This is a genomic window from Oceanobacillus piezotolerans, assembly GCF_003665065.1.
Taxonomy (GTDB): domain Bacteria; phylum Bacillota; class Bacilli; order Bacillales; family Amphibacillaceae; genus Oceanobacillus; species Oceanobacillus piezotolerans.
Map to the genome: position 1 here is coordinate 1 of NZ_RCHR01000001.1, position 57671 is coordinate 57671.

Genomic DNA, 57671 nt, shown 5'->3' on the forward strand with positions numbered 1-57671 from the left:
TAGTACGAGAGGACCGGGATGGACACACCGCTGGTGTACCAGTTGTTCCGCCAGGAGCATAGCTGGGTAGCTACGTGTGGAAAGGATAAGTGCTGAAAGCATCTAAGCATGAAGCCCCCCTCAAGATGAGACTTCCCATCACTTCGAGTGAGTAAGATCCCTCAGAGACGATGAGGTTGATAGGTTCGAGATGGAAGCGTGGTGACACGTGGAGTTGACGGATACTAATCGATCGAGGACTTAACTAACTTCTTTAATTCGTTGTTTACTCTTATTTAGTTTTTAGGGTACAAATCCTAATTGAATACTTTGTCTGGTAGTGATGGCGGAGAGGCCACACCTGTTCCCATACCGAACACAGAAGTTAAGCTCTCCAGCGCCGATGGTAGTTGGGTTTTCCCTGCGAGAGTAGGACACCGCCAGGCAACGAGAAGACAGGATACATTTTTTTGTATCCTGTCTTTTTTATGTGCAAATATAATTTAAAGGTGCAAAATAACATAATATTTTGGTGAATTCCTTTGATAGTACTCTAGAAAAGATCAAACTACTAACAGTCTTTCCTTTTATAAACTATAATTACAATAAATTTACACTAAATTATTATTTTTTAAATATTTCCTTTATATAATGAAAGTAAATAAGGGGTGAGTGATTTAGTGAAATTATTTACTTTGTTTTATGATGTTGACAGTCAGTTATTTCGTTTTATTAATCAATTCTTTGAAAGAAAACACTTAAATTTGTTTTTTCACTGGATTACTAACCTTGGTGGAGCAGTATTTAGTATCTCTGCGGTGCTATTGATGATGATTTTTTCCAACGGCACCTTGCAATTAGTTGCGGTAACGAGTGCAATATCTTTAACCATTAGCCACTTACCGGTTGCCATTGTGAAAAAATTATTTCCACGCAGGAGACCTTATTTAGTCCTTCATCAAATTCATGTGACAGATCGGCTGTTATCCGACCATTCTTTTCCATCAGGACATACGACAGCTATTTTCTCAATTATTATGCCATTTATTATTTTTTATCCATTTCTCACACTGATTTTACTTCCAATTGGTTTTGCAGTTGGACTTTCAAGGATATATCTAGGGCTTCATTATCCATCAGATGTTCTTGCCGGATGTATATTAGGCAGCTTTACCGGAGTTTTATCCTTTACGTTTACGTCGAACTTGTTTCTTCTAATTTAAGAGTAATTAGTACTTTTCAAGGGTCTGTTTTCTTATTAATTGCTTCAGGGCTTCTCAATAAAGAAACAAACTCTATGAGTGGAGGGGAATGGCAAACATGAAAGTAGCTATCTTCACAGATACGTATGCACCTGAGGTTAATGGAGTTGCAAAGACATTAAAGAGATTTACAGAGTATTTAGCAGATAATAACCATGAATTTCGTGTATTTGCACCTAAAGTAAGTGGCACAGATTTATTTTCGAGTGATATTCATCGCTTTTCCAGTCTTCCTTTTTATTTGTATAAGGAGTGTCGCTGGGCAATACCAAACATAGCGCAGGTTAAAGAAGAGCTAATACAATTTCAGCCAGATATCATTCATGTCGCTACCCCGTTTAATATAGGGTTATGTGGCTCCCATTATGCTAAGAAACTAGATATTCCCTTAGTAGGTTCCTATCATACTGACTTTGATAAATACCTTGAATATTATAATTTGAAATTTTTAACCAGTATGCTATGGAAATATTTATTATGGTTTTATCGCCCGTTTCAGCGTATTTTTGTACCTTCCACTGATACAATGAATCATATCAAAAATCATGGATTTACCAATCTATCTGTTTGGGCAAGGGGAGTAGATTGTGAACTATTTCATCCAAATTATAATAAACTGGAATTTAGAAAAAAGTATAATATAAAAAGTAAATATGTATGTTTATATGTTGGAAGAATCTCTCCAGAGAAAGACATTATGCTTTTACCTGAGATAAATGCTAAACTTCCTACTGAGTTGAGAGAGAACGTCCATTGGTTAATCGTAGGGGATGGTCCTGCAAAAGGGTTATTAGAGCAAGAGGCTCCGTCCAATATGACATTTGCTGGGTTTCTATCAGGACAGAATCTTGCAGAAGCCTATGCTTCTTCAGATTTGTTTGTATTTCCGTCTGCTACAGAAACATTCGGAAATGTTGTATTGGAGTCATTAGCATCTGGTACACCAGTAGTAGGGGCAAATGCAGGTGGAGTTAGTGGTATTATACAAGAAGATAAAACAGGTAAATTAGCTGAGGAAAAGAATATTGAGTCATTTACCTATGCCATACAACACTTACTATTAGCAGAAGAGAAAATGAAATGGATGGGTAAAATGGGCAGAGAATATGCGTTAACACAATCATGGGATCAGATATTTGCTACGCTTTTATCTGAGTATGAAGAAATTATTGGCGGGGTTAGTTACCGCATACTTGCTTAGTAATTTACTTTTTGCAATTTATTTTTACTACTTATAAAAAAGACAAAGCCGAAAATATAAATAACGGCTTTGTCTTTTTTACTATTTATGGAGTATCATTAGATACTTTCATTCTCTTATTAATAGAATCAATGATGGAAGTTATTGCACCATCACCTGTTACGTTGGTGGCTGTACCAAAGCTATCTTGGGCAAGATAAAGTGCAATCATTAGGGATACCATCATTTGGTCAAAACCAAGCATGCTTTCTAATAATCCGATTGCTGCCATTACTGCTCCACCTGGTACACCAGGTGCGGCTATCATAGTTACTCCAAGCATTAATAAAAATGGCATATAGCTACTGAAAGTACTGGGATGTCCTTGAAGGAAAAGCACAGCTAATGAGCAGCTAACTAAAGTGATTGTACTCCCAGACAAATGGATATTTGCAAACAATGGTATCGTAAAGTCTGCTACATTATTTTTTACATTTAAAGATTTGGCATGTTTTAATGATACCGGTATGGTTGCAGCAGATGATTGAGTTCCTAATGCTGTGAAGTAGGCTGGAGACATTTCCTTTAACATAACAAATGGATTCTGTTTACTAGCCGCACCTGCCACGGAATACTGGAATAGTAAGTATAGTAAATGTAAAAGAATTATCATAATAAATACTTTTGCAAATACACTAAGAATCGTTGCTACTTGGCCTGCATAAGTCATATTGGCAAAGATACCAAAAATATGGATTGGTAACAATGGAATGATTAGTTTTCCTATGACAAGTTGAACAATATCGCGGAAATCAATCATTACATTAAGTAAAAAATCTCCCTTAATCGCTGCCATCCCTATTCCGATTACAAAGGAAATAAGTAAAGCAGTAAAGACCTCAAACGGCGGAGTCATCGGTAAATCGAAAAAACCAGACAATAAGCTATTCGTTGGATCAGATAACTGTTGGATAGATTGATTATTTAAAATGGCAGGATAGAGCATTTTTGCCACGAAAAATGCAAAAATACCAGCAATAATGGTAGATATATATGCTAGTACAGTACTTAATCCTAAAAGCTTTCCGGCTCCTCGTCCCATAGTACCGATCCCAGGAGCAATAAACCCGATAATAATAAATGGAATGATAAAGCTCAGGAAATTACCAAAAATACCATTAAAGGTAGCAAATAGTCTTATAAAAAATTCATTAGCAAAGGAACCAATTACAATACCAAGAATAATGGCAGTTATAATCCTCGCTAATAGACCAAAACTTTTCATTAAAAGTCATCCTTTTCTTATTGATGTATGCCTTCCATTCTACTACAAAATTTATGTAATGACATTAACAGAATAGAAATTCCCTTATATGCAGAAAAGAGAGTATTGACTTTCTTTTCTGCAAATGGCAACTAAGGTATATAAAATAAAAGCGCGTCCTATAAGACGCGCTTCTAAAGTCTGGTTCATTTACGAAAAGGTATATGAGTGTGAACTAGTGTACTCCATGGTTACTCCCGCCCATGCCAGTCATAAATGGCATGATTTTCTGTACGGTTTGACTAAGGCTTTGATTGTTTCTTGTCATTGTGTAGTACGTTGCTGCACCAACCCCAACGGAAGCAATAAGTGGTAACCACATTTGGTTCCTCTTCTGCATACCTAACCACCCTTTCAATTATTATTGCCAGACATTTATAGGATGGCTCTCTTTGGGGTCTATCATGATAGGAATCATCTGCCAATTAACCTAATGATTCGTACGCGGCATTCATTCCCGCAAGTCTTCCGGTTACTAGGGCAGAGGTGATATTGTATCCCCCTGTGTAGCCATGGATATCTAAAATTTCACCACAAAAATATAACCCGTGCATCATTTTCGACTGCATGGTGTTAGGTACGATTTCTTTGATGGAAACTCCTCCTCCAGTCACAAATGCTTTTTCAATTGGAAGTGAACCATGAACATGAAATGTAAATTGCTTTAAGGTATGAACAATATGCCGAATTTTATCCTTTGATACATTTGCACACTTTTCGTCGTCCTCGATTTTATTCTGCTCTAAGATAAAGGCCAATAATCTCTCTGGCACCATACCTTTTACTATATTTTTGAATGCTTTTTTTGGATTTTCTTCTACTAATTTAAATATCTCATTTAATAATTGCTCTTCTGTTTTTTCTGGCAATGCGTCGATAACTATTGGCACTCGGGTTTCGCCTTTCATGAGCTCTTTTACAACGAACTGTGAACAGCGTAGAACAGCTGGACCAGATATTCCAAAGTGGGTAAAAATCATGTCCATCTGATGGGTAATAATCGGTTTGTTTTTATGGTTTAAAACAGAAACTGCCACGTTTCTCAAAGATAGCCCTTGCAAACTTTTATCTTTTATAAATGGCTCATTGGAGGTTAACGCTACTTCCGTAGGATAAATCTCTGTGATGGTATGTCCAGCTTTCTTTGCCCAGGCGTATCCATCACCTGTAGATCCTGTATGGGGAACGGCCTTTCCACCTACAGCAATGACGATTGCTTTGGTCGTCACTTTTTCTCCATTCATTAAGATAACGGTATGCTCATTTTCTCCATAATGAATCGCCTTTACTGGGGTATTCTGCCTGACTTCAACTTTTTGTTCCTCCATTTTATTTATTAGTGCATTTACCACTGATTTTGCAGAATTAGATACCGGAAACATCCTTCCATGATCTTCTTCCTTTAACATGACACCCATATCTTCAAAAAACTCGATAATATCATAGTTGTTAAACACTGAAAAAGCGCTATAGAGAAATCTCCCATTTCCCGGAATATGTTTAATTACTTCGTCTTCTGGTAAACGGTTCGTTACATTACATCTTCCTCCACCAGAAATCGCGAGTTTATTTCCAAGTTTTTTACCTTTTTCAAGTAGCAAGGTCCTCGCACTATGTTCACTAGCAGCGATGGCAGCCATTAACCCAGAAGGACCACCACCGATCACGATTACGTCATAAGTCAAATTGTTTCATTCCTTTCTGGTAGTATAGTAACATTGATTATTACCTTGCTCAATGAAAAGGAGAAGCAAATTATAAATTTGTATGCAATAAGATTATCTGTCAGACAAAGTAGTATGGTAAAATAACATGTATTGATTTAAAAACTGCATTCGCTTTTTCCTGTGAAGGATTAGTTTTTCCAAAAATAGGTTAATGCTGCGCTAAATTTTTTACTTTTTCAATGTAAATTATAGAAATCTAGGTGAAATAATGTCTAATATCGTTAGAAGCTCTATGTTAATCACGACGGCTACGTTTTTATCCAAATTTTTAGGGATGATTTATTTAATACCATTTAATGCTCTGGTTGGAGCTGAAGGTGGCACATTATATGGATTTGCTTATGTGCCTTATAATATCATGTTAAGTATTTCCACAATTGGAATCCCACTAGCCATATCAAAAACAGTGTCGAAATACAACTCATTAGGAGATTACGAAACAGGGAGGCGTATATTTAAATCCGCCTCTGCTTTAATGTTAGTAACTGGGTTTATTTCTTTCCTTGTTTTATTTATTGCTGCAGAACCGATAGCAAGGTTGTCTATTAGCAGTGGGGGACAAGAGATAGCTATGAGTGATGCTGTACTTGTCATTCGAACGGTCAGCTTCGCATTGATCATTATTCCTGCAATGAGTATTGTCAGAGGATTCTTCCAAGGATATGAATCCATGGGACCAACTGCTATATCACAGGTTGTAGAACAGATTGTACGAATTGTCTTCGTGCTTGTTTCTGTGTTTATGGTTATTGTTATTTTTAATGGTTCTATGGCTACGGCAGTAGGTTTTGCTACATTTGGAGCTTTCGTCGGGGCTTTAGGTTCATGGGTGGTATTACTTCTCTATTGGACAAAAAGAAAGCCCTATTTAGACGCACAGCTGCAGAAGCAAAGAACATCCAATCATATCCCTACAAAGCGTTTGTTCAAGGAACTTCTCGGTTACTCTGGACCATTTATTATTGTAGGTCTTGCAACTTCTCTATATCAATTAGTTGACCAATTTACATTTGCCCGTGCGATGAACGCTGGGGGACATAGTGGTTGGGAAGTAGCACTGGGAGCGATTAACACATATGCTCACAAGCTGGTCATTATACCAGGGACGATAGCTACTGGATTATCTTTGGCTATCTTACCTGCGTTGACGAAGACTTTTTCTCAAAAAAATACGCCACTATTACATCAACAAATTAATCAATCTTTACAAATTGTTCTGGTGTTAGTGATTCCTGCCTCTATAGGACTTACTATGTTATCTCACGAGGCATATGGTGCTTTATATGGAATGGAGAATATTGAAATGACAGGAGTGTTGCTTGCTTGGTATGCACCTGTTGGTATATTATTCGCTCTATTCACTGTTACAGCCTCTATTCTACAGGGGATTAATAAGCAGAACTATACAGTTTTCAGTTTAATGGCTGGTCTTTTGGTGAAAATATTATTAAACAGTCAACTCATTATTATGTTTGGGGCTCTAGGGTCTATTATAGGTACTGGTCTTGCTGTAGGAATTGCAGTCGGATTAAATCTGTATCGTATTAAAGTCTCTGTGAAATTTCCGATGAAACAAATTATAAAGCGAAGTATTCTTATTGGGATTTTTGTACTGTTTATGTGTATCGCAATTGTGCTTGTTAAACTCATTTTTGGTTTATTTATTCCCTATGAGGAAAAACGGTGGGGAGCCGTTGTGATGCTAATTCTTGGTGTTGGAATTGGTGGGGGAGTATATTTATATTTTGCATATGCCTCCACTTTACTAGAGAGAGTGTTTGGTGGACGAATACCTTTAGTCGATAAATTAAAACGAAAGTTTGGTAGATAGGGGAGATTACTTTGCGTTTAGATAAGCTATTAGCCAACATGGACTATGGTAGCAGAAAGGATGTAAAAGCCCTTATTAAGAAAAAACAAGTGACTGTAAATGGTACCGTTGTAAAAAATAGCAGCATTCATGTTGATCCAGAGCAGGATAAAGTGATGGTAAACGGGGAAGAGGTAATATATAAGAAGTATATTTATTTAATGTTGCATAAGCCGCCGGGAGTTATCTCTGCCACCTCTGATGAAAGAGAAAAAACAGTTGTTGAACTTCTGTCAGCAGACTTTCAACATTTTAAGCCCTTCCCCGTAGGAAGGTTAGATAAAGATACAGAAGGGCTGCTTTTGTTAACGAATGATGGAGAACTGGCCCACCAATTAACCTCTCCTAATAAAAATGTAGGAAAAACATATTATGCAAGAATTAAGGGAAAAGTGACGGAAGAAGATATAGAGACATTTAAGAATGGTGTGATCTTAGAAGATGGTTATCAATCAAAACCAGCAGAACTTAAGGTTCTATCCAGTGGAGATATCTCTGAGATTCAAGTAACTATAACAGAAGGGAAATTTCATCAAGTAAAACGAATGTTTGAAGCGGTGGATAAGAAAGTTATATATTTAAAACGATTAAGTATGGGGAAGTTAGAATTAGATAGTTCTCTTCGTTTAGGTGAATATCGTGAATTAAAAGAAGCTGAATTAAAGTACTGTCAATCTCTTAAATAGGAGGTAATGCTATGGGATCTTTCCCTCATTACTTTATCGCTATCCCTCTATCGTCAAAACTGCAGGATTACTTTTCAAACTGGCAAGATGAATTAGTTGGAAAATTACCTTATAAGCAATGGTACAATAAGAAAGACTTTCATATTACATTAAAGTTTTTAGGTGAAGTAGACGATAATAAACTAAAAGCTTTAAGAATGGAGTTAGAAAAATTATCTTTACTAAAGGCGTTCTCTATTGTAGTAGGGGAAATAGGTACATTTGGCAATCCTAAGTCCCCACGAGTAATCTGGGCTGGAGTAGAAAAAAATAAGAACCTTATGCAATTAGCAGAAAAGGTAGAAGAATACGCAACTAAAGTCGGGTTTCCGAAAGAAAACAGGCCTTATTCTCCTCATATCACGCTTGCTAAGAAGTGGATAGGAGAGAAGGGTAAAAATGATATAAACTGGTTAGAAGAAGCCAAGGAGAAATATAAAGAAACAAACTTGTTAAGGGTTCAACAAGTAAATTTGTATCAAATTCATCCAGGTAAGGAACAGAAATATGAACCTGTACAGACTATTCAATTGAGATAGTTTAGCAAGGACCGTATCGGGGGTGGTAAAAATCGCACAACTCATAAAACTTCAGGATTACATATCACGATATGAATGGGACACATACAGATATCCGACTCAATATATACGTGTTAAAAAAGATAATTGGGATAAGTTGTATCAAAAATGGGTAGAAAGTCAATCAGATAAGTTGGTTCAGCAAACAAATAATAACCAGCTGGAAAATAATGAAAAAACTTTTCTCTCAAAATGGAAATCCTTTATACGCAACGAATCTACTAAAATAGAGACTGAACATTATGAAGAGGAGAACGTGGTAGAACTTCCTGATACAGAAATGGAGCTAAAGCAATATTTTCTGGATAAAATCTTTCGTTTTCAGTTGAAGTGGGCTACTTCAACAGTAACCAACATTTCCCTCGTTGATCAAGCATACTATGAGGATCCATTACTTCAGTATCTTTTACAGCGTTTCCCAGATACATTTTTGCTGCTGTATTATCCTAGTTTTAACATAAAACACGCACCGATGGATGCTGAAATTATTATGATTTCGCCATTAGGAATTGAAATCCTCTATTTTGTTGAAAAAGGGAAGGATGCAATTATTATGGCTGGTAATGAACGCACGTGGACAGTAGAGACCCCCGATAAGCAGACGAGAATGCTGAGCCCTGTAATAGCATTAAAACGAACAGAATCCGTTGTAAAGAGTATATTACATAAATTTGAGATTGATTTCCCGATTAAAAAGAAAGTATTATCTAGAACAAACCAAATTATTTACCATACGGAACCATATCATACTGAAATTATTGGGAAACATGATTATCTTGATTGGTTCAATAAACAAAGAAGCCTTTCTTCTCCGTTAAAAAATAGACAGCTAAAAACGGCTGATGTGTTATTAAAGCATTGCCAATCAAATTCTGTTAAACGATCAGAATGGGAGAATGACACCTCTTATACGAGGATTGGTGATATGGAGGAGTAAGAGTAAATATGTACATATTTATCATTAATCCTAAGGCAGGTAATGGTCGAGCGTCCCGCATTTTTTCGAGACTTAAGAAGTCCAAACTATATCAATCGTTGGATTGTATATACTATTATACATCCTATCCCGGTCACGCATTAGAAATTGCTCGTCGATTTTCTATAGAGCCTAACGGGAAAAGTATTATTGTAATTGGTGGTGATGGGACTATTCATGAAGTAGTGAATGGGTTAGGTTCCGTACAGATACCGGTAGGCTTTATTCCAGGAGGTTCTGGAAATGATTTTGCTAGAGGAATAGGTGCTTATGACCATCCGAAAACACTTTTTGAACGATTTTTACGAACAGAAGACAGAGAGTCTTTCTGGATTGGTGATTATCAATTAAATCATAATCAACCAAATAAATATGTAAATTCGATTGGATTTGGCTTTGATGCACAAATCGTTCATAAAGCAAACCACTCCTTATATAAGAAAGCCCTCAATTCCATAAGATTAGGAAAGCTTACCTATATAGTTGCCCTAATACAAGTATTAATTGATTTCAAACCAATGGATATTGAGCTGGAAATTGACAGAGAAAAATATTCAATAAAGAAATGCTGGATGGTTACAATAGCAAATCACCCATACTATGGAGGGGGAATGAAGATTATCCCCAAAGCTATCAACCAGCCTGAAAAGATACCTATTTTAATTATACATAATATATCAAAATGGAAAGTACTCGCACTATTTCTCACTGTTTTTAAAGGAACACACGTAAAATTTAAAGAAGTGGAAATACTAGAGGCAAGTCAGTTAACGATCGGTTCTCATTTGGATATGTATGTTCAAATTGATGGGGAAACGACGACATGCCGAACAGCAAAGATAAAGAAAAATAATATACCATTGTCGATAATTGGAACAAAATCAGAGTAAATAGCAAACAATTAGTTGTAATTTAAACAGTATCCCTATAAAATATGTAGGTGGAATGCTATTTTTGAAAGATGTGAAAATATATGTTGGAATGGCTTGAACGTGCTTTAGGGGATGGCTGGAAGCTCACCCCAGCCGGCGGATTAACCGGAGAAGCATTTATAGCAGAAAAAGACAATAAAAAGCTATTTCTAAAACGGAACTCTTCCCCGTTTTTAGCTGTACTTTCAGCCGAGGGAATTGTCCCGAAGTTAGTGTGGACAAAACGGATGGAAAATGGGGATGTCATTACAGCTCAAGAATGGTTAGAGGGTAGAGATTTAAAGCCGAGTGATATGAAGAGCCAGAAAGTAGCAGATCTCCTTCATAAAATTCACCATTCTACTGAATTATTGGACATGCTTATGCGTTTAGGAGTGACTCCTTTAACTTCAGATGCGATGTTTCATCTTATTAAACAAAGATTATATATAATGCAAGTGGTGGGTAAATACGAAGAAGTAGATAGATCGCTGCATTATTTAGATATATTATTGCCTAAGACAAGGAATAAAAAGTTAGTCGTTTGCCATAATGATTTAAATCATAATAATTTAATCATGTCAAGAGACGGGAATTTATATCTAATTGATTGGGACAATGCGACAATAGCAGACCCTGCATCTGATTATGGTCTAATCTTAAAAGGTTATATATTTAGAGAACAGTGGAATGATTGGTTAAATAAATATGGAGTGGAGGAGGATGAAGATATACTAGAAAGAATGTATTGGTATTTGCTACATGATTCACTCCAATATTTATGTTTTCATCTTGATCGCAAAGAACCCATTAAAGCAATGGAAAGACTGAAAGAGCTACAGGATTTGAATGATCAGATTGCTTCTACTATTTTAAATTAACATTAATTGCATTCATCCAGCTTTCTATATTTGTTTGATTAGACGTAATATGTTCTTCAATATTCTGAGCACTCTCACCTTGTCTGCCATAATTATAAATTTCTGGAAGTAACTTGATGAGTTGTTCATCTGTAATGCTGTTGTTTACCATCATATTCTTTACTAGACGCTTAATTTGCTGATACTCAGAGACTTGGCCACAACAGCCTACAGATTGTTCATCTAGAATGTCATGTAGTAACGTTAATAAATTATTTGTGTTTAGTGTCATCTCAATTATCACCTCATGACACTATTTTTCGTTATATTTCTTTTTCTATACTTTAATTTAACAACAAAGAGAGGTATCCTTCATGCGTCAAAGAAACAAGCCATGGGCTGATGAATTTATTCAGGAAAATGAACAGCTCATTATTCCGAATCCCAAAGAATTTAAAGGAAAATGGAAAGAATTATTCAATAATGAAAATCCTATTCATATTGAAGTTGGTACAGGAAAAGGCCAGTTTATTATTGGAATGGCCAAACAATATCCCGAGGTGAACTTCATTGGGATAGAGTTAGCCAAGAGTGTTATGGTTTCTGCTGCCCAAAAGGTAATTAAATCCGAGCAATCCAACATCCTGCTTTTAAATGTAAACGCAGAAGACTTAAGAGAAATGTTTGCTCCTGATGAAGTAGAGGGTATCTACTTAAACTTTTCTGACCCATGGCCAAAAAATCGTCATGAAAAGCGAAGATTAACGTACCGATCATTTCTTGAACAATATAAAGAGATTCTTGTTCCATCGGGAATCCTCCAGTTTAAAACCGACAATAGAGGATTATTTGAGTATTCTTTAGTCAGTTTCTCTAACTTTGATATGAAGTTACAGGAAGTGAATTTAGATTTACATGCCATTGATGATCCGGAGAATGTCATGACGGAATATGAAGAGAAATTTTCTTCAAAGGGACAAGTAATTTACCGCTGTAGAGCAATATTCTAATTATAGAAAAACCTGAGTTCAAAGGAATTATCCTTTGAATTCAGGTTTTTTAACTGGTTAGACATTCTCCTAAAATGTAAAAGAATGCCAAGTTTACTAAGGGTCTAGATTAACTAGTTGTTGTTACGATTACGGTTGTTACGATTACGATTGTTGTTATCGTTATTATTGTTGTTGTTATCGAAATCGTTGAACTCATTTTCGTTCGCAAACTCAACATTGTTTACTTCGTTGTTGTTGTTATTGTTGTTGTTGTTATTATTGCGGTTACGATTATTGTTCTTCGCCATTAATCGACCCTCCTATACAATGTATATTAGTAAAATTCAACTACATAAGCAGTTAAATATCACCACAAACATATTGTAACCACTTATCCAAAATTAAACCGTAAAGATTATTGTATTATTATTTAAAAAGATAACAAGATTCATTTATTTTAAGGTGATATTTTGAGCTATCGAACTTTTTCTTCATCAAATAAAAAGAAAACAAGCCTTCCAAAGGAAAGGCTTGCTTCTGTTTATTAATAAAAGGAAGCGCCAACGATTATTAACAGAATAAATAGAACGACAATTAACGCAAAGCTGTTGCCTTATCCGCCACTGCAGTATCCCATTTATACCCCTCCCTTCTACCTTACGTAATAGCATATGGAAAGCAGAAAGAGAGTTAGTACAAGTATGGAGATAGAAGTAAAATGTGTGAATATACGCGTTATAGTTATCCTTTATGTTTAGGATCTATTTCATCACTTGATTCCATTCGTAAGTTGTTTTGTTGGTAAGAAGGCATCCGGCTTATATTATCCTTCAATACCTGCCTTTCCATCATTCTGTGTAAGAACATTTCTCCTATGGTTAGAATGGTTGCACTAATAAGTGCTGCAGCTTCAGCCTCTTGTCCACTATTAAATAGAACTCTGCCTGGTAACCAAAGTACAACAAATATCAATATAAAGTCCAGAATGGATGTCAGTACATTGCCAATCCTAGGAAAGATAAAGACGTCCCCAATAAATCCTACTATCGTAAGAATAATACTGGTAAGGATAATGCTTCCTAAAGAAACTTCCGATATCAAAGTAAGGACAAGCCATAGTACTATAGTTGTCATTACTAGTTTTATGATGAAAGCAGTAATGTATTTCAATTCAATTACTCCCTCTAACTATATATAGATTCTCTTCAAATAGCTTTTCCCTACCTATTTCATTCATACATAGAAAAGAATTACTCATCTAACTCAGAAAAATATTGATTTTTTTATCTGGTTACATCCATACTATTTTTGAGGTGAAAAATATGTTTAAGTTATTGTCACATAATGATTTAGACGGAGTAGGTTGTGGAATCTTAGCTAAGCTAGCTTTTGGCAATGATGTAAAGGTTCGGTACAATTCTATAGGAAGTTTGAATCGTGAGGTAGAATTTTTCTTAGATAATGAAGGTAGGGATACTTTTTTAATTATTACAGATTTATCTGTCAATGAAGAGAATGAGAAGCGTTTAGAAGATTACTATCAAGCAGGCGGAAAAGTACAACTAATAGATCACCATCAAACAGCACTAAGGTATAACGAGTATGAATGGGGACATGTTGTTGTAGAAGATAAAGAGGGCAATTTAACTTCGGCTACTTCCTTACTATATCAATACCTAACTGAGAAAGATTGGTTGAAACCGTCTACTGCATTAGAAGAATTTGTAGAGCTTATAAGACAATATGATACATGGGAATGGGAGAAGAATGAGAATGAAAAGGCACAGCATTTAAATACATTGTTTTATTTAATTTCGATAGACGAATTTGAAGAAAAAATGATAGAGCGTTTAAAGCATGATGAGCATTTCACCTTTGATTCTTTTGAGGAAAAAATTCTTGTTATGGAAGATGACAAAATAGAGCGCTACATTCGCAGAAAGCGAAGAGAATTGGTACAAAAAAAGGTTGGCAATTATTATGCAGGTGTTGTTTTTGCAGAATCTTATCATTCCGAACTGGGAAACCAGTTAGGTAAGGAGTACCCTCATTTAGATTATATTGCTATCTTAAATATGGGTGGGAGAAGAATGGGGTTTCGAACCATTCATGACGAGGTGGATGTATCTGAGGTTGCTTCACATTTTGGTGGAGGGGGACATAAAAAGGCCTCGGGTTGCACGATGAATGATGAGGCATATCAATTGTTTGTAGCAGAGACGTTCCATTTGGATCCAATACGAGAAGATGCTAAGCGGAATCGCTATAATCTAAAAGCTTCTTCCTTTGGTACACTTTACCAGAATCGTTTAGATCAGTTTTTCTTATTATATACTGAAAATGAAATGGATTGGTTTATTGAAAAAGAAAATCAACTGTTAGTGGAGAAATTCCCCAGCTTTGAAGAAGCAGAAAGATTTCTAAAGCGACATTATGAAGCATGGCTTACTCGCGATGAACAGTTTGTCTCTTTCTTAATGGAAAGAGCAAGAAATAGAAACGTGTAGAAAAGAAAAGCTAAAACATTTGCTAAAGGAAGCAAATGTTTTAGCTTTTCTTATTACATGGTAATTAGACCAATTTTTGTCCGCAATTTGGGCAAAAGTTAGCCCCTGTCGCTTTTTGGCCACAGTTTGGACAGAAATTGAATGTGCCTTTTTTATTGTTTGTTGATTGATTCACTTGATCAGATGAAATAGTCGGTTCATTCGGCTGTTGCTTTTGTGTTTTATTCATGCTCTTTATCATTTCATTTCCCATATTCTTTGAATTTTAATAATATTCCTATGCTTTGCCCCCTAGGCGGATATGTATATTATATATACGAATTGCTGCATCAAAAGATTCAATTAATTGAATAACGGTCAATTGGTTCTGATAAAATATTTAAGCATTTAGAATGCCGTAAAAAATACAATCTTTAACGTACATTGGAGTAAGTTAAATAATTCCATATTAATTATACTCCTTTTCTTACAGTTATTTTCTATAACTAATTTCATTCGAAACTAGTTATAGTTACAGAAAAATGAACCAAAATATAAAGGGTATTTGAAAAGTAAGGGAGTTAGAATAATGCTATCTAAGATAAAGAAACATTTAATCACAATATGGAACTATTTAGATCCACTATATTTTTCAATCACTCATTTAGATTACGTTCTGGATCATAGAGGACAGCAAACTATTTTACGTGTTCGTTTAACAAAATATCAAGGAAGGAAAGTTATATTAGAGGATGGTACCATCATTCAAAGGAATGATTTAATGATAAAAATACATTTGCATAATGTGAAGCTTCTGAAGAAAATCGAGAATTATGATAATGAGGTTAGAAGAGCTTTATTTACGTACAAGAGTGTGAAGGACTCTTTACCATATCTGGTCGATTATATACAAGGAAGTGGATATTCAGATCAAATTAAAGGCCTCATTGGCATAACCTCGTTACATAAAGGATGCAGGAGGCTTGGCTTTGAAATGTATCCCCTAGAAAATCTATGCTATAAAGCATTTAAGCGAATTGCATTTTATCCAATTCATTTACTATCCAACAACAAGGTTATGTCACCTCCAATGTATTTAATGATGTCCAAAAAAGTGTTATTAAATAAATATAAATCTTAAAAAAGCAGACCAATTCATTCAGAATGGCCTGCTTTTTATGATTAGTCTAATTTTGTCCAAACACGGTTTTGATTGTAAGTTCTAGGAAACTTCTCTCCAGCTTTCAGTTTCACTTGGCGCGGGTCATTGACACTGCTTCCAGTTTCCCCAATCTCAATATAAACTCCATTATTCGGGGCTTTCTGACCAGCGCGGAATTGTGACTGTTCTCCCATCTGGATCCCTCCTTTTATTGCTTTTGCCAGATCTCTAATTCATTTAGGAATACGATGTCCCAGCCTCCTTTATTTTGCCATGCTTAGCTGAGAACCATTCGTAGATGTGATATCCATAAATTACAACTAAATAATTTACATATTTGCCTTTATAATGGAGTAGAGGAGGGGAATTGAATGTTAACTGTTATTATATTAATTTTTGTTTCGTTTTTAAGCTATCATCTTTATAAAGGATACCGGAATACAAAAAAATTAATTATCAATGAAATTACTGTCCATGAACAAAATGCCTCAATTAAGCCTCCATTACGAGTTTTACAAATATCTGACATGCATATTGAAAATATATCGATTACACCAGAAAGACTATATGAGCAATTGAAAAAAGAGCAAATTGATCTTATTGCTTTAACAGGAGATTTTTTAGATAGAAAACGAAGTATACCAAAACTAGTTCCTTATTTAGAGGTGTTTCAAAAACTAAATCCTGCTTATGGTTCTTATGCTGTCTTTGGCAATCATGATTATGTTTTACGACAAAAGAACTTTGATAAGTTAAATACTTTATTAATGGATTATGGCATTCAAACCATGAGAAATGAAAATAAGAAAATAAAGGTAAATGACCAAATCATTAATATTATAGGAATTGATGATTTTGGTACGGAGCATAGTGATATTAAGAATGCTTATAGGGGTGTAGCAGAAGGCTATCAATTGGTTCTAACACATGACCCGAATATTGTTCTTGCTATGGAAGAATGCGACTATGACTATCTATTGTCTGGTCATTTTCATGGTGGACAAATTCATTGGCCAAAACCTTACCATTTAGTCAAAATGGGGAAACTAGCAAGAATGAATATCATAAAGGGTGTTCAATCATATAAAGGGAAGTCTTTTTATATTAGTGAGGGAATTGGACAGACTGGGATAAATATTAGAATTGGCAGTTTTCCAGAGATCACCATACACGAGATCCATCCACAAACCATCACTAAATCAGAAATAGCCGGATAATTTATCCGGCTATTTCTTTAAGATGATTAAATTTAGCTTTGGCCACTGCTTCCAACGTGCTGTTGCAACTGATAAGTTGTTGGTGCATCTTGATTTTGATTAGTATTAGATTGCCCGCTGTTTTGCATATTCATCACGTTTTGTAGTGGTTGCGCTATTTGTTGAACGGTTTGATTGTTCATCGCATTTTGGACTACATTGGATACTTGTTGTGGTAACTTTTGAAATGTCCCATTCTGAACACCCTTCGTAATACCATAAATCGCTGCTCCTGCTGCACCAATGGTAAGCAGTGAAGTCATCATTCCACGGTTATCCATCTAATCATCCTTTGCTAATTATTAATGGCTCCTAAACAAGAAGCATTTTTTAGTGTTGATTAATAACGAATAGATATACTCGGGTATATCTTCCAATGCAATTAATGGATGAAATAATTTTCTTCCATTAATGCAGTTGCTATTTGTTCTGGAGTAATCTTACTATCATCAAATTGTATTTTTATCTCCCCGTCATCAGTGTCAATTAATATACGCTCCATCCCATCATACTGAGAGAGTAATTCTTCTATCTGCCCAATAAACGGCTCCGAAGTGGCTTCTTTTACAAAGAATGTCGTTTGTGCCAATTCATCTTCTCCTTTTTGTTCATTGTTCCATCTTAGTATTTCTTAAATATAATAAGTTAATAATAGTGGTTGAAAAATATTTTTAATTTGATAAAATGGGAACAAATGTTCTTGTTGAATGGAGTGTGAGTTGGCGTGCTAATTACTGATTTATCACGTGCAATTAAAAATCAAAAGAAAATTGAAATCATTTATATTGCAAGCAATAAACAAATAACAAAGAGGACCATACGTGCCATCAAATTACAGGAGCAATATCTTTTGGCTTATTGCTATTCTAAACGTAGTATAAGGTTATTCAAATTAAATAATATTCTTGCTGTCCAACCATTGAAGATGCACGTGGGTGCATAATGATTTCTAGTATCTTTCCCTTTTTGTGATAAGATGGATACTAAAAAGGATTGAGGGAAATGAAGCTTATTTTACTTTTCGGTCCACAAGCTGTTGGTAAAATGACGGTAGGACAAGAATTAGAAAGATTAACCGGTCTCCCGCTACTACACAATCATAAAACAATTGATCTGCTGTCACCGATTTTTGGATTTTCTGAAGAAATGTGGCGATTATCGACGCTATTTCGGTATGAAATTTTTAAATCTGTTGCCAAAGGTAATAGTAATGGTGTGATTTTTACATTTGTGTGGGCATTTAATGAAAAAGAAGACTGGAAGTTTGTTGAGGAAATATGCCAGTTTTTTGAATCAGAAGGCAGGGAAGTTTACTTAGTGGAATTAGAAGCAGATTTGGAGAAGCGATTGGAGAGAAATAAGACATCAAACCGCCTAGAACATAAGCCTTCGAAGCGAGACATTGCTTTCTCCGAAAGGGAGCTGTTAGATTCAATGGATAAATATCGTCTTCAATCTTTTCCAGATGAGATAAAAAAGAGAAATTATATTAGGATTAATAATACCAATCAATCTCCACATGAAGTCGCAAGGAAAATTTGTGAAGCTTTTATTTTAGATTGTAAATAAACTTTACAAAATTTTTCTTGCCTTTTTCCATTACTTCTGTAATAATATGATTAATTATATAAGAACCTTTAAATCAGTCCTGTGAGGCTGGTAAGGTAATGCGGAATAATTTTATTTCTTTCTATGCATGTTAAGGTAAGTTAGCTTAACATGTCATCATTTTGCATGCATCTTGCCACCACGCCAGGCAAGGTGCTTTTTTAATGCGATAATTTAAGAGGAGAGATCATGATGGCACAACGAGAGATTAAAGTAGATGAGCGATTACCATTATTACAAAGCTTACCATTAAGTTTTCAGCACTTATTTGCTATGTTTGGTTCAACTGTATTAGTTCCAATTTTATTTGGGGTAGACCCAGCAACTATTCTGTTATTAAACGGGATTGGAACGATTCTTTATATTTTTATTACAAAAGGAAAAATTCCGGCATATCTTGGTTCAAGCTTTGCCTTTATTTCACCAGTAACAGCTGTTATAACAGACGGTGGGGGATATGGTGCAGCGCTTGGTGGATTCTTTGTTGTCGGTCTAGTATTAGTGTTAGTAGGGTTAGTAGTTAAATTTGTGGGGACCACTTGGATTGATGTGATCTTTCCACCTGCTGCAATGGGAGCAATTGTTGCAGTAATCGGTCTAGAGCTAGTTCCAACTGCTGCTGGCATGGCAGGATTAAGCAGACCAGCAGATGTACCAATTGATGCTACAGCTATTACAGTTTCATTGCTTACACTTGGAGCAACTATTATTTATTGGGTTACCATGCGAGGATTCTTAAAGATTATTCCTATTTTACTTGGAATTATAACTGGTTATGTTATCGCAACTTTATTCGGTATAGTAGATTACACTGCAGTAAAAGAAGCTGCATGGATTCAAATGCCAACTTATTATGCGATAGAATTTAATTGGTCTGATATTCTTATTATTTTACCAGCAGCACTCGTGCTAATTCCAGAACATATTGGCCATTTGGTTGTTACAGGGAATATTGTTAAGAAAGACCTTGTGAAAGACCCAGGATTAGATCGTTCTTTATTCGGAAACGGTATTTCAACAATGATTTCGAGTCTTTTTGGTTCTACTCCAAATACAACTTACGGTGAGAATATTGGGGTATTAGCAATCACTCGGGTTTACTCAACTTGGATTATTGGTGGAGCTGCATTAATCGCGATTGCACTATCATTCTGTGGAAAGCTTGCAGCACTTATACAATCAATTCCAACACCTGTTATGGGCGGGATTTCTTTGTTGCTATTTGGAATTATCGCTGTAAGTGGTTTACGTATGCTTGTTGAACAGCAAGTCGATTATAACAATTCGCAGAACCTGATTTTAACGTGTGTAGTTTTAGGAATAGGAATTAGTGGTGCTTCCATAACAATGGGAGCAGTAACCTTGTCTGGTATGGGACTAGCTACAGTTGTAGCAATTGTCTTAAGCCTCTTCTTTAAACTATTGGATATTACAAAATTAACGAATGAATAATAGAAACCAGGGAGACTCGTGCTTCCTGGTTTTCCATTTTTATTAAGCAATTTCCTTCTTAGGAATACTAATGAGATTAGCCTGAATTAGTCTTCTTCTTACCGTAATTCCAATATAACTAGCAAGGAAGGCTTTTATGAAGCCGACAACTAAGAATGGGTATACCCCAGCTGCGAGGCTTGCGCCCCAACTTAAATCTAATACTAATTTGAGTTGCATTGTACCGAAGAAGAGCGTAACAAACATACCAATGACATTTGCCAACAGTGCCATTGGAACGGTAAATCTCGTTTTTTCTAAAATAAGACCAGTAATAAAAGCAGTCACGATAAACCCAAAAATATAACCCCCAGAAGGTCCTACCAGTACTTGTGCACCTCCACTAAAACCTGCAAAAACAGGGAGTCCGACCGCGCCCATTGCAGCATAGCATATCATAGCTAAGGCGCCTTGTTTTGAACCTAAAATGGTTGCAGCAATACCAACTGCTAAAGTCTGTCCACTAATGGGAATTAGAGGAAGAGGAACCTCCACCTGAGCTAATATTGCGGTAATGGCAGCAAAAATGGCACAATTCATCATAACTCGTAATTTTTTACTTTGATTATTCATTTATTAACCCTCGCCTCCATTAATAAAAAATTCAAAATGTTACTTAAATGGTAATGGATAGGGGGTGGTTTGTCAACTTGAGTTTTTAAAGGTTAACAAATAAAAATCGTGTCTTGTACTCAAGACACGACAGTAAGTTAGAAGTTAGTTTCAAACAAGTCAATTAGTTCTACATCTTCATTATTTTGTTTAAACCAATTTAAGGCAAATTCATTTTGGAATAAGACAAGATAATTACCTTCACGATCTCGAACAAGTAATTTTCGTTCATCAAATAATGACTCATTGATTTTTTGTTCAGGGTTTAACCAGCGGGGGATTCTTTCCCCAATCGTTTCGAACATAATATCGACATTATATTCATTTTCCATTCTGTATTTAAATACTTCGTACTGTAATTCTCCCACTGCTCCTAGTATATAGGATTCCGTATGTTTATCACGGAATAACTGAATGGCTCCTTCTTGGACAAGCTGTTCAATTCCTTTTCTAAACTGCTTTGATTTCAGAACATTCTTAGCCATAACCTTTTTATAGAGTTCTGCTGGGAACTGCGGAAGTTCATCATAATCAAAATTGGCTTTTCCTTCGATTAAAGTATCGCCAATTTGATAGGCGTTGGGGTCATATATTCCGATAATATCACCAGCGTATGCTTCGTCAACAGTCTCTCTAGTGGAGGCAATAATTTGCTGGGATTGAGATAACTTAAATACCTTGCCTGTTCTAGAAAGTTTGACACTCATCCCGCGTTCAAACTTTCCTGAGCACACTCGGATAAATGCAATCCGATCACGGTGTGCTGGATTCATATTTGCTTGAATCTTAAAGATGAAACCTGAAAAATCTGGGTGATCTGGCTGAACGAGCCCCTCAGTCGACTTTCTTGGTTGAGGTGCTGGAGCCATAGATATAAACGTATCAAAAAACAGATTCACGCCAAATGGGGCAAGTGCACTCCCAAAAAATACAGGGGTTTGTTCTCCGGCCATCACAGCATCAAGGTTGAATTCATCCCCAGCTTCATCTAATAAAGCAACTTCTTCTCTGCTTGCTTGGTAGATGGGGGATGAAATTAATTCCTCGTACTCTGGATTCATTAATTCATGATTTGGAATATAGGTTTCTTCTTCATTACCATTAAACTTAATAAACTGTTTTTCATGACGATCAAAGATACCCAGAAATCTTTTCCCCATTCCAGCGGGCCAATTCATTGGATAGGTTTCTATGTCGAGTACTTCTTCAATCTCTTCTAATAAAGCAAAAGGTTCCTTTCCTTCACGGTCTAACTTATTTATAAAGGTGAAGATAGGAATACCACGCATGCGGCAAACTTTAAACAATTTGATCGTTTGGGGTTCTATCCCTTTTGTAGAGTCAATAATCATAACTACGCTGTCAACCGCAGTCAGTGTACGATAAGTATCCTCACTGAAGTCTTCGTGCCCAGGTGTATCCAGTATATTGACTTGTAAATCTCCATATTGAAAATTCATCACACTTGATGTTACAGATATGCCTCGTTGTTTTTCGATTTCCATCCAGTCAGATGTAGCAAATTTACCAGATTTTTTTCCTTTTACTGTGCCTGCTGACCGAATAAGATTTCCCACTAAAAGCAGCCGTTCGGTTAACGTTGTTTTCCCAGCATCCGGATGGGAAATAATAGCAAATGTTTTTCTTTTTTGTACTTCTTCTTTAATAGACATAAAAATCCCTCTCAATTCTTTATTTGTTTAGGTTCTTCTGTATGGGATTTTCCTACATCGGGATGTCGCTCCTTTAACGTTCCATTAGAATGATTACTTTTAATACTATACTACAGCGCCAAAAATTTAGCGATATGAATTATTTTATTCTTTCTATTTTTTCTTTTTTCCAACTCGAAGAAAAAGTGCTATAATAAATATTTGTAAAGTATTTGTTAAGAAATGATTCAATCTATAGATAGAGAGAAATGCTCTGAGGAGGCAAATCATGAAAGTAGAGCTTAATGGGAATTCGCTTGAACTTATCATTGGGGACATTACGAAACAGACGACAGAAGCAATTGTAAATGCAGCTAACGGAACATTAATGGGTGGTGGCGGAGTGGATGGTGCAATCCACCTAGCTGCAGGAGATGAATTAGTAGAAGAATGTAAGAGAATCCGTGAAGATGATTTAGACGGCAATTACCTTTTAACAGGCAGAGCAGTCATTACAAAGGGCTATCGGCTGCCAGCTGATTATGTCATCCATACTGTTGGTCCAGTATGGGAAGGGAATAGGGAAGTTTCTGAAGAGAAGCTAAAAAGTGCGTATAAGAATTCATTACAGCTAGCGATGGATAATGGAATCGGCAGCATTTCATTTCCTTCTATTTCAACAGGTGTATATCGTTATCCGGTCAATCTTGCTTCCAAAGTAGCAATAAAAGCAATTATTGACTTCTTAGAGGAAAATCAATTTGGACGTGTTGTGCTAACTTTATTTTCTGAGAAAGATTTTAATACTTATAAAGAAGCTTTAGAAAGTATTTTAGTAAAAAACTAAGTTTGCGTATCATTTAGAAAATAAATATGAGAATGAAGAAAAAAACCGAGCTTGAATAATCCCGCTCGGTTTTCTCTATATGGTTTTTAACAATAGTTTCTTTAAAAGTGGTGCAAATTGTTCGGGCAACTCTGATACACTAGGAATCATTAACCTTTCTCGTCCATATATATTTTGCATCGTTATATCTTCTGCTTCATCAATTTCTCCATCGGAAAGAAACATCCCAATCACTTCCATCCCCTTTTTACGTGCTTCTGATACAGCTTTATTCGTATCTACAATTCCATTTTGATCGTAATTAGAGGCTGCTGGTTCGCCATCAGAGAAGATAAGCAAGAATTTATTTTTTTCACTGCGGAGAGCAAGTTGTTCCGTTGCAACTCGAATACTAAAACCGTCCCGATTATCTTCTTGCGGCTCAAGCTGCATGATTTTTGCGCCATTATTATGTTGGGATGAGTCCGAGAAGGAGTGAATAACATGAAAATAGTTTGGTTGATAATTTTCACTTACTTCAAATGCGTCTTCCCAAAAACCAATAATGGAGTGGGGGATGTTAAATTGTTTTAGTACCTCATGGAAAAGAACAATTCCTCGTTTTGTTTCTTCCATTTTTCCTTGCATAGAGGCAGAACAATCGACAAGCAGTGTAAATACTGCATCGAATTCCTTGGATTCCTGATTCTTTTTATAGAAGACTCTTGGATTCTCATCCAAGATGATGGGAAGTAATTTTTTGGACAAGCGCCCAACGACTAAGTCTTTTCTTGGTGCATTCTTTTTATGCTCAATGGTCTTTTTAATAATATTCGATAGCTTTCTTTTTAATGGCTCAATTTCCCTTACGAAATCTCTGTATAGCAGTATATCTTCGCGGGAAGGCTGTTCTGCTTCCTTTATTAGCTTCACGGCATGCTTATTCTCTTCCCCGTATTTATTTTCACTGCTTGCACCGTTCCTATTTTCTTGTTTCTCAAGAGATTCTAATTCGGAATAATCGTTTTTCTTTGATTTTCCTGATGAACCTTGAATCGTTCCCATTGCTTGGTCGGCATCTTCCGTTTCTCTTGCGCCTCCACCCATAATATTGGTTTTCGTTCCGACATCCAAATTAAATTGCAGGAAGGTTTGTTTCCTGTCCTCATTCTTGTTCTCTCTGTGCCAAGTGGAAAATTCTTCGTCAATATACTCATTATCTTCATTATTTACTTCTTCTGAGTCATCATTTTTAACATCATCTGTTCTTGTCAGTTCATCAAAAAGGCGATTTTCGATTAAGCTTTCAATATGATAGATGGGAAAGATAAAATACTCATGAACCGTATCTCTATAATGATTGTCCACTTGAAAGACGATTCTTTCTGCAATGTTTACAATATCGGATGTGTTTTTGGCATCAAAAACTTCATAAAGAAACGGTTTTATCGATTCTAATTGTTCCAATTGTTTTTCATTAACACGAGGGAAGCTAGGGTCAGGATGATCGGACTGTATCAGTAAATAAATAAGACAAAATAACTCATCTAGCTCAAGTCCTCTGGTTGCATGGGCGATAAGTTCATTCTCAAATTTGTGCTTTAAATATTTCCTTCTCGTATGAAATACATGTTTCGTCCCTGGTCGATCTCTCTTAATCCATTCTTCTAAACGAATGTCCTCAAGCAGTGCGAATAACTGGGTGGAGAACTTTTTAACATGAACTTCATTTGTATCCTCTAAATATTGCTTCATTGCCTTTACGCTAGAATAGCGCAATGTACCAAGCGTTCGTAGATACACATCTGTTTTATATCCAGCTACTTGAAAGGTACTTTCTGCTGTATCCCACATTCTGCTAGCTGTTACACGATTATTAATCGTATCAATAAACGACCCAAAGCTGTATTCGAAAGTAAAATCAGCATGTTCAGATAAGACTGTCGTTAAATCCTGAAGCTGTAAGAATAGATTAGTATCGACCTTTGCGTCGTGAAAACGGTACATGAATATGCTCCTTTAAAATAGTGTTTCTGCGAGGTTTAATACGAATTCTCTTTCTCGTTCTTCATCAAGCTTATCTACAATTGCTCGAAGAATGGCTCGTTTAGGCGGAATAATTACACTCAAATCACAAGCGTCTAAGAGAGCTCGAATGGAAGCACCATCTTCAGATAATTTCCCTTGATAAACAGCTTCTATTAGATCTGATGATAACTTTACAAATAGTTCAACCGTCTTGGAATCCTGCAGCTTTGTATTGGTTTGAATTAGTTGTTTTAATTGCTCTCCTTCAATATATGGGACTTCAATAACAACGAAGCGGTTCTTCAGTGCTTCGTTTAATGGAACCGTACCAATGTAACCCTCGTTAATTGCTGCAATGACATTAAAGCTTTCTTTTGCTGTAACAATTTCATTTGTAAAAGGGTTGGTGATGGTTCGGCGGTAATCTAATACTCCATTGATAAGTGGTAAAGTTTCTGGTTTAGCCATATTGATTTCGTCAATATATAAAAAAGTTCCATGTGTCATGGCATTAATAACTGGACCTGGAACAAATTCTATTACCTGTTTCTCCTCGTTATATGCTAATGTCTTAAATCCGAGTAAGCTTTCCGCATCTAGATCCACAGAACAGTTTACACTAAACATTGGTTGGTGAAAAAGATTGGATAATGTTTCAGCAAACTTTGTTTTACCAGCTCCAGTTGGACCTTTTAATAATACATTTTTACCTAAACTTAATGCTGTAATAGCATCTATAAGTAATTCCATAGATGGTGGTACATACCCGCCATCACGGATTAATTCTTGGAATGCCTCTATATGCGATGTGTTTTCTTCTAGTAAAGCCTCAATATTAGCAGGCAGATTATATTTATTAGTCAAAAAATAAACTCCTTTCATGTCTGCAATCCTGTTGTAATGATAAATATCCAAACTCTATTGTACACGAAGAATTTCTTCCTTAACAGAAAAGTTATTTCCAGAATACTAGTTCGATTTGGATTACAGCGCGAGGCAAGAAACGGAACGAATGAAAAGAGGAATCTTTATTGCAGGCTGGGCTGTAAGGCCCTTAATGAGCAGAATTTAAGAATTATAGGTAGAGATGAAAAAAACTCACTTGAGTGAAGTTTCACTTAAAACTAAAATCTTAAATGTTTTTGTATGAAATTACATAAAAAAGTAAAAGATAAGAAGGGTAAAATAGGAGGTGAACTATGATGAAAACTCTTAGAGCCATTGCATTAACATTAATAATAATAGGTGCACTTAACTGGGGTCTGATTGCTTTATTTCAATTTGATTTAGTCGCAGCAATTTTTGGAGGGCAAGATTCATTCTTCTCAAGAATTATTTATGGTCTAGTGGGATTGAGTGGACTTTACTATGCTGTAGCGTTGCTAAATCCTGTTGATGTACCTGAAGATAGAACAACTAGAAGATTAAATTATGGAACGGAATTCGGGGAGGATACGGATATTGACACACCATCCCCACGATCTATGCAAACATCTGACATATACAGAAGACCGACTGGAAAAGATGAATAGAACAGCTTAATAATCTTTCAACACGAAGGCCACTTTTGTGAAACTCCTAAAACTTGGCTGTGTTGAATCTCTTTCACAGCTTAGAAATCACATTTTAATGAATGGCAGAAAGCGCCTTCCTTCAAGTAGGCGCTTTTGAATCGTCATAACCCTTCATACAGAAAGTAGGTCATGATAAATGGAAATGAATGAAATGTTTCAACCTGGAGAGGTCGTTTATGTTATTGTTCGGAATCCTCATGTTCAAGGAGTTGCGCATGTTCAGCAAGCAGCTGTAGTTGTAAATCCGGATAAACCTTACGAATTAGCATTATTTTCTCATGAGACATACTATCCGTTAACTGATGATTTTGCAGTATTCAAATCAGAGGCAGAAGCGGAAAGGGCATACCAAGAAGCTTTCGGTACTGCCAATATAGAGGATGTGGATTATTTTGGTTAAACCATTTGTACCACAACTGGTATATGTTGAGCCACGTGCGATGGAGTACCCACTCGCGAAGGAATTAGTACGTAAATTCGAGGATATGAATATTGAAATCCGAGAAACAACCTCCCATAATCAAATTCGTAATTTACCAGGAGAAAATCACTTCCAAAAGTATCGCACGGCAAAATCAACACTTGTTGTGGGCGTTCGAAAAACTTTAAAATTCGATACATCGAAACCATCTGCAGAATATGCTATACCGTTTGCAACGGGTTGCATGGGGCATTGTCATTATTGTTATTTACAAACAACGATGGGAAGCAAGCCTTACATAAGGACATATGTAAATGTAGATGAAATATTTGAGGCGGCGGAGGGGTATATGAAAGAAAGAGCTCCAGACTTCACTCGATTTGAGGCTTCTTGTACGTCTGATATTGTTGGTGTCGATCATTTAACACACACACTGAAAAGGGCAATTGAGTTTTTCGGTAAATCCGATTTAGGTATGCTTCGGTTTGTTACAAAATTTGCTCATGTCGATCATTTATTGGATGCGGAACATAATGGGAGAACCAGATTTCGCTTTAGCATCAATGATGAATATATCATTAAATATTTTGAACCTGGTACATCACGATTGCACGAAAGAATTGGAGCAGCAGTTAAAGTAGCTGAAGCAGGTTACCCTTTAGGTTTTATTGTTGCACCGATTTACATACATGAGGGCTGGAAAGAGGGTTACCTTGAAATGTTGGAAAAGCTTCATAGTGAATTACCAGCTTTTGCTACGAAAGATTTAACCTTTGAATTAATTCAGCACCGATTCACTAAACCAGCAAAACGGGTTATTCAAGAAAATTATCCTATGACTAAATTGGAGTTAGATGAGTCAAAGAGAAAATATAAATGGGGTAAATATGGAATTGGCAAGTACGTATATGAAACGGACCAGCAAGAAGATATAAAAGACACAATTGGTGGATATATTCATAAATTATTCCCTGAGGCAAAGATAGAGTATTTTACTTAATGAAGCGGTACTTTAAGGTGGTATAAACGGGAAAAAAGAGTCTGTTTAAAATACTTAAAGCTACACACATTAAGCTTGAGGTGATTTATGAATGGACAACTCCCCTAAGAATTCCTATACAGCAGCAGGCACAGATATTGAAGAGGTTAAAAAGAAAAATGCAAATTCAGGTATGTCGTATAATGAAGTGAAGTCTTTTCTAGCTATGACCTCTGGTGGAGCAGGAACTTCCATATATAGTGACACCAATGCCGAAGAAATAAAGAAAAGAATACAAAATCGTCAGTAATAGCAATAAGGACAACTTGATTTGTAAATACAAAAGCACCTTTGCTTCTTTACAAAATGCTTGAGGCAAAGGTGTTGCTTTGTTCTATAGGTCTGAATTCACCGAGTTAGTAGGGGGAAACCTTCTACGTTGTTATAAAGGGTCAAATATAGAAGTATCATTTTATTCATTTAGATAGCAACAGATTTAATAAGATGTCGCTCAATAAATTGTGCTAAACCGTCTTCTTCATGGTGATCTGTAATAAAATCTGCCATTGCTTTAACATGTGGTGCTGCGTTTCCCATTGCTACGCCTGTACCAGCATTTTGAAGCATCTGTATATCATTTGGACCATCTCCAAATGTAACTGCCTCTGATGGATGTATTCCATATGCACGAAGCAAAGATTTAATAGCATACCATTTTGAAATCCCTTGTGCCATTATTTCAAAGCCGTCATCCCAATCAATAACGTCTGCTTCGTCCTGGAAGATGCGGGAAAATTGGGGACATGAGTTTCCGGTATGAATGGAATATTTTAAGACATTCTCATATGTTGCTTGTTTCAGATTACCTACATAACGAGGAGCGACATTTCCTTCTACAATCCACCGTTCAATTTCTTCATTCATTTCTTTACAATAGATGCCATTAGACGTATGTATAATGACGTTACAAGATATCTTGTCTGTTAACTGATGAAATCGTTCTTCATTTATTAAGACTGGATTTAACTGGACAGCTTTTCCTGTTCTACCATCATGAATGGCTGCACCATTTAAACAAACCATCGGAGTTTGCAGGCCAAGTGCTCTATGATAAGGAACAGTGATATCATAATGACGACCAGTAGCTAAGAAGACCTTTATGCCTTGATTCATTGCATTATTAATTGCCTGAGCATTGCGTAATGAGATTTCATTTGATGAGGTTAATAACGTCCCATCCATATCAATAAAGATTGCTCGCACATCCATCTCTTAAAAACCTCCTAAGGTAATGAGATAACTTTATCTTAGCATGAGATTGTAAAATTCCTTTTAAAAGACTGTTTTATTTTAGTGAAGTTTTCAAGGGATTTAAGAAATCTTAGGTATAGATAGGGGATGCTTTGCCTTCAAGGGGAAATTGCAAGATGTATTAAAAAGACTCGCATTTAAATGCGAGTCCAATTTGCTAAACAGTCATCCTCAATAATTCTTCTTTTAGATCAACTGTTGTATTTGTTGTTGGTTCTATATCTAAATATTTTTCTGTATTTGTAATGACTATAGGGCTTGTTGTTTGATATCCTAATGCTTTCATTCTTTCTATATCAAATTGAAGAAGCAGGTCTCCTTGTTTCACTTTATCTCCTTGTTTGATATGAGCTTTGAAATGTTCTCCATTTAATTTTACAGTGTCTACACCGATATAAATTAGTATTTCAGCACCGTCATTTGAAGTTATGCCAATCGCATGTTTAGTAGGGAATAAAGTAGAAATCACTCCATCTACAGGTGAATAAACATCTCCTGTTTCAGGTACGATGACAATTCCTTTTCCGACGCGTTCTGATGCAAATAATGGGTCCTTAAATTCAGTTAAGGAGATTACTTTTCCTTTTAGTGGACTTCTTATTGTTTCTGAGCTTACTTGGATAAAATGATCTATCCTTTTTTGGTTTTTATTTTCATATCCAAATACAAAAGTGAATAAGAAGCCTAGTGCAAATGCAACGGTTACACCAATGACAAATTGCCCAATTGGACTAAAAGCAGGAATCGCTAAAACACTTGGTAATACAAAATCATTCATCACTACACCTAATGTTCCGTTTATCGCTCCACCAATCGCACTTGCGATAATAACATAAATCATTGTTTTTCTATATCGTAAAATAATTCCATAATTAATTGCTTCTGTCGTTCCGGCTAATGCACCTGGTACAATGCCACTTACAGCTATTGCCTTCAAGTCTTTGTCTCTTGTACGCATTAGGACTGCTAAACCAATACCTATTTGTGCAAATGGCGCAGCAGCAGCCATTGCAATAATAGGGTCTGGACCTGTTGCTAAATTCGCTATAGCAAGTGGAATTACTGTCCAGTGTAAACCTGCTATCGTGAGGAATGTCCATGTACTACCTAAAACTGCGCCGGCTAATAACCCACTTTTAACACTTAAGAAGTTAATAACCGAACCAAGACCTTCACCAAGAAGTGTTCCAAGCGGTCCAAAAACAAGCATAGTCAATGGAACGAGAATAAGTAATGAAATCATAGGATTAATAAACATTTGAATATCTTTGTAAATGACCTTCTTTAAAATTTTATCCAATCCTGCATAAACAAACATAGCAATAAAAATCGGAAAAACGGTGGAAGAATAGTCGGCTAATAACACTGGTAAACCTAAGAAGTCAATGGTAGTGACACCTTCTTCTACTAGTTGAGTAATACCTGGTGTTAAAAGAGCAGCACCTATAACACCTCCGACATACCCGTTAGCTCCTAATTTGATGGCAATAGATATTCCTAAGAAAATTGGAAGAAAATAAAATACGGCACTGCCTGCTGCGGATAAAACAATATAGGTACCGCTTTCAGAGGAGAGCCATCCAATCATTGTTAAAACGGATAGTAAAGCTTTCAGTAAACCAGCTCCAGCTAAAACGCCAATAATGGAGGCAAAGCTGCCTGCAATAATTTCTAATATTTTTGAAAAAATAGATTGTTTTTTATCAATTACAATGTGTGCATCCTGGTGATTACTCATAAAATTCTCCTCTATATATTGTTTTAACCCATTCAGGTCTTCAGCAAAGTATCAACGCTTTCATCTTCTATTAAGTGAATGTTGCTTCAGTTTGGTGAAGCAAGTTTCCTTTATATGAGTTGAACGAGTTGTGCTGGTTCTATTATAATGAATGATATAAAAATAAGTTAGGACTTTTATAACATAATCAGGATAATAGTTTTAATATAGGTAAAAAATAGGGGGCACCTTTGTGGAACAATCAAAGCTCATAGCAACAGCTCTAAAACTGCATCATGTAACCGATTTAAATGTATACGTAGTAGACCATCAAGGAGAACTGTTATATCAACAAAAAACAATCTCTATTCCTTCATTTATGCCTGGGGCAGAGCTTGAGGATATCTTTTCTTTTTACTCTGTAATAAATCAAGAGGATCAGGTATATACCTATATTAATGAGTGGGGCCTTCATTTTCATGGTTATTCTTTTCAGATTGAAGACAGAAGATATTGTTTTATTATCGGTCCATATTTTGATATGATACCCAACGTTTATCAATTCTCCCGTCAATATCATCTTGGAAGCAGGCAAACAAATGACTTACGTCTAGAAGTAGAGAAGATTCATGTATTGACAGCTGCGGAAGCGGATAGCTTTGCAAGCGTACTTCAACAGGTGAAACACTTGGTCCGTGCTGAAACAAAGCCAATCATTATTGACCTAGAGAATAAGACAGTATCATCAGAAAGAAAAAAAGTAGAAACAAGTAATAAAGTCGAAGCAGACTTAGTAGAATTACGTTATAAAATAGAAAATGAATTTATGTATGCGGTAGAGAATGGAGATAGAGAAGCCGCTTTAAAACTTATTAGTTCAAATAATGTACTTTTTTCATTTTCAGAACGCTTTACAAATCAACCATTACGAGGGATGAAAAATAACTGTATTATTCTAAACACATTACTGCGAAGTGCGGCTAGAAGAAGTCATGTACCAGCAACGATACTGCATCGGGTCTCAGAGAAGTTTGCATACGAAATAGAAAACAGTAGTCAATTGGCAACCATGAATCAACTTCAAGACAAGATGATAATTGAATATTGTCAAATTGTCGCTGAACATACATTAAAGGGTTATTCCAGTATAACGCAAAAGGTGCTTGAATACTTACTGAATCATTATGACGAGCAGATCGACAAAGAAGAACTAGCTTCTAAATTTTATACACATCCAAGCCATCTGTCACGTAAGTTTAAACAAGAAACTAATATGACCATAACAGCATACCAGCAAATGCTGCGGATAAACCATGCGAAGCATTTGCTAAAAACAGAAACATTAACCATAGAGGAAATTGCTTGGATTGTTGGATATGAGGATGCTTCCTATTTTTCTCGAGTATTCAAAAAAGAAATAGGTATCACCCCAACTCAATATCGAGAATATGATAATTAAAGCAATTGTAAAAATATTTTTCTGCAAAAAAATACATCACCATATTAAAGTTTTTATGGAAGGATGTACAATTACATGTCCATTCCTATAATATAATGACTATTTCTGTCTATTTCGAATTTACTATTGACTACCAAAAAAAATCAAGTTATAATACTGACAATTCATATTGTATTACTAATGATTAAATTCTTATCACGAGAGGTGCAAGAGTAGATCCTGATGAAACCTCGGTAACAGGTGGATCTACACAGTGCCTATTCCTGCAGATTATTGTCTGAAAGATAAGAAGAGTGGTGTATAGTCGTAAATAGACTAAGCAGCTAATCTCTTCTAATATTTAGAAGAGATTTTTTTCGATTTGAAATCCTAGGAGGGAGTAGGGGGATGCATCATAATTCAGTAACATATGAGAATTTTTCTGATGTCCCATTTAAAGATTGGACCCCGACAGATAAAACAAAAGGGGCTTCCACCATCTTGGATTGGGCATATAAAACGTATCAAGAGGATATCGTTTATGCATGCAGTTTTGGTGCCGAAGGGGTTGTTTTAATCGACCTAATCTCTAAAGTAAAAAAAGACGCTGATATTGTATTCTTAGATACTGATCTTCATTTTCAAGAAACATATGATTTAATTGATAGGGTGAAGAGTAAATATCCACACCTGCGAATTCATATGAAGAAGCCAAAATTAACCTTAGAAGAACAGGCTGCCCAATTTGGCTCAGCTTTGTGGAAAAGAAATCCTGACCAGTGTTGTGCGATTCGTAAAATAAAACCGCTGGAAGAAGCGCTGAGCGGGCAGGTCGCATGGATTTCAGGACTTCGCAGAGAACAATCTCTATCAAGAAGTAAAACCAATTTTATTAATAAAGACGAGAGATTTCAATCTGTAAAAGTATGCCCATTAATCTACTGGACTTGGGATGATGTATGGAATTATATCAAAGAACATAATCTTCCTTACAATGAATTGCATGATCATCATTATCCTAGTATTGGATGTATACCATGCACTTCGCAGGTATTAAATTCTGAAGATGCACGTGCAGGGAGATGGTCAGGATTTAATAAAACGGAGTGTGGACTTCATACCTCTGTCAAAGATAAAGATGAACAAAGTGGTTAAAATACCATATTTTTTTCTATTAAAAACCTAGTAAGTCAATATGATAACATCGAATTAGGTCAAATGAATTATTTTCAGTCTTACTTTGAAACAGGGAAAACCAAGAGCAATACCCAAAATACTTTGCTATGTGAGGTGATGATAAATGCAATTGCAAGTAACAAACAGCCCTTTTAATAAAGAACAAACGGAATATTTAAATTTGCTTCTACCAACGCTTACGGAAACACAACGTATATGGTTAAGCGGTTATTTAGCAGTCTCCCAGAATGCAAATGCTAGTTTCCAAGCAGAGGCAGAATTGAACGCAACCTTAGAACCAGTAGAAAGCAAACAGCCATTAAATCACGTAAGTGTGAGAGATGTGACTATCCTATATGGAACGGAAACTGGTACAGCTCAAATGCTTGCAGAAGATTTAGGTGAGAAGATAAAAGAGAGAGAAATAGAGGTCAATGTTTCTTCTCTAGACGATTTTAAACCGAAAGACTTAAAGAAAGTACAGGATTTATTGATTATTACAGCGACTCATGGTGACGGTGATCCACCTGAGAATGCTATCTCGTTTTATGAATTTCTTCACAGCAGAAAAGCTCCCAAACTTAATGATGTAAGATTCTCAGTGCTTTCTCTTGGAGACCAATCCTATGAATTTTTCTGTCAGACTGGGAAGGACTTTGATAAACGCCTTGAGGAATTGGGAGCTGAAAGACTTTATGCACGTATTGATTGTGATGTAGATTTTGATGAGCCTGCTGCTGAATGGGTAGAAGGCATCCTGCAAAAGTTGGATGAATCTAAAACATTGGATCTTAACGAAGGAACACGACCGCTCAATGTAGGAATTCCAGAAGAGAAATCCGTGTATTCACGTACAAACCCATTTCAGGCAGAGGTATTAGAAAATATTAATTTAAATGGAGCGGGATCAAACAAAGAAACAAGGCATTTAGAGTTATCTTTGGAGGGTTCTAACTTTGAATATGAGCCGGGAGATAGTCTTGGAATATACCCACAGAATGATCCTGAATTAGTAGAAGAAATAATTTCAGAATTAAAATGGAATCCTGAGGAAAGTGTACTAATTAATAAACAAGGAGAAAGACGTTCCGTGCGTGAGGCCTTTCTTACACATTTTGAGGTTTCAAGGTTAACAAAGCCACTACTGGTGAAGGCAGGAGAACTCTTTCATAACGATGAACTGACAACATTCCTAAATGAGTCAAGTGATGATGAGATAAAGACATATATCGATGGACGTGACTTACTAGATTTAGTACGAGAATATCCACCAAAGGATGTTGTTCCAGAAGCGTTTATTGGAATTCTGCGTAAAATGCCTGTCCGGCTATATTCGATAACAAGTAGTTATAAAGCAAATCCAGATGAGGTGAAACTCCTGATTGGATCCGTTAAGTATCCTGGATTCAGACAAGAATTTGCTGGGGTATGTTCGGGTCAATGCTCAGAGCGTGTGGAGCCTGGTGATACCTTGTCCGTGTACATTCATCGCAATCCGAATTTTAAATTTCCTTTTGATCCAAATACACCAGTCATTATGGTTGGTCCTGGTACGGGAGTAGCCCCTTTCCGCTCATACCTAGAGGAATTAGAGGAATTAGGTATAAAAGGGAAAACATGGCTCTTCTTTGGAGAACAGCATTTCTCGAGTGATTTTCTTTATCAGGTAGAATGGCAAAGATGGCTGAAGGATGGCGTGTTAACTAAGATGGATGTTGCATTCTCCCGTGATACGAGTGAAAAAGTATATGTTCAGCACCGGATGCGGGAAGCGCGTGAGGAGCTTTATCAATGGCTTCAAGCAGGGGCACATCTATACATCTGCGGGGATGAGAAAAACATGGCTAAGGATGTTCATCAGACGTTAGTAGACATTCTAGTAGATCAGGGAAATATGAGCCAGGAAGCGGCAGAGAGCTACTTGTCAGAGATGCGAAAACAAAAACGTTATCAAAGAGACGTCTATTAAGATATCTAAGCATGCTAGAGAGGAGAAAGCGGAATGTCAAAAAATCATCCACATAACCAGAATGGACCACTAGATCCATTGGAGCAGATTAAGTCAGACAGTAATTATTTAAGGGGAACCATAGCAGAAGGATTGCAAGATAGAATTACAGGTGCTATTTCAGAGGCAGATAACAAGCTTTTAAAATTTCACGGCAGCTACCAACAGGATGATCGTGATGTACGTGATGAACGAAGAAGGAAAATGTTAGAGCCAGCTTATCAATTTATGATTCGTGCCCGTTTGCCTGGGGGTGTGACTACTCCAGAACAGTGGCTGAGAATCGATGAATTAGCTTCCAAATATGGAAATGAAACAATGAGATTGACTACTAGACAAACGTTTCAATTGCATGGAATTTTGAAATGGAACTTAAAACAGACTATTAAAGAAATGAATGACGAGTTAATTTCCACTATAGCTGCTTGTGGAGATATCAACAGAAATGTAATGTCCAATGTAAACCCGGAACAGTCTGATGCACATGAAGAGGTTTATGAATATGCAAAGAAAATAAGTGATCACCTCCTGCCAGAAACAAATGCATATCATGAAATTTGGCTAGACAAAGAAAAGGTAATAGATAGTCGTGCGCCAGAAGAAGTAGAGCCAATATATGGTGCTACTTACTTACCGAGGAAATTTAAGATTGGTGTTGCTGTTCCTCCATCAAATGATGTAGATATTTACTCACAAGACTTAGGGTTCGTTGCCATCATTGAAGATGGAAAGCTGCAAGGATTCAATGTTCTTGCAGGAGGGGGAATGGGAATGACTCATGGTGACACAGATACCTATCCTCAAGTAGCTAAACTAGTCGGTTTCTGCTCTCCTGATAAAGTGACAGATGTAGCAGAGAAGATTGTAACCATTCAACGCGACTTTGGAAATCGTTCTAATCGAAAAAATGCACGTTTTAAATATACTATTGACCGTTACGGTTTAGATTGGCTGAAAGAAGAACTGAATGAACGACTTGGCTGGGATTTAGAAGAGGCGCGTCCATTCCAATTTGATTCTAACGGTGACAAATACGGGTGGGTGAAAGGAAAAGGAAGATGGCATTTAACCCTGTTTATTCAAAATGGTCGGATCAAAGATTTTGACGGTTATCTCCTTCGTACTGGATTACGTGAGATTGCGAAGGTTCACACAGGGGAGTTCCGACTTACACCTAATCAGAATGTCATCATAGCAAATGTTACCACTCAAAAGAAAAAGCAAATAGATGAACTTGTTGAAAAATATCAGCTCACAGAAGGGAAGCATTATTCTGGTTTAAGAAGAAACTCAATAGCATGTGTTGCTTTTCCAACCTGTGGCCTTGCGATGGCGGAGTCAGAGCGATATCTTCCTAAACTAATTGATAAAATTGAAGTCATCCTTGATGAAGCCGGATTGAGTGAAGAAGAAATAGTCATACGTATGTCTGGCTGTCCAAATGGATGCTCACGACCAGCCTTGGCTGAAATTGCCTTTATTGGAAAAGCACCAGGAAAATACAACATGTATTTAGGTGGAGCATTTAACGGGACTCGTTTGAATAGACTCTATCAAGAAAACATTGGTGAAGAAGAAATTCTTAAATCCTTAAGATCAATGCTTTTCCAATATGCAAATGAGCGTATGGCTGGGGAACATTTTGGTGATTTTGTTATCCGTGCAGGAATAGTGGAAAAGGTCGAGTCAGGGCTTAACTTTCATGGGGCAAGTAAAACAAGAGGCTAATAGTGAAAGGCGGTGGAAAGATGGGTAAGGTTTACTTGGTAGGGGCGGGTCCTGGAGATCCAGAGTTAATAACAGTAAAAGGCGTAAAGGCGATCGAGCAATCAGATGTCATTTTATATGATCGATTAGTAAATCCTGAGCTTCTCAATTACGCAAAAGATAAGGCAGAACTTATCTATTGTGGCAAGCGTCCTGATCAGCATACATTAACACAGGAAACAATTAATGCTTTGCTGTGCAAATTTGCTCATCAAGGTAAGGTAGTTACACGGCTAAAGGGTGGAGATCCTTTTATTTTTGGCAGAGGTGGAGAAGAAGCAGAAATACTTAAGGAAAATGGTATTCCTTTTGAGATTGTTCCAGGAATTACCTCGGGATCAGCTGCTCCAGCATATGCGGGTATTCCACTAACCCATCGAGATTATAGTTCATCTGTCTCCTTTGTTTCTGGAGTAAGTAAAACAGCAGAATCAGAAGAGGCTTATTGGAAAAACCTAGCACAAGGCTCTGACACACTCTGCATTTACATGGGAGTAAAAAAACTGCCAGATATTTGTGAACGTTTAATACGACATGGTCGTGATTCGAATACACCAGTAGCACTCATTCATTGGGGAACAACTGATAAACAACAAACAGTCACAGGGACTTTAGCTAATATTGTGACAAGAGCCCATGCCTTTAAAAACCCTTCCATGATTATTATTGGAGAAGTGGTTGGGCTAAGGGAGAAAATACAGTGGTTTGAGAATGCTTCCCTTGAAAAGACCAAGATTGCTCAGGCGGTTATCGGCTGAAGAGGGGGGAAGACATGCAAGGGGTATTATATGTGAGCCATGGAAGTCGCAGACCAGAAGCGACTGCTGAAGCAATAGCATTTCTTTCCTTGGTGAGGGAACAGGTGAATATCGATTTACAAGAAATTTGTTTTCTAGAGCTAGCGAATCCCAATATAGAGCAAGGAATCGATTCGCTAGTTAAACAAGGCGTATCAAGGATTTCGATTGTACCTGTTTTATTGTTAAGTGCGGGGCATTATTTCCACGATATACCCGAAGAAGTCGACAGGGTTAGAAAAAAATATCCGAAAATAAAATTTACTTATGGCAAACCACTCGGGGTACAAAAGCGATTAACTCACATTTTAAAGGATCGAATAGAGGAAACTGGTGTTCCTTTAAATCCAGATGCAAAAATTTTGCTGATTGGAAGAGGAAGCAATAATCCCAGGACGAAGCAGGATATAGAGGAAATTGCAGAGCAGCTGAAAGAAAAAGTGGACCGAGAAGTGGAAACCTGTTATTTAGCTGCTTGTTCTCCATCATTTGAAGAAGGCTTACATAATGTATTAAAGGGCGAGCATTCTCAAGTGTTTATCGTTCCCTATTTATGGTTTACAGGGGTGCTAATGGAGACCATTGAAAAGAGGGTAAATGAATACCATTCTTTTGGAAAAGAAATCATAGTATGTCACCAACTGGGAAACCATCCTTCCATCGTTGCGGCATTAAAAGATAGAGTTTATGAAACAATTTGATTCATACAGATAAAGAGGTTACTTAACATGACATTCATCCCGCTTATGATTAATTTAAATGAGAAAAAGGTTGTCGTTATTGGAGGCGGATCCGTAGCGGAGAAAAGAATAAGGCATCTAAAGGAAAGTGGAGCTCTTATTACCGTCATAAGTCCAGAGATAACAGAAGAAATTAGAAAAGACTGGGAGACGGGAAAAATAAAATGGATAGGAAAAAAATTCGAAACTGCGGATATTCAAGATGCCTTTCTCATTCTGATTGCGACAAGTAATCAAATGGTGAATCAATCAGTCCTTAAAGCAGCACCATCACATGTATTAGTCAATGATGCAACGGATGCTCATTCTGGGAATGTAACATTTCCTGCCAGTTTTAGACGAGGAAGGTTGTCTATAAGTATTTCTACGGATGGAGCTAGTCCTCATCTCTCAGCGGAAATAAAGAGGAGAATACAAACTCTATTTGATGAGGATTATGAGGAATATCTTGAATTTCTGGATAAGAGCAGGAGGCTATTAAAACAAACTTCCCTAAGTAACCAAATGAGGAAAATGCTGTTAAAAGAAATGATAGATGAGCGCTTTTTAAATAAGGATATCCAGTCCACAACGCTGAGATGGTTTACGAAAATGGTAGAAGAAAGGAGAAGTAATGGGGAAAGGCCTAGAGAATAAGAAAATTGGAATTGCTGCTAGCAGGCGAGCAGAAGCAATTGCTGTCCTTGTGCAAAAGAGCGGAGGTATACCATCTGTTCATCCAATACAGGGAGAGCTCCATTTAAATGAAAAAGAAAGTGAAAGAAACGTTTCCGCACTAGTTTCTTATTCATACCCAATCGTCATTTTAACAACGGGTATTGGTGCAGAGACGCTTGAGCGGGCAGCTGAGCGTTTGAAATGTCATGAAGAGTTTATTCAAGTATTAAAGAACGCAAAATTGGTGGTACGAGGAAGTAAGACGGTTAACTGGTTAAAAAAGCATCATTTGCAGGCAACCTATGTATCTGAAGATGGAACAATGAATTCATTGCTGAATTCATTATCTCCTGTTCAATTAGATTATAGTAATGATATTTTTATACAGTTATATAATGAGGATGAGTATGAAATAAAATTCAGACTCGAACAATTGGGGTATAACATATATTTATCAAAACCATATCAATACAAGGAACCCGATCAAGCTGTTGTTAAAAAGTTAAGAAGACAAATTGTGAATCGGGAACTAGATAGTGTCATTTTTACGAGTAAAACGCAGGTAAATAATCTATTTCGTGATACAGATCTAGATAAGAAAATGGCAGATTCTTTTAATGAAAAAATAATTGCAACGGCAGTTGGCAAGGTAACTGCCAGGCAACTCACAAAATATGGCATTAATAATATTTTGTATCCTGATAATGAAAAAATGGGTGCAATGGTAATCGAGTTAAGAAACTATCTGGAAAAAGTTTAAACAATAGGGGATGGAGGAAATATTAATGACAGCTGCAAAACAAGCCACTCAAGAAACAGTTCTCCCGCATGGAGGCGAATTAATTCAAAGAGAATTGCAAGGAGAACAGAGAGAATTCTTTTTAGAGCAAAAAGCTTCATTTAAAGAACTTAAGTTAGATGCTTGGAGTCTATCAGATTTAGAGCTTATTGCAATCGGAGGGTTTAGTCCCTTAAATGGCTTTATGGGAGAAGGCGATTATACAAGAGTAGTCGAAGAAATGAGATTAAGTGATGGTACGATCTGGAGCATTCCAATTACCCTTCCTGTTAGTGAAGAACAAGCATATCAATATGAGATTGGGTCAACCGTTGCATTGATGGGGGAAGACAATGTCTTTTATGGAGTGCTGGAATTACAAGAAAAATATACAAGTGACAAAGAGAAAGAGGCTAAGCTGGTTTACGGAACAACAGATCCGGCACATCCAGGAGTGAAAAAGCTGTATGAAAGAGGAAATGTAAATCTAGCAGGACCCATTTATCTTATTAATCGACCAAACCATGATGATTTCAGAGAGTTTTATCTGGACCCAAGGGAAACGAGAGAACGATTTGCAGAACTAGGCTGGAAGACTGTCGTTGGTTTTCAAACAAGAAACCCAGTTCATCGTGCACATGAATACATTCAAAAATGTGCATTAGAATCTGTAGATGGTTTGTTATTAAATCCACTAGTTGGAGAAACCAAGTCAGATGACATCCCTGCTGACGTTCGCATGGAAAGCTATCAGGTCATTCTAGAAAACTATTATCCTAAAAATAGGACAGAACTTGTTATTTACCCTGCTGCAATGCGTTATGCTGGACCCAGAGAAGCAATCCTTCACGCAATTGTCCGCAAAAATTACGGCTGCACGCATTTTATTGTAGGCAGGGATCATGCGGGGGTAGGAGACTATTACGGAACCTATGAAGCGCAGGAGTTAATCACACAATATGAAAGCGAAATCGGTATTCACATCTTCAAGTTTGAGCATGCATTCTATTGCACTAAGTGTGAGAATATGGCAACGGAAAAGACATGCCCGCATGATAAAGCATCTCATGTCCACCTAAGTGGAACAAAAGTGAGGGAGAAGCTGCGAAATGGAGAGGAATTACCAAAGGAATTCTCCAGACCAGAAGTAGCGGCCGTGCTAATAAAAGGATTACAACAAAAATAATAGTTTTGGGTTTCATATTAGATTAGATAAAACAGGAAGATTTTAAAAAAGCGTATACCAACAGAGTTATTGTTATGATGGGTGGAAATAGGAGGGGAAGCATGGGAAAACCGACAAATATTGTGTGGCATGATTCTCATGTCACAAAAGAAGACCGGGCAAAACTAAATAAACATAAAGGTGCAGTATTATGGTTTACAGGTCTCTCCGGATCTGGAAAATCAACCTTAACTGTTGCTTTAGAGAAAGAGCTTCACTCGATTGGTCTCCATACGTACCGTTTAGATGGAGATAATGTGCGTCATGGCTTAAACCGAAATTTAGGCTTTAGTCCTGAAGATCGAAAAGAGAATATTCGACGAATTGGTGAAGTTGGAAAATTAATGGTAGATGCTGGATTATTAACCTTAACAGCGTTTATCTCTCCGTACCGAGAAGATCGCAATGAAGTCAGAAGACTCCTTGAAGATAGTGAATTTGTAGAGATCTACGTAAAATGCAGTTTAGAAGAATGTGAAACAAGAGACCCTAAAGGATTATATAAAAAAGCACGAGCAGGAGAAATAAAGGATTTTACAGGAATAGATTCTCCATATGAGGAACCACTGTCTCCTGAATTAATTATTGACACGGAGCAACTATCCTTAGAGGAATCTGTACAAACTATCATCCAATTTTTAATAGATAAGCAGTATATTAAATCATAAATGTTAAAAGCCTCCTTTTTTAATAATTAGGAGGCTTATTTATGAAATTTTATAATTAGTAATTAAGAAAATAAGTATCAAGAAAAAGGTATTGATGTTGCAGCTAAATCAGGCGGAGTGTTTGATCTGCCATTCTGGGTGTGCTTTTCTAATAACTGCCGGCCTTGCAAGGTAGAGTACCGCTATAATGAGTAAGCAGCCCGAACTTACCATAATCCAGTGGGCAGGCAATATATCATATAATATTCCAAATGCAATCGTTCCAAGTGGGATTAAGGCCTGAGCGCCAGTTTCAACTATTGAAAATACTCGTCCTTTATACGAATCATGTATCAACTTTTGCATCATAACTTGAACAGGTGTATTGATGATGATGATCGTAGAACCACTTAGAAACATCAGAAGCGCATAGTACGTAAATATAACGAAAGAATTCATATTGATAAGTAACGGTATGGTGAAAATCCCAATAATAATCCCTAGAGATAGGATACCTCTCTTCGCAACAATTAATGGGAAACGAAACTCCTTGCGGAAAGATAAATAAGCAGCCATAAGCAACATTCCAATAGCAAAGAAACTCTCAACAATGCCAAATTTTTCAGCAGGCATATTCAAGTTTTCAATCATGACATAAGAATAGCCAACCTGAAAGGCTCCAACAAGGAAATTTACGATTAGCGCAATGGAAATAATCGCCATGATTAAGGGTCTTCCTTTTACATAGTTCCATCCCTCGATCATATTTTTCCATAAAGATTCTTGCGGTGATGCATTTGCTTCTGAATTTGCAGTAGAAAATAAAGTGAAATTCATCGTCGATTCAAGAATAAGTGCTATGATTACTGCTGTTAAGTACATAAGTAATAAAACCGGTAGGATAACAAATCCGTATAAAATTCCGCCAATGGCAGGACTTGCAATCGCTGCAATAGAAATAACCATTTGATTTATTGCCGTTGCTTTTTGTATCCTGTGTTGGTCAATTAATCCTGTAATCGAGGATGTAAAAGCAAGACCGGAAAAAGTGGAGGTAATGGAAAAAATCGCTGTAGCACTATACAGAATTGAAAGTGATAGACCAAAAACTAAAACCATACAAATAAGTGCAATAATGCTTAGCGCAGTGATCATGTGGGATAGAATAACAATCTTTTTTCTGTCAAAGCGGTCAGCCATATAACCTGCGAACGGGGAAACGATTATTCTTGGTACTACATTACAAAGTAAATTGACAGCGAAATTCGTTGCAGATCCAGTTAATTGCAAAATATAAAAACTAACCGTAAAGGCATAAACCTGTGCACCAAAGTTAGAAATAAATTTACTTATAGCAAACGTCCATAGATGGTAGGTAGCTCTTTTCAATATAAATTGTTCTTCCATATCTCTAACACCTCTTTTTTAATTAGTTTAATATAATTAAACTTATTGTAAATGATAAGGGTGATTAACACAACATAAAAATTTAAAATTATTAAACTAACGGAAGGTAATTCTTTTCAACTAATACGAAATCGAATATAATGAATGAAAGAAAGTGGGGGTGTTTCCTATCGAAACGCTGGGTGAACGAATTCGTACTATAAGAAAAGAAAAGAAAATGACGTTAGAGGAACTTGCAGGAGACCGTTTATCGAAAGGGATGCTCAGTCTCATTGAAAATAATAAAGCTAAACCTTCCATGGAAAGTCTCACATTTATAAGTGAACGTCTCGGTGTACATACTGCTGAGTTATTAAGTGAAAATCAAACTGGACTCAGAAACTTGCTTGATCAGGCAGAAAGGTTGTTTCACCAAGATTCAGAGTATTATCAAGTGGAGCAAGTTGAACAAAAATACACAGACATAGGAAATCTGATTCAGCCCCATGTGGACAAGCTGTATGACGGTTATGAAGCTGCAAGGTTGCTTGAAATCTATAGTAAAAGCTTATTTTATGCAAATAAAGAAGGCTGGGAAGAATCTTTACAAAGGGCGCAAACGATATATGAGGCTTTAAATATTACGGCTAGAAGAGCGAGTATAGGAATTTTTCAAGCCACTGTACATTTTGCAGATAAAAAATATGAGCAAGCATTACAGGTTTTACTGGAAGAGAAACAGAAAACGGTTAGCCAAGAGCCTTATCTGGACCCGCTTACTCGGCTGGATTTTGACTATCATGAAGCTATTTTCCGTATGGCAGTTGGCGATACGGAAAGAGCATTAGAAGTGATTGAAGAGGCAATTGATTATTCCAAAGAACATAAAATTTTTTATAGGATTGATGATTTATTTCGAATTTCAGCTGGCTATGGATTGCTTTTTCATGATGAAGAAAAGATACATTATTATCAAACAAAGCTGTTGCATTATGCCGAACTTGCCGATGATCCGTTCTACTATGCATTCAGTGATTTACATACAGCAGAATTACTGATTGCAAAAGAGGATAAATACGAAGAAGCACTGAATTTAATGGAAAAACATATCCAAAGTAAGAAGTTCGACGCAGCTGAGCCACACTTTATGGTAGTGAAAGGGAAAGCATTATATGGGTTAGGGAGATATAAAGAAGCAATTGATTGTCTTGAAAAGGTAGGTGTTCCATACTACCTGCATCATCCATATGATTTATCACTGATTTATATAGCTGATTCCTATAAGGCATTATGCCTCATGGCAGTAGGGGAAGAAGATGCAGCTCTGCGCTGCGCGACCCTTGCTAGAGAAAACTTTTCTCCATTAATTGATACTTTTTATAAAGACTTTGCGAACTTAACTTATCGAAAAATTGTGGAAGAGATTAAAGAGAAATCTTCTAAACGAAAGAACTGAGTTATTTTAGAAAGAGTGTTCCCGTAGAGAGGTTTCAACCTAATAGAGTACACTCACTTTTTCAGAATAGTGCTGAGAACCGCTGCGGAAATACACTACGCTTTCCGCGGGCGCTGTTGAGCCTCCTCGAGACTAACGTCTCTGTGGGGTCTCAACTAGGCTTTTCCTCCCGCAGGAGTCTCCGTGTATTTCCTCCGCTAAGTTATGCTATTAATTACGAAACAATATATAGTGGAAACACCACCCAACTATACATGAAGTGATTGTAGCGGAGGGCAGTCGACTCCTGCGGGAAAAGCAACAGCCGAAGACCCCGCAGGAAGTGGTTTTCTTCCGAGGAGGCTGAGGCGTTGCTCGCGGAAAGCGTACTGCCCGCAGCGGAAATCACCAGCGCATATTTTAGGTGTGTTTCCAGATGCTTATGCAGCAATATGCTGAATTAAACTAGTTCGCACGCAGTCTATCTAAACTACGTACAGCAAAGAGGCGTCTCTAATAGTTATATATTAGCGACGCCTCTTTTTTATTTTCGATCAAATTGTTGTTTCATGGCTTTAATTTTACCAAGCATTTCAGCTTCTCGGTGGGCAAGCATGATTAACAAATCCCCATGTGTTTCTATATGACCATGTGGTACCTTAAACTTAACATCTGATTTCCAAAATAGTTCATCATATGTATTAACCCGATTCTGTTGATTTACAAGGTGACTCATCAGTTCTTCTAAAGATGGTGCTTCTACTGTCCAATCCTCAACCTTAACATCTGAGCTAAATAGTTCGGCATACTCTTTTGGAATGTGCTGCGATTTTTTCTGGTTAACAAATAAGAGCTTTTCGTCCATTAAAAGAGTATTACCTATATGCCAGCGAATCGTATTGTCAAAGTATGCTGATTGATAATCTAATGCTTCGTTATCTAAATCTTGTATAAATGTAAGTAAGGAAGTTCTTGCTAGGTTAAATTGTTTTAATACTGACATGTTTGTTTCCTCCTACTATCAGGTTCAGAAATAAGTATAGTAGAATCTAATGATAAAAGAAAGAGATATGGTAGTTCCGTTTATAGTTATTCCGGTTACAAAGGAACATTAGAGTAATCAAATAGTCTTAGGACCCTTTTAAGTATAAGAAAAAGGAACAATCTAACCTCTTAGGCTAGGCTGTTCCTTTTCTTTATTTTACTGTTTCCAATGTGTGATGAGTACCTTCTAATTTCTTCACAAATCTATCCATACGATTCATGGCTTCCTGCAAATGGTCGATTGAGGTCGCGTAAGACAAACGGACATACCCTTCGCCTGATTCTCCAAATGCATTTCCAGGTACGACTGCAACTCTTTCTTCGAGCAACAGCCTTTCAGCAAATTCGTCAGATGTTAGGCCTGTCTTCTGAATAGAAGGGAAGACATAGAAAGCACCACCTGGCGTGTGGCAGTGTAAGCCGATTTGATTCAATGCCTGTACAGTAAAGTTTCTTCTTCGCCAATAATGCTGGCGCATGTTTTCGACTTGGTCCCTGCTATTTCGCAATGCTTCGAGTGCGCCTCGTTGAAGCATATGTGGGGCACACATCGTAGTATATTGGTAAATTTTTACCATAACTTGAATAAGTTCACGTGGTGCTGCAAGAAATCCCAATCGCCAGCCAGTCATTGCAAAGCCTTTAGAGAAACCGTTGATTAAGATTGTACGTTCGTACATTCCTGGAATAGCTGACATGCTTGTGAAGTCACCATCGTAGCTTAACTCGGCATAGATCTCATCTGAAACGACAAGCAGGTCATTCTTTATTATAATTTGTGAAATGGCTGTTAAGGCTTCTCTGTTTAGACAAGTGCCTGTTGGATTATTGGGCGAACAAAGAAGTATTGCCTTGGTCCTGTCTGTAATAGCAGCTTCTATCTGTTCCGGAGTAACCGCGAATCCATTTTCTGCTGAAGTAGCAATTGGAACAGGGATACCACCAGCAAGGGTCACGAGTGCTGAATAGGAGACAAAGGCTGGTTCAATAATTAATACTTCATCCCCAGGATTTAGAATGGCACGAAATGCCAGGTCAATAGATTGGCTTGCACCGACGGTTACGATAATTTGATCATCTGCTGCATATTTTACGTTAAACCTTTTATCCAGGTAATTAGAAATTTCCTCGCGCAATTCAAGTAAACCAGCATTTGCTGTATATGAGGTATAGCCATCTTGTATCGCTTCGATAGCATGCTCCCGGATATTCCACGGGGTTATAAAATCTGGTTCTCCTACTCCAAGCGAAATAACGTTCTCCATTGTGGCTGCTAAGTCAAAAAATTTTCGGATTCCTGAAGGTGCAAGATTTGCCGCTGTTTTGGATAAGAATCGTTCATATTGCATACTCATGGAGTTACCACCATTCTGCGGTCTTTATCTTCATTGCCTTCAATAATAACGTGATCATGCTTATATTTTTTTAGCATGAAATGTGTTGTAGTGGATATCACACCTTCGATAATAGCTAATTTCTTAGATACAAATAATGCAATCTCCTTCATAGTTCTGCCTTCTACTGTAACAGATAAATCATATGTGCCTGACATAAGGTAGAGAGAACTTACTTCCGGGTAGCGATAAATACGCTCGGCAATTTCATCAAAACCAACTCCACGCTGGGGAGTTACTTTGACATCAATCATTGCAACTACAGTCTCTTTGCCTTCAATTTTATTCCAATCAATTAGGGTGGGGTAACTTACAATTATTTTTTCATTTTCAAGTTTTTGAATAAGCTGTTGTACCTTTTCTTCTGTTATGTTGAGTTGCATGGCAATCGATTCGTTGGAAATATGGTGTTTTTCCTCAAGGATTGCTAATATATTTAATTCTTCTGCTGATAATTTCACCATAATACCTCCAGTTGATATGAATGGGTTTCATCTGATATTTTATCTTATGTGAAATAAATCTGTACTTAAAAAACTATATTATTTTAGATAATTAATCAACTGGAATGAAGAAATTTTTAATCTGTCAAGTATGAAATAAGATAAAAAGAAAAAGCTAGAGAAGGAAAGGAGGCAGAGAATAATGGGTATTCGAAGTATGTTAGGAAGAGCGTTAGTGGATCAAAAGCTAATGGGTAAATTAGAAGAAACAGCTTTAAAGGAGACGAGAAATGGAAGAAGGATTCCTCGTTAATAGAGGAAGCAAGCATTACATGCAAATTTTTATATCGTACAGAATGGACAGTAAGTACCCATCACGGAATTCAGGAAAATAAAGAACTGCTAGTGGGAACAAGCTGTCCTTTTATCTGTACAACCAACACTTAGTGGAGATGATCTTGCTAAGCGATGTTTTACTTTAATTTTCGACAAGAACCACATTGTTTTCTTTTAAAGTCAGGATATATAGAGTAATAAAACTGTTGATCATATTCATATGGGTGAATCGAAAACCAACCACCATCTCTGAGTTCCCGTTGAAGTCCTTTAAATTTTGTTTCTTGTTTTGGGATAAAATTGCAATGTGGCTCATGTCTGGTTATTGTCTTTGCTGATTTATCAATATTGATCCAGAACATTACAATCACTCACTTTCTATTATTCTATCCTACCATAAATGACCATATTATTGGATAATAGATAATATAATTATGTCAAATAGTTAAACAAAAAGAATATGTGAATTTCAACTTGAACAATGAGATTAGTCGAATAATGTAGAATATTACTTTACCAGTATGTTTTTTTATGATAGAATGCTAACTATAAAAAATAATAGAAAACAAGACTTGGAGGAGCCTGTCACCAAGGGATATTTATGCCCTTTTGTGACAGGTTCTTTTTGTTTTCTTCTACTAAGAAAAATATTTTTTAGGAAAGGTGGAATTATATGCACTTAATTAATTTTGAGAAGTAAAAATCCGTATATGTATTCTATGAATTTATTGGAACATCATGAGCATATTGAAATTGAGAAGACTAATTTTGTAAAGTAAGGAGGAATATATTTGACAGTTTTACATTGGGCTATCATCTCACCATTTCTGCTAGCCATATTAGTACCTTTTTTATATAAATATGGGCGTAAAATACATACTGGTTGGTTTGTATTATTACTTCCACTAGCCTTATTTATTTATTTTTTAACCTTCCTACCTCGGTCATCTGCAGGAGAAGTAGTTTTACGAACTGTGCCATGGGTCCCTTCTTTAGGCATTAACTTTGATCTTTATATAGATGGATTAAGTTTATTGTTTGCCTTATTAATCACTGGAATCGGGACATTAGTTATTCTATATTCTGTTTATTATTTGTCTAAAACAAAAGAAAAGCTGAATAATTTCTATGTATATTTACTTTTATTCATGGGAGCAATGCTTGGAGTCGTTTTATCTGACAATATCATTGTGTTGTATGTGTTTTGGGAAATAACTAGTGTTTCTTCTGCTCTTTTAATCAGTTATTGGTATCAGCGTGAGAAATCGATTTATGGTGCACAGAAATCCATGTATATTACAGTATTTGGTGGACTCTCTATGCTAGGTGGTTTTTCTCTACTCTATACCATGACAGGGACATTTAGTATTCGAGAAATTATTGCAAATATTGACCTCGTAACTACAAGCAGTTTGTTCTTGCCAGCGATGATTCTGATACTTTTTGGAGCATTTACAAAGTCTGCACAGTTCCCATTCCATATTTGGTTGCCAGATGCGATGGAGGCTCCTACACCTGTAAGTGCTTACCTGCATTCAGCAACGATGGTCAAAGCGGGAATCTATCTCGTTGCAAGGTTCACTCCAGTATTTGGGGGGTCTCCAGAATGGTTTTGGATTGTTTCTCTAACAGGAATCGTCACTCTAATATGGGGATCTGTTTCAGCAGTAAGACAGAAAGATTTAAAATCAATTTTGGCCTTTTCAACAGTGAGTCAATTAGGGATGATTATGTCTTTACTTGGTGTTGGATCAGTTGCCTATTATTTTTATGATGGGGATAATGCACTTTACACCACAGCAATATTAGCGGCAGTTTTCCATTTGATTAATCATGCGACATTTAAAGGAAGCTTGTTCATGACTGCGGGGATAATTGATCACGAAACTGGAACCCGTGATATTCGTCAGCTTGGCGGATTAATGACGATTATGCCTATTACGGCTACCGTTTCATTTATTGGATTAGCATCCATGGCAGGTCTTCCGCCATTCAATGGCTTTTTAAGTAAAGAGCTCTTCTTTACAGCGATGGTTAATGTAACAGAGTATGGTATTTTCAGTGTGGAAACATGGGGCTTCATTCTACCTGTACTTGCTTGGGTTGCGAGTATATTTACCTTTCTGTATTGTACGATATTATTCGTTAAAACGTTCACGGGGAGATTTCAGCCTGAGAAACTCTCCGTAAAACATGTACATGAAGCACCATTTGGAATGTTAGTTAGCCCGGCTATTCTCGGTTTACTCGTCGTTATATTTGGTCTATTTCCAAATGTTTTAGCTTATACGTTCATTGAACCAGCAATGCAGGCTATTCTACCAGGAATCATGGAACCTGGTCAGCAATTTAAGGTGCATATTTATCATTGGCATGGGTTTAATTTAGAACTATGGATGACGATCGGCGTTATTGTTTTAGGAGCGATTTTATTTATTACCATGAAAAAATGGTCCCAGTCGCGTTTTTATAGAAAAGAACGAGATATCTTTAATTATGTATACGATAGCGGGTACGACGGACTAATTAAAGGATCCCAGCTCATCACAAGAGTACAGATGACTGGAAGACTAAGGGATTACTTTGTCTATATGTGCGCATTCATCGTTTTCCTCATTATCTATACGATGATTCGCTATGATGCGTTTTCTATAAATACGGCGAATGTCTCGCCGATTGAGCCATTTATGTGGTTTGTTGTCATAGCGTTTGTTGTTTCTATCATTTCTGTACCTTTTATTAATAATCGAATGACAGCAGTGGTTATGACTGGAGTTGCTGGCTATCTTGTGGCACTGATGTTCACTATTTTCCGTGCACCTGACTTAGCATTAACGCAACTGCTTGTAGAAACCGTGTCGGTCATATTATTTATGCTCGTTTTCTACCATTTACCTGAACTAAGGAAAGAAAAGAAAAAACCTGCTTTTAAACTGGTTAATCTCATTATTTCGGTTGCCTTTGGAGTAATGATTACTCTTGTATCACTTAGCGCATTTGCTTTTGGCAGCGAGACTAACTTCACATCGATCTCACAGTATTTTATAGAGAACTCTAAAGTATTAGCTGGGGGATACAATATCGTTAACGTGATACTCGTGGACTTCCGTGGACTGGATACAATGCTTGAAATCCTTGTTTTAGCAATTGCTGCAATTGGGGTAGTTTCGCTAATTAAACTTCGATTTAAAGGGAGTGAAGATGTATGAAGTTACAAAAACCTAATGATGTGATGCTTCAAGTATCGATGAGAGTCATCACCTTATTCATCTTTGCTTTTTCATTCTATTTATTTTTAGCTGGCCATAATAATCCTGGTGGTGGATTTATTGGGGGACTTATGACAGCAAGTGCGATTTTAGTTTTATATTTAGCATTTGACATGAAAACCATAACGAAGGCAATACCTTTTAGTTTCACAACTATGATTGGTGTAGGATTATTAATCGCTGTAGCTACGGGTATTATGTCTATGCTGTTTGGATACCCGTTCCTAACACATTTCTTTGATTATTTCCTTTTCCCACTGTTTGGAGAGGTAGAATTAACGACTGCTTTATTTTTTGATTTGGGTGTGTATTTAGTAGTTGTCGGTGCTGCCATGACTATTATATTAGCGATTGCGGAGGATGATAAGTAATGGAAGTATTAATGTCGGTTGTAATAGGTATTATTTTTTCTGTCAGTATCTATCTGTTCTTATCAAAAAGTATCATACGCGTCATTCTCGGATCACTATTAATCTCCCATGGTGTGCATTTATTGCTTATTACCATGTCAGGATTACAACGGGGAGGACCACCACTTTTAGGTTTAGAGGCCGAAGCTTACACAGATCCACTGCCACAAGCTCTCGTATTGACAGCTATTGTTATTTCTTTTGGAGTAACTGCTTTTCTATTGGTTATGGCTTATCGGACTTTTAAAGAGCATAAGACAGATAATTTAGAAGAATTAAGGGGATCTGCTGATGAGTAATTTAGTTATTCTTCCAATAATAATTCCGTTCATTATTGGTGCTGTATTAATTATCTTTGCAAAACATCATCGCCTCCAACGAGTGATTAGTGGATTCACTGCAGTTGGAATGCTGATATTAACCATCTATTTAGCTTTTCTCGTTTACCAGGATGGGAATATTGTTTTAGAAGCAAGTAACTGGCCTGCACCGTTTGGAATTGTGTTGGTTGCTGATATGCTGGCAACTTTAATGTTACTGTTAACCAGTATTATCAGTACCGCTTGTCTGTTCTTTGCATTCCAGACGGTTTCATCTGATAGAGAGAAGTTCTACTTTTATCCTTTCTTTTTCTTCCTCATTGTAGGAGTAAATGGAGCTTTCTTAACAGGAGATATTTTTAACTTATTTGTATTTTTCGAAGTAATGCTATTATCCTCCTATGCCCTTATTGTTCATGGGGGAACAAAATATCAGCTTCGCGAATCATTTAAGTACGTCATCATTAATGTATTCGCTTCAGCATTATTTGTTGTTGCTGTTGCATGGCTTTACTCTGTGACAGGAACATTGAATATGGCACATATTTCACAACGGGTTGCCGAATTGGAACAAACTGGCGTCATTAATGTAATAGCGATTCTTTTCTTTATTGTCTTTGCATCTAAAGGGGCGTTATTCCCTCTCTATTTCTGGCTTCCAAGATCTTATTACGGGCCACCTGCTGCGATTGCTGCGTTATTTGGGGGTTTACTAACTAAGGTCGGAATTTATGCGATCATCCGTGTATTTACTTTGATTTTCTATCACGAGCCGACCTTTACACATAAAGGGATAATCGTTACGATTGCTGGATTTACAATGGTACTAGGAGTGTTAGGTGCCGTTTCACAATTTGATTTTAAACGAATCCTTTCCTACCATATTATTAGCCAGGTTGGTTATATGGTAATGGGGTTAGGGATTTTTACTCCGCTAGCTGTAGCTGGAGCCGTCTATTATATTGTTCACCATATGATTGTAAAGACAGCCCTCTTCCTATTTGCTGGAGCAACGGAGCGAATAACTGGTACCACGGATTTACGGAAAATGGGCGGATTAATAAAAACTCATCCCGTTCTTGCTTGGTTATTCTTTATTTCTGCTATTTCACTAGCAGGGATACCTCCGTTTAGCGGGTTTTTCAGTAAGTTTCCAATAATACTGGCGGGTTTCCAGGAAGGACAGCATGTTATTTCAGGTATAGCTTTATTAGTTGGTCTATTAACTCTCTTCTCGATGATGAAGATCTTCAGCTATGCATTTTGGGGAAAACAAAAACATACAAGTGAGCAGGCGAAAACGCCGATTGGAAAATTGTTATTACCGATTGTGCCACTCGTAGCATTGACCATTATTCTTGGTATTGCTGCTGAGCCGATTTTCCAATATTCATTATTAGTCAGTGAACAAATCATGGATCCGTCAATTTATATTGAATCTGTCCTTAAGGAGTAGTTGCTATGGCTTTCCAAATTTTAGTTAATATCATTATTGCAGTTATATGGTTGTTTTTACAAAACAGCTTTACTGTTACGGGGTTTATAGTTGGATACTTGGTTGGAATGATCATCCTGTTTATTCTAAGGCGTTTTCTCGTATTTGATTTTTACCTTCAACGTGTTTGGGCAATATTCAAGCTAATTCTGCTATTTATTTCTGAACTAATCAAGGCAAATTTGGATGTTGTTAAAATTGTACTTAGTCCCAAACTGAATAATAAACCTGGAATTGTTGCAGTACCAACGAAATTAGAATCAAATGTCGAAATAACTTTACTCGCAGCACTTATTTCTCTTACACCGGGAACCGTGTCTATGGAATTTTCGGATGATAGTAAAACGATATATATCCATGCCTTACATGTGCCAAATAAGGATGAATTTATTGATTCTATTCATAACTCATTCGAGCGCGCCATTATGGAGGTGACAAGATAGTGTTTCAAATCATCCTTTATATCTCACTTATCATCATTGGTGTTTCCTTAGTTTTATTATTAATTCGCACCATTAAAGGCCCATCTATCGCTGACAGAATATTAGGATTGGATTCCATTGGAGTGACATTAATTGGCTTTATGGGATTGATCATGATATTCCAAGACACGATTGCCTATTCAGATATTATTCTTTTATTAAGTATTCTAGCATTTGTTGGAACAGTTGCTATGTCGAAGTTTTTGGAAAGGGGTGCTGTATTTGAGCGTGAATGAAATGATTACGAGTGTTTTTATACTAATCGGAGCATTTTTTACATTATTAAGTGCCATCGGGGTTCTGCGGTTGCCAGATGTTTATAGTAGGATGCACGCTGCTGGTAAGAGTTCTACACTTGGAGTTAGTTCAATCATGTTAGCCACTTTCATCTATTTTATCCCTGAAGATGTATTTCTGGTGAAAGTTTTGTTGGTCATTCCATTCCTGTTTATGACAGCACCACTATCTGCATTATTGGTCAATCGTTCTGCATATAGAAACGGTGTACCACTTGCGAGAAATAGCATACAAGATGATTTAAAGAAGAAGTATGAAAATTAAAGGATTATTTTATTAGATTATTGATGGCACAGTCTTAAAAGTTATTTTTAAAACTTTTAAGACTGTACTTTTTAACATTATTATAATGTTTAATCTCCCAAATCTCTTTCAGAAATATGATATCTAAGATAATCATATTTCGAAGTTGGCAAACTTTCTATGATTTTGCCTTCTTTGTCCCGGTAGGTCTCATACTCTCTATATGTTTCAATAACATAACCATCGACTATATTTTTTTCTTCTAACCGATATTCTAAGGAGTGGGTTCGTTCTTCACTATGGACAGATGCATTTACTTCTTGATTACTCTCCTCATTTTCTTCAGATACAATAGGAACGCCACTGCGAATAGGTTCATTAAAATCATCAAAGAAGGCAACCACAGCAAATACGGAGATAAGAATCATTATAAGGATCATGTTTTTCATTTGTTAGGACACTCCTTTTCAGTAAAAATCACCTTTTGGCTTCATTATTTGGTTTAGTCGTAACCTGGTATAACCCACAATTGCAACAACTAGCATACCAATTAAAAAGGCGATAAAATACGGTGATATATATTCCCGAATAATACCGGTTAATATGGAACTGAGAATCATCCCTAATGAATAAACAGCAGACATGATTCCAAATGCCTTACCATAGTTCTCTCGTGGTACATTTTCTGTTACGACAGTCGCCATTGCAGGCATAACCAATCCAAAGAATATTCCGGTCAAGAAAAGCATTAACGGTAATGAGAGGCTTAGACTGAAAATTCCATATAGCGATAGGCACATACCAAGTAAACCAACTAATAGCCTTTTAAGGGGGTCATAACGATTAATGAAAAACATAAAAAGCGTTATAAATGCACCTAAGCTAAGAAAACTAAATAGTTTTCCTGTAACGGAAGGAGATAGGCCCTCTTCCACAGTTAGATAAGGAACCTCAAAAATGACTACACCATGAATGTACATTACTGCAAATCCAATTAAGTAGCTGGTAAGTAAGGGAGCAGAAAAAAATGTATTACTCTTTGTAATCGTTGGCATTATCTTTTTCTTATGCGTGATAATAAATTGCCTTTCTGTTATTAAAAATGTGGCAAATAGAGCAGTCGCTAAAATTGCAGCACCAATTATAAAATATGTATTGGAATATCCAATCACATCAGCCATTTTTCCACCGAGAAATGGTGCAACCATTCCAGCGATTGTTGTTAAAATTCCATTTATCGCTATGTTCTTTCCCTGCTCCCGACTATTTCTCGCATAACCAGATAACATAGCAATAGCCGCAGGGATAAGAAAAGCTAAAGCAAATCCATTTAATCCATGCAGAATAAATAGTTGTTTCGAATTAGATGCAAGCCCATGAGCAATAAAGAGCGCTCCGGAAGTAAACAAGGGAATGGTAATAAAGATTTTCTTACCAAAACGATCTACAAGTGGACCAGCAATTAAATTCCCTGTTAGATCACTAAAGGATGTAAAGCCCAGAATCAATCCTATTAATACGCTTGTAGCACCAAATGCTGCCGCATATGGAGTGAAAATAGGGGTCCCAATCCGCATAATAAAGCTAATAATAAACAGGAAGATAAGAATATACATTTTTTCGATGCTTGCTTCTTTCACACAATTCACCTCTCGGGAATAATGTATGCAAATACTCAGGAATATAGACGAGCTTCTTTCATGAAAATTGTGCAGAAGGACATACTAACAAGGAAGCATCAGGTTTTCAATAGGAGGGAATAACATGTCAGAAGAAAATAAGAATAGAAATAAGGATAAAGGTCGTCAGAATAATCGAGGGATTAAATATGATACCTCCCCTAAGCACGATGAAGAATATGCAATCGAGGATAGCGAATTTTTAAATATAAATAATAGGGATAATAAAAGATAGCGTTAAATCCGCAAAGTTTGTCCTTCTATATTAATGCGCTATTTTAAAGAACACATTCGTTTGTCTTTAGCGAATGTGTTCGTTTTTCTACTTGATATCATCCCAACGATTTTTTTGAAGCAAACTCTATTGCAGATTGACTTTTTTCGCAGGTTATCTGGCTGCGCGGTCCTGCCTAAGTGAGGTTTTACTTTATCATTTGAGGGAATGAACGAAATTATAAAGGAAATCTAAACCATAAATAGCAAAAAGCGTATAGATAAATAACGTGACTGGTTTTGCTAGTAAAAAATAAAAGATAAATTTCCTCCAAGTCATTTTTGTGAGCCCGGCAATTAAACAGATAAAGTCATCGGGAAACCCGGGGAAAATCATAGAAATAACAAAAAAACGTTCAAATCTTTTTCCCTTATTAACCCATCCTATATACTTGTCATAGGTTTGTTGTTTAACAAAATAGCCA

The 57671-nt window shown here is 36.6% G+C and carries 62 protein-coding genes, 2 rRNA genes, 1 pseudogene and 1 riboswitch (1 of these 66 running past the window's edge); of the genes and pseudogenes, 41 read left to right on the plus strand and 24 right to left on the minus strand.

Features of this window, described 5'->3' with window-relative positions; translation table 11 throughout:
• The 4 genes from D8M04_RS00005 to D8M04_RS00020 all read left to right on the plus strand — a co-directional run.
• A 23S ribosomal RNA gene (locus D8M04_RS00005) occupies positions 1-248 on the plus strand; the annotation flags it as partial.
• A 64-nt stretch (positions 249-312) separates the two neighbouring features.
• Positions 313-425 (plus strand): 5S ribosomal RNA (gene rrf / locus D8M04_RS00010).
• Positions 426-659: 234 nt separating this feature from the next.
• Positions 660-1202 (plus strand): phosphatase PAP2 family protein, encoded by a 543-nt coding sequence (locus D8M04_RS00015; protein WP_121520159.1) that lies wholly within the window; start codon positions 660-662, stop codon positions 1200-1202.
• A 97-nt stretch (positions 1203-1299) separates the two neighbouring features.
• The gene (locus D8M04_RS00020; protein WP_121520161.1) at positions 1300-2442 is read left to right on the plus strand and encodes a glycosyltransferase family 4 protein; all 1143 of its coding nucleotides are present in this window, start codon (positions 1300-1302) and stop codon (positions 2440-2442) included.
• 85 nt (positions 2443-2527) lie between these two features.
• On the opposite strand, the gene D8M04_RS00025 is transcribed toward D8M04_RS00020, so the two are convergent.
• From D8M04_RS00025 to D8M04_RS00030, 3 genes are all read right to left on the minus strand, one after another.
• Entirely contained in the window at positions 2528-3706 is a 1179-nt protein-coding gene (locus tag D8M04_RS00025; protein WP_121520163.1) for a dicarboxylate/amino acid:cation symporter, read from the minus strand.
• Positions 3707-3920: 214 nt separating this feature from the next.
• Positions 3921-4085, minus strand: a complete 165-nt coding sequence (locus D8M04_RS20090; protein ID WP_187695385.1) for a hypothetical protein — start codon at positions 4083-4085, stop codon at positions 3921-3923.
• An 85-nt stretch (positions 4086-4170) separates the two neighbouring features.
• Positions 4171-5430: a BaiN/RdsA family NAD(P)/FAD-dependent oxidoreductase gene (locus D8M04_RS00030; RefSeq protein ID WP_121520165.1), complete on the minus strand. Its 1260-nt coding sequence runs from the start codon at positions 5428-5430 to the stop codon at positions 4171-4173.
• Between the two features lie 250 nt (positions 5431-5680).
• Here D8M04_RS00030 and D8M04_RS00035 point away from each other — a divergent pair, with 250 nt between their 5' ends.
• The 6 genes from D8M04_RS00035 to D8M04_RS00060 all read left to right on the plus strand — a co-directional run bounded on the left by D8M04_RS00035 (position 5681) and on the right by D8M04_RS00060 (position 11413).
• Positions 5681-7303, plus strand: coding sequence for a putative polysaccharide biosynthesis protein (locus D8M04_RS00035; protein ID WP_121520167.1), 1623 nt, complete (start codon positions 5681-5683; stop codon positions 7301-7303).
• Between the two features lie 11 nt (positions 7304-7314).
• Positions 7315-8028, plus strand: coding sequence for a pseudouridine synthase (locus D8M04_RS00040; protein WP_121520169.1), 714 nt, complete (start codon positions 7315-7317; stop codon positions 8026-8028).
• 11 nt (positions 8029-8039) lie between these two features.
• Positions 8040-8606 carry an RNA 2',3'-cyclic phosphodiesterase gene (gene thpR / locus D8M04_RS00045; protein ID WP_121520171.1) on the plus strand — a complete coding sequence of 189 codons (567 nt, stop codon included), beginning with the start codon at positions 8040-8042 and terminating at the stop codon, positions 8604-8606.
• Positions 8607-8742: 136 nt separating this feature from the next.
• Positions 8743-9582, plus strand: coding sequence for an NERD domain-containing protein (locus tag D8M04_RS00050; protein WP_246001076.1), 840 nt, complete (start codon positions 8743-8745; stop codon positions 9580-9582).
• Between the two features lie 8 nt (positions 9583-9590).
• Positions 9591-10511 (plus strand): diacylglycerol/lipid kinase family protein, encoded by a 921-nt coding sequence (locus tag D8M04_RS00055; protein WP_121520173.1) that lies wholly within the window; start codon positions 9591-9593, stop codon positions 10509-10511.
• 83 nt (positions 10512-10594) lie between these two features.
• Entirely contained in the window at positions 10595-11413 is an 819-nt protein-coding gene (locus tag D8M04_RS00060; protein WP_121520175.1) for a phosphotransferase family protein, read from the plus strand.
• Here the strand turns inward: D8M04_RS00060 and D8M04_RS00065 are convergent.
• On the minus strand, positions 11400-11684 hold the full coding sequence (locus D8M04_RS00065; protein ID WP_121520177.1) for a YtzH-like family protein: 285 nt from the start codon (positions 11682-11684) through the stop codon (positions 11400-11402). The genes D8M04_RS00060 and D8M04_RS00065 overlap by 14 nt on opposite strands.
• A gap of 82 nt (positions 11685-11766) precedes the next feature.
• Between D8M04_RS00065 and trmB the strand changes: the two genes are divergently transcribed.
• Positions 11767-12402 carry a tRNA (guanosine(46)-N7)-methyltransferase TrmB gene (trmB, locus tag D8M04_RS00070; RefSeq protein WP_121520179.1) on the plus strand — a complete coding sequence of 212 codons (636 nt, stop codon included), beginning with the start codon at positions 11767-11769 and terminating at the stop codon, positions 12400-12402.
• A 113-nt stretch (positions 12403-12515) separates the two neighbouring features.
• On the opposite strand, the gene D8M04_RS20095 is transcribed toward trmB, so the two are convergent.
• The 3 genes and pseudogenes from D8M04_RS20095 to D8M04_RS00080 all read right to left on the minus strand — a co-directional run bounded on the left by D8M04_RS20095 (position 12516) and on the right by D8M04_RS00080 (position 13554).
• A complete protein-coding gene (locus D8M04_RS20095; protein ID WP_187695386.1) occupies positions 12516-12692 on the minus strand; it encodes a hypothetical protein in 177 nt (58 codons plus the stop codon).
• A 236-nt stretch (positions 12693-12928) separates the two neighbouring features.
• Positions 12929-12994 (minus strand): annotated as a pseudogene (locus D8M04_RS20300) (YjcZ family sporulation protein); the annotation flags it as partial.
• A 131-nt stretch (positions 12995-13125) separates the two neighbouring features.
• Positions 13126-13554 carry a DUF2512 family protein gene (locus D8M04_RS00080; protein ID WP_121520181.1) on the minus strand — a complete coding sequence of 143 codons (429 nt, stop codon included), beginning with the start codon at positions 13552-13554 and terminating at the stop codon, positions 13126-13128.
• Positions 13555-13706: 152 nt separating this feature from the next.
• Here D8M04_RS00080 and D8M04_RS00085 point away from each other — a divergent pair, with 152 nt between their 5' ends.
• The gene (locus D8M04_RS00085) at positions 13707-14891 is read left to right on the plus strand and encodes a DHH family phosphoesterase (protein WP_121520184.1); all 1185 of its coding nucleotides are present in this window, start codon (positions 13707-13709) and stop codon (positions 14889-14891) included.
• A 64-nt stretch (positions 14892-14955) separates the two neighbouring features.
• Here D8M04_RS00085 and D8M04_RS00090 read toward each other — a convergent pair whose 3' ends face one another.
• Positions 14956-15144 carry a zinc ribbon domain-containing protein gene (locus D8M04_RS00090; RefSeq protein WP_121520186.1) on the minus strand — a complete coding sequence of 63 codons (189 nt, stop codon included), beginning with the start codon at positions 15142-15144 and terminating at the stop codon, positions 14956-14958.
• A gap of 315 nt (positions 15145-15459) precedes the next feature.
• Here D8M04_RS00090 and D8M04_RS00095 point away from each other — a divergent pair, with 315 nt between their 5' ends.
• On the plus strand, positions 15460-16011 hold the full coding sequence (locus tag D8M04_RS00095) for a YkoP family protein (RefSeq protein WP_246001077.1): 552 nt from the start codon (positions 15460-15462) through the stop codon (positions 16009-16011).
• A gap of 41 nt (positions 16012-16052) precedes the next feature.
• On the opposite strand, the gene D8M04_RS00100 is transcribed toward D8M04_RS00095, so the two are convergent.
• Positions 16053-16226, minus strand: coding sequence for a YjzC family protein (locus D8M04_RS00100; protein WP_121520189.1), 174 nt, complete (start codon positions 16224-16226; stop codon positions 16053-16055).
• A gap of 177 nt (positions 16227-16403) precedes the next feature.
• On the opposite strand from D8M04_RS00100, the gene D8M04_RS00105 reads away from it, so the two are divergent.
• Positions 16404-17249 carry a metallophosphoesterase gene (locus tag D8M04_RS00105; RefSeq protein WP_121520191.1) on the plus strand — a complete coding sequence of 282 codons (846 nt, stop codon included), beginning with the start codon at positions 16404-16406 and terminating at the stop codon, positions 17247-17249.
• Positions 17250-17281: 32 nt separating this feature from the next.
• Here D8M04_RS00105 and D8M04_RS00110 read toward each other — a convergent pair whose 3' ends face one another.
• Both D8M04_RS00110 and D8M04_RS00115 read right to left on the minus strand, forming a co-directional pair.
• Complete coding sequence (locus tag D8M04_RS00110; RefSeq protein ID WP_121520193.1) at positions 17282-17569, minus strand: hypothetical protein; 288 nt, start codon at positions 17567-17569, stop codon at positions 17282-17284.
• 101 nt (positions 17570-17670) lie between these two features.
• The gene (locus D8M04_RS00115; protein WP_121520195.1) at positions 17671-17877 is read right to left on the minus strand and encodes a heavy-metal-associated domain-containing protein; all 207 of its coding nucleotides are present in this window, start codon (positions 17875-17877) and stop codon (positions 17671-17673) included.
• Positions 17878-18012: 135 nt separating this feature from the next.
• Between D8M04_RS00115 and D8M04_RS00120 the strand changes: the two genes are divergently transcribed.
• The 3 genes from D8M04_RS00120 (at position 18013) to uraA (ending at position 20348) form a co-directional block, all read left to right on the plus strand.
• A complete protein-coding gene (locus tag D8M04_RS00120; protein WP_121520197.1) occupies positions 18013-18231 on the plus strand; it encodes a WYL domain-containing protein in 219 nt (72 codons plus the stop codon).
• A 59-nt stretch (positions 18232-18290) separates the two neighbouring features.
• Positions 18291-18857 carry an AAA family ATPase gene (locus D8M04_RS00125; protein ID WP_121520199.1) on the plus strand — a complete coding sequence of 189 codons (567 nt, stop codon included), beginning with the start codon at positions 18291-18293 and terminating at the stop codon, positions 18855-18857.
• Positions 18858-19088: 231 nt separating this feature from the next.
• Positions 19089-20348: a uracil permease gene (uraA, locus tag D8M04_RS00130; RefSeq protein WP_121520201.1), complete on the plus strand. Its 1260-nt coding sequence runs from the start codon at positions 19089-19091 to the stop codon at positions 20346-20348.
• Between the two features lie 42 nt (positions 20349-20390).
• Here uraA and D8M04_RS00135 read toward each other — a convergent pair whose 3' ends face one another.
• On the minus strand, positions 20391-20960 hold the full coding sequence (locus tag D8M04_RS00135; RefSeq protein WP_121520203.1) for a biotin transporter BioY: 570 nt from the start codon (positions 20958-20960) through the stop codon (positions 20391-20393).
• A 137-nt stretch (positions 20961-21097) separates the two neighbouring features.
• On the minus strand, positions 21098-22672 hold the full coding sequence (locus D8M04_RS00140) for a peptide chain release factor 3 (protein WP_121520205.1): 1575 nt from the start codon (positions 22670-22672) through the stop codon (positions 21098-21100).
• Between the two features lie 268 nt (positions 22673-22940).
• Between D8M04_RS00140 and D8M04_RS00145 the strand changes: the two genes are divergently transcribed.
• Positions 22941-23498: an O-acetyl-ADP-ribose deacetylase gene (locus D8M04_RS00145; RefSeq protein WP_121520207.1), complete on the plus strand. Its 558-nt coding sequence runs from the start codon at positions 22941-22943 to the stop codon at positions 23496-23498.
• Between the two features lie 75 nt (positions 23499-23573).
• Here the strand turns inward: D8M04_RS00145 and D8M04_RS00150 are convergent, their stop codons facing one another.
• Together D8M04_RS00150 and D8M04_RS00155 are read right to left on the minus strand one after the other, a co-directional pair.
• The gene (locus D8M04_RS00150) at positions 23574-25484 is read right to left on the minus strand and encodes a vWA domain-containing protein (protein ID WP_121520209.1); all 1911 of its coding nucleotides are present in this window, start codon (positions 25482-25484) and stop codon (positions 23574-23576) included.
• Between the two features lie 12 nt (positions 25485-25496).
• Positions 25497-26369: an ATP-binding protein gene (locus D8M04_RS00155; protein ID WP_246001078.1), complete on the minus strand. Its 873-nt coding sequence runs from the start codon at positions 26367-26369 to the stop codon at positions 25497-25499.
• A gap of 338 nt (positions 26370-26707) precedes the next feature.
• Here D8M04_RS00155 and D8M04_RS00160 point away from each other — a divergent pair, with 338 nt between their 5' ends.
• The 4 genes from D8M04_RS00160 (at position 26708) to D8M04_RS00175 (ending at position 28789) form a co-directional block, all read left to right on the plus strand.
• The gene (locus tag D8M04_RS00160) at positions 26708-27037 is read left to right on the plus strand and encodes a DUF378 domain-containing protein (RefSeq protein WP_121521660.1); all 330 of its coding nucleotides are present in this window, start codon (positions 26708-26710) and stop codon (positions 27035-27037) included.
• Positions 27038-27215: 178 nt separating this feature from the next.
• Complete coding sequence (locus D8M04_RS00165) at positions 27216-27479, plus strand: transcriptional regulator SplA domain-containing protein (protein ID WP_187695387.1); 264 nt, start codon at positions 27216-27218, stop codon at positions 27477-27479.
• Complete coding sequence (splB, locus tag D8M04_RS00170; RefSeq protein WP_121520213.1) at positions 27472-28500, plus strand: spore photoproduct lyase; 1029 nt, start codon at positions 27472-27474, stop codon at positions 28498-28500. Before D8M04_RS00165 ends, splB begins: the two co-directional genes overlap by 8 nt.
• A 91-nt stretch (positions 28501-28591) precedes the next feature.
• On the plus strand, positions 28592-28789 hold the full coding sequence (locus D8M04_RS00175) for a gamma-type small acid-soluble spore protein (protein WP_121520215.1): 198 nt from the start codon (positions 28592-28594) through the stop codon (positions 28787-28789).
• A gap of 170 nt (positions 28790-28959) precedes the next feature.
• Here the strand turns inward: D8M04_RS00175 and D8M04_RS00180 are convergent, their stop codons facing one another.
• Positions 28960-29748, minus strand: a complete 789-nt coding sequence (locus tag D8M04_RS00180; RefSeq protein ID WP_121520217.1) for an HAD family hydrolase — start codon at positions 29746-29748, stop codon at positions 28960-28962.
• 199 nt (positions 29749-29947) lie between these two features.
• The gene (locus D8M04_RS00185) at positions 29948-31528 is read right to left on the minus strand and encodes a glucose PTS transporter subunit IIA (protein ID WP_121520219.1); all 1581 of its coding nucleotides are present in this window, start codon (positions 31526-31528) and stop codon (positions 29948-29950) included.
• Between the two features lie 232 nt (positions 31529-31760).
• On the opposite strand from D8M04_RS00185, the gene D8M04_RS00190 reads away from it, so the two are divergent.
• The 10 genes from D8M04_RS00190 (at position 31761) to cysC (ending at position 42761) form a co-directional block, all read left to right on the plus strand.
• Entirely contained in the window at positions 31761-32966 is a 1206-nt protein-coding gene (locus D8M04_RS00190; RefSeq protein WP_121520221.1) for an AraC family transcriptional regulator, read from the plus strand.
• Between the two features lie 189 nt (positions 32967-33155).
• Positions 33156-33257, plus strand: a riboswitch (SAM riboswitch).
• A 96-nt stretch (positions 33258-33353) separates the two neighbouring features.
• Positions 33354-34100, plus strand: coding sequence for a phosphoadenylyl-sulfate reductase (locus tag D8M04_RS00195; RefSeq protein WP_121520223.1), 747 nt, complete (start codon positions 33354-33356; stop codon positions 34098-34100).
• 145 nt (positions 34101-34245) lie between these two features.
• The gene (locus D8M04_RS00200) at positions 34246-36090 is read left to right on the plus strand and encodes an assimilatory sulfite reductase (NADPH) flavoprotein subunit (RefSeq protein WP_121520225.1); all 1845 of its coding nucleotides are present in this window, start codon (positions 34246-34248) and stop codon (positions 36088-36090) included.
• 33 nt (positions 36091-36123) lie between these two features.
• Entirely contained in the window at positions 36124-37857 is a 1734-nt protein-coding gene (gene cysI, locus D8M04_RS00205) for an assimilatory sulfite reductase (NADPH) hemoprotein subunit (RefSeq protein ID WP_121520227.1), read from the plus strand.
• 20 nt (positions 37858-37877) lie between these two features.
• Positions 37878-38654, plus strand: coding sequence for a uroporphyrinogen-III C-methyltransferase (cobA, locus tag D8M04_RS00210; RefSeq protein ID WP_121521662.1), 777 nt, complete (start codon positions 37878-37880; stop codon positions 38652-38654).
• Between the two features lie 14 nt (positions 38655-38668).
• Positions 38669-39394: a sirohydrochlorin chelatase gene (locus tag D8M04_RS00215; protein ID WP_121520229.1), complete on the plus strand. Its 726-nt coding sequence runs from the start codon at positions 38669-38671 to the stop codon at positions 39392-39394.
• 27 nt (positions 39395-39421) lie between these two features.
• Entirely contained in the window at positions 39422-40069 is a 648-nt protein-coding gene (locus D8M04_RS00220; RefSeq protein WP_121520231.1) for an NAD(P)-binding protein, read from the plus strand.
• Entirely contained in the window at positions 40047-40850 is an 804-nt protein-coding gene (locus tag D8M04_RS00225; RefSeq protein WP_121520233.1) for a uroporphyrinogen-III synthase, read from the plus strand. The genes D8M04_RS00220 and D8M04_RS00225 overlap by 23 nt, the downstream gene beginning before the upstream one ends.
• A gap of 25 nt (positions 40851-40875) precedes the next feature.
• The gene (gene sat, locus D8M04_RS00230; protein ID WP_121520235.1) at positions 40876-42054 is read left to right on the plus strand and encodes a sulfate adenylyltransferase; all 1179 of its coding nucleotides are present in this window, start codon (positions 40876-40878) and stop codon (positions 42052-42054) included.
• 101 nt (positions 42055-42155) lie between these two features.
• Positions 42156-42761 (plus strand): adenylyl-sulfate kinase, encoded by a 606-nt coding sequence (gene cysC / locus D8M04_RS00235; RefSeq protein WP_121520237.1) that lies wholly within the window; start codon positions 42156-42158, stop codon positions 42759-42761.
• Between the two features lie 108 nt (positions 42762-42869).
• On the opposite strand, the gene D8M04_RS00240 is transcribed toward cysC, so the two are convergent.
• Positions 42870-44147, minus strand: a complete 1278-nt coding sequence (locus D8M04_RS00240) for an MFS transporter (protein WP_121520239.1) — start codon at positions 44145-44147, stop codon at positions 42870-42872.
• Between the two features lie 154 nt (positions 44148-44301).
• On the opposite strand from D8M04_RS00240, the gene D8M04_RS00245 reads away from it, so the two are divergent.
• Entirely contained in the window at positions 44302-45582 is a 1281-nt protein-coding gene (locus D8M04_RS00245; RefSeq protein ID WP_222928569.1) for a helix-turn-helix domain-containing protein, read from the plus strand.
• A 523-nt stretch (positions 45583-46105) separates the two neighbouring features.
• Here D8M04_RS00245 and D8M04_RS00250 read toward each other — a convergent pair.
• From D8M04_RS00250 to D8M04_RS00260, 3 genes are all read right to left on the minus strand, one after another.
• Positions 46106-46564 (minus strand): DinB family protein, encoded by a 459-nt coding sequence (locus tag D8M04_RS00250; RefSeq protein WP_121520243.1) that lies wholly within the window; start codon positions 46562-46564, stop codon positions 46106-46108.
• Between the two features lie 193 nt (positions 46565-46757).
• Positions 46758-47960 carry an aminotransferase gene (locus D8M04_RS00255; protein WP_121520245.1) on the minus strand — a complete coding sequence of 401 codons (1203 nt, stop codon included), beginning with the start codon at positions 47958-47960 and terminating at the stop codon, positions 46758-46760.
• The gene (locus tag D8M04_RS00260) at positions 47957-48460 is read right to left on the minus strand and encodes an Lrp/AsnC family transcriptional regulator (RefSeq protein ID WP_425463992.1); all 504 of its coding nucleotides are present in this window, start codon (positions 48458-48460) and stop codon (positions 47957-47959) included. The genes D8M04_RS00255 and D8M04_RS00260 overlap by 4 nt, the downstream gene beginning before the upstream one ends.
• 1109 nt (positions 48461-49569) lie before the next feature.
• On the opposite strand from D8M04_RS00260, the gene D8M04_RS00270 reads away from it, so the two are divergent.
• Genes D8M04_RS00270 through mnhG form a run of 7 tightly spaced genes read left to right on the plus strand, consistent with a single transcriptional unit; the run spans position 49570 to position 55315 of the window.
• Positions 49570-51987 carry a Na+/H+ antiporter subunit A gene (locus D8M04_RS00270; protein WP_121520252.1) on the plus strand — a complete coding sequence of 806 codons (2418 nt, stop codon included), beginning with the start codon at positions 49570-49572 and terminating at the stop codon, positions 51985-51987.
• Positions 51984-52418 (plus strand): Na(+)/H(+) antiporter subunit B, encoded by a 435-nt coding sequence (locus tag D8M04_RS00275; RefSeq protein ID WP_121520254.1) that lies wholly within the window; start codon positions 51984-51986, stop codon positions 52416-52418. The genes D8M04_RS00270 and D8M04_RS00275 overlap by 4 nt, the downstream gene beginning before the upstream one ends.
• Positions 52418-52756 (plus strand): Na(+)/H(+) antiporter subunit C, encoded by a 339-nt coding sequence (locus D8M04_RS00280; RefSeq protein ID WP_121520256.1) that lies wholly within the window; start codon positions 52418-52420, stop codon positions 52754-52756. The genes D8M04_RS00275 and D8M04_RS00280 overlap by 1 nt, the downstream gene beginning before the upstream one ends.
• Positions 52749-54233 (plus strand): Na+/H+ antiporter subunit D, encoded by a 1485-nt coding sequence (locus D8M04_RS00285; protein WP_121520258.1) that lies wholly within the window; start codon positions 52749-52751, stop codon positions 54231-54233. The genes D8M04_RS00280 and D8M04_RS00285 overlap by 8 nt, the downstream gene beginning before the upstream one ends.
• Before the next feature lie 5 nt (positions 54234-54238).
• Positions 54239-54715, plus strand: a complete 477-nt coding sequence (locus tag D8M04_RS00290) for a Na+/H+ antiporter subunit E (RefSeq protein ID WP_121520260.1) — start codon at positions 54239-54241, stop codon at positions 54713-54715.
• Complete coding sequence (locus D8M04_RS00295) at positions 54715-54990, plus strand: Na(+)/H(+) antiporter subunit F1 (RefSeq protein ID WP_121520262.1); 276 nt, start codon at positions 54715-54717, stop codon at positions 54988-54990. The genes D8M04_RS00290 and D8M04_RS00295 overlap by 1 nt, the downstream gene beginning before the upstream one ends.
• Complete coding sequence (mnhG, locus tag D8M04_RS00300) at positions 54983-55315, plus strand: monovalent cation/H(+) antiporter subunit G (protein ID WP_342772624.1); 333 nt, start codon at positions 54983-54985, stop codon at positions 55313-55315. Before D8M04_RS00295 ends, mnhG begins: the two co-directional genes overlap by 8 nt.
• Before the next feature lie 89 nt (positions 55316-55404).
• Here mnhG and D8M04_RS00305 read toward each other — a convergent pair whose 3' ends face one another.
• Both D8M04_RS00305 and D8M04_RS00310 read right to left on the minus strand, forming a co-directional pair.
• A complete protein-coding gene (locus D8M04_RS00305) occupies positions 55405-55743 on the minus strand; it encodes a hypothetical protein (RefSeq protein WP_121520266.1) in 339 nt (112 codons plus the stop codon).
• A gap of 18 nt (positions 55744-55761) precedes the next feature.
• A complete protein-coding gene (locus tag D8M04_RS00310; protein ID WP_246001079.1) occupies positions 55762-56934 on the minus strand; it encodes an MFS transporter in 1173 nt (390 codons plus the stop codon).
• Between the two features lie 124 nt (positions 56935-57058).
• On the opposite strand from D8M04_RS00310, the gene D8M04_RS20100 reads away from it, so the two are divergent.
• Entirely contained in the window at positions 57059-57208 is a 150-nt protein-coding gene (locus tag D8M04_RS20100; RefSeq protein WP_187695388.1) for a hypothetical protein, read from the plus strand.
• A 195-nt stretch (positions 57209-57403) separates the two neighbouring features.
• Here D8M04_RS20100 and D8M04_RS00315 read toward each other — a convergent pair whose 3' ends face one another.
• Positions 57404-57671, minus strand: partial view of a TVP38/TMEM64 family protein gene (locus D8M04_RS00315; RefSeq protein WP_121520268.1) — the 3' end only. 356 nt of this gene lie beyond the right edge of the window; the window shows 268 of its 624 coding nt (coding positions 357-624); its start codon lies off the right edge, out of view; it ends in the stop codon at positions 57404-57406.

Bases quoted from the DNA above. Each gene is read 5' to 3' on its own strand.
- D8M04_RS00215 (WP_121520229.1), top strand. From the start codon at position 38,669: ATGCAAGGGGTATTATATGTGAGCCATGGAAGTCGCAGACCAGAAGCG.
- trmB (WP_121520179.1), top strand. From the start codon at position 11,767: ATGCGTCAAAGAAACAAGCCATGGGCTGATGAATTTATTCAGGAAAAT.
- D8M04_RS00100 (WP_121520189.1), bottom strand. From the start codon at position 16,226: ATGGGAGAACAGTCACAATTCCGCGCTGGTCAGAAAGCCCCGAATAAT.
- D8M04_RS00055 (WP_121520173.1), top strand. From the start codon at position 9,591: ATGTACATATTTATCATTAATCCTAAGGCAGGTAATGGTCGAGCGTCC.
- D8M04_RS00135 (WP_121520203.1), bottom strand. From the start codon at position 20,960: ATGAATAATCAAAGTAAAAAATTACGAGTTATGATGAATTGTGCCATT.
- D8M04_RS00140 (WP_121520205.1), bottom strand. From the start codon at position 22,672: ATGTCTATTAAAGAAGAAGTACAAAAAAGAAAAACATTTGCTATTATT.
- D8M04_RS00125 (WP_121520199.1), top strand. From the start codon at position 18,291: ATGAAGCTTATTTTACTTTTCGGTCCACAAGCTGTTGGTAAAATGACG.
- D8M04_RS00145 (WP_121520207.1), top strand. From the start codon at position 22,941: ATGAAAGTAGAGCTTAATGGGAATTCGCTTGAACTTATCATTGGGGAC.
- uraA (WP_121520201.1), top strand. From the start codon at position 19,089: ATGGCACAACGAGAGATTAAAGTAGATGAGCGATTACCATTATTACAA.
- D8M04_RS00110 (WP_121520193.1), bottom strand. From the start codon at position 17,569: ATGGATAACCGTGGAATGATGACTTCACTGCTTACCATTGGTGCAGCA.
- D8M04_RS00060 (WP_121520175.1), top strand. From the start codon at position 10,595: ATGTTGGAATGGCTTGAACGTGCTTTAGGGGATGGCTGGAAGCTCACC.
- D8M04_RS00225 (WP_121520233.1), top strand. From the start codon at position 40,047: ATGGGGAAAGGCCTAGAGAATAAGAAAATTGGAATTGCTGCTAGCAGG.
- cysC (WP_121520237.1), top strand. From the start codon at position 42,156: ATGGGAAAACCGACAAATATTGTGTGGCATGATTCTCATGTCACAAAA.
- D8M04_RS00160 (WP_121521660.1), top strand. From the start codon at position 26,708: ATGAAAACTCTTAGAGCCATTGCATTAACATTAATAATAATAGGTGCA.
- D8M04_RS00275 (WP_121520254.1), top strand. From the start codon at position 51,984: ATGAAGTTACAAAAACCTAATGATGTGATGCTTCAAGTATCGATGAGA.
- D8M04_RS00175 (WP_121520215.1), top strand. From the start codon at position 28,592: ATGGACAACTCCCCTAAGAATTCCTATACAGCAGCAGGCACAGATATT.
- D8M04_RS00065 (WP_121520177.1), bottom strand. From the start codon at position 11,684: ATGACACTAAACACAAATAATTTATTAACGTTACTACATGACATTCTA.
- cysI (WP_121520227.1), top strand. From the start codon at position 36,124: ATGTCAAAAAATCATCCACATAACCAGAATGGACCACTAGATCCATTG.
- D8M04_RS00035 (WP_121520167.1), top strand. From the start codon at position 5,681: ATGTCTAATATCGTTAGAAGCTCTATGTTAATCACGACGGCTACGTTT.
- D8M04_RS00105 (WP_121520191.1), top strand. From the start codon at position 16,404: ATGTTAACTGTTATTATATTAATTTTTGTTTCGTTTTTAAGCTATCAT.
- D8M04_RS00195 (WP_121520223.1), top strand. From the start codon at position 33,354: ATGCATCATAATTCAGTAACATATGAGAATTTTTCTGATGTCCCATTT.
- D8M04_RS00180 (WP_121520217.1), bottom strand. From the start codon at position 29,748: ATGGATGTGCGAGCAATCTTTATTGATATGGATGGGACGTTATTAACC.
- cobA (WP_121521662.1), top strand. From the start codon at position 37,878: ATGGGTAAGGTTTACTTGGTAGGGGCGGGTCCTGGAGATCCAGAGTTA.
- D8M04_RS00200 (WP_121520225.1), top strand. From the start codon at position 34,246: ATGCAATTGCAAGTAACAAACAGCCCTTTTAATAAAGAACAAACGGAA.
- D8M04_RS00305 (WP_121520266.1), bottom strand. From the start codon at position 55,743: ATGAAAAACATGATCCTTATAATGATTCTTATCTCCGTATTTGCTGTG.
- D8M04_RS00290 (WP_121520260.1), top strand. From the start codon at position 54,239: ATGGCTTTCCAAATTTTAGTTAATATCATTATTGCAGTTATATGGTTG.
- D8M04_RS00250 (WP_121520243.1), bottom strand. From the start codon at position 46,564: ATGTCAGTATTAAAACAATTTAACCTAGCAAGAACTTCCTTACTTACA.
- D8M04_RS20090 (WP_187695385.1), bottom strand. From the start codon at position 4,085: ATGCAGAAGAGGAACCAAATGTGGTTACCACTTATTGCTTCCGTTGGG.
- sat (WP_121520235.1), top strand. From the start codon at position 40,876: ATGACAGCTGCAAAACAAGCCACTCAAGAAACAGTTCTCCCGCATGGA.
- D8M04_RS00090 (WP_121520186.1), bottom strand. From the start codon at position 15,144: ATGGGAAATGAAATGATAAAGAGCATGAATAAAACACAAAAGCAACAG.
- D8M04_RS00025 (WP_121520163.1), bottom strand. From the start codon at position 3,706: ATGAAAAGTTTTGGTCTATTAGCGAGGATTATAACTGCCATTATTCTT.
- D8M04_RS00255 (WP_121520245.1), bottom strand. From the start codon at position 47,960: ATGAGTATGCAATATGAACGATTCTTATCCAAAACAGCGGCAAATCTT.
- D8M04_RS00165 (WP_187695387.1), top strand. From the start codon at position 27,216: ATGGAAATGAATGAAATGTTTCAACCTGGAGAGGTCGTTTATGTTATT.
- D8M04_RS00220 (WP_121520231.1), top strand. From the start codon at position 39,422: ATGACATTCATCCCGCTTATGATTAATTTAAATGAGAAAAAGGTTGTC.
- thpR (WP_121520171.1), top strand. From the start codon at position 8,040: ATGGGATCTTTCCCTCATTACTTTATCGCTATCCCTCTATCGTCAAAA.
- D8M04_RS20100 (WP_187695388.1), top strand. From the start codon at position 57,059: ATGTCAGAAGAAAATAAGAATAGAAATAAGGATAAAGGTCGTCAGAAT.
- D8M04_RS00285 (WP_121520258.1), top strand. From the start codon at position 52,749: ATGAGTAATTTAGTTATTCTTCCAATAATAATTCCGTTCATTATTGGT.
- D8M04_RS00240 (WP_121520239.1), bottom strand. From the start codon at position 44,147: ATGGAAGAACAATTTATATTGAAAAGAGCTACCTACCATCTATGGACG.
- D8M04_RS00185 (WP_121520219.1), bottom strand. From the start codon at position 31,528: ATGAGTAATCACCAGGATGCACACATTGTAATTGATAAAAAACAATCT.
- D8M04_RS00150 (WP_121520209.1), bottom strand. From the start codon at position 25,484: ATGTACCGTTTTCACGACGCAAAGGTCGATACTAATCTATTCTTACAG.
- D8M04_RS00095 (WP_246001077.1), top strand. From the start codon at position 15,460: ATGCTATCTAAGATAAAGAAACATTTAATCACAATATGGAACTATTTA.
- D8M04_RS00020 (WP_121520161.1), top strand. From the start codon at position 1,300: ATGAAAGTAGCTATCTTCACAGATACGTATGCACCTGAGGTTAATGGA.
- D8M04_RS00085 (WP_121520184.1), top strand. From the start codon at position 13,707: ATGTTTAAGTTATTGTCACATAATGATTTAGACGGAGTAGGTTGTGGA.
- D8M04_RS00280 (WP_121520256.1), top strand. From the start codon at position 52,418: ATGGAAGTATTAATGTCGGTTGTAATAGGTATTATTTTTTCTGTCAGT.
- D8M04_RS20095 (WP_187695386.1), bottom strand. From the start codon at position 12,692: ATGGCGAAGAACAATAATCGTAACCGCAATAATAACAACAACAACAAT.